Origin of the sequence: Actinoalloteichus caeruleus (assembly GCF_049311605.1) — a bacterium.
In the GTDB taxonomy this organism is placed as follows: Bacteria; Actinomycetota; Actinomycetes; order Mycobacteriales; family Pseudonocardiaceae; genus Actinoalloteichus_B; species Actinoalloteichus_B caeruleus.
Genome location: NZ_CP186005.1, coordinates 1,211,104 through 1,266,949, shown reverse-complemented (window position 1 = coordinate 1,266,949; position 55,846 = coordinate 1,211,104). Strand labels below are relative to the sequence as shown.

The window sequence follows — 55,846 nt, the reverse complement described above, 5'->3', positions numbered from 1 at the left end:
CTCCGCGCCTTCCGCAAGCTGCTGCCGCTGCGCATCGTGCTCCTGGGAGTGCTCGGCTCCGTGGCGATGGCGCTCGGCGCCGTCGGCGCGGCCGGCGTGCTGCACCACGACCCGCTGCTGGCCAACTCCGGGTGGAGCTGGGTCCGCTTCGGTCACGGCCAGGACCTGGCGAACGCCCTCCTGTACGTGGGCCTGGGCCTCGCGGTGTGGGCCTGGGTCCGGTTGGGCCGCGAGGTCCGCATCGAACGGGTCGGCTCGCACGGTGTCCTGGCGGCGGTGATCGCCTGGACACTTCCGCTGGTCTTCGCGCCACCGCTGTTCAGCCGCGACGCCTACAGCTACCTGGCGCAGGGCAATCTGGCCGCGCACGGCCTCGACCCCTACCAGGAGGGCCCCTCCGCGCTGCCGGGTCCACTCGCGGAGAACGTCAGCTGGGTCTGGCAGAACACGCCCGCGCCCTACGGTCCGCTGTTCATCCTCCTCGCGAAGATCATCGTCATCATCACGGGCGGGAACCTGATCCTGGGTGTCATCGCGACGAGGCTCGCGATGATCGTCGGCCTGGCCATGATCTGTTGGGCGGTCCCGGGGTTGTCCCGCCACCTCGGTGGGCGGACCGCCGTGGCGCTGTGGATCGTGGCGGCCAACCCGCTCATGCTGGTGCACCTGGTCGGTGGACCCCACAACGACCTGTTGATGGTGGGTCTCCTGGCGGCGGGTGTGCTGCTGGTACTCGACCGGCGCCACCTGACCGGGATCGTGGTGGTGACGCTGGCGGCCGCGGTCAAGGCCACCGCGGCGATGGCGCTGCCCTTCCTCGTCTGGGTCTGGGCCCAGCGGCTGTCGGGGTCGTTGCGGGTCAACTTCGTCAAGACCGCCCTGGCCGGCGCGAGCGCCTCGATCGCGACGTTCACGGTCTGCACCCTGGTCGCCGGGGTGGACCTGGGCTGGATCAGCGCGCTCCAGACCTCGTCGATCATCGTGAACTGGTTGTCGATCCCCACGGCGGTGGCGCAGCTCGCCCACCTGGTGACGGGGTGGTTCGTCTCGGTGCCGCTGGGACCGTTCCTGGCCGTCACCCGGACGGTGGGAATGGTGACCCTGTTGGCGGTCGTCGTGTGGCAGTGGTGGAAGGCGCGGGTCGGCGGGTCGGAGGCCATCCGCCGGGCGGCCCTGACGATGCTGGCGGTCGCGGTGCTGTCCCCGGCGACCCTGCCGTGGTACTTCAGCTGGCCACTCGTGCTGGCGGCGGGCCTGGCGTGGACCGGGGCGGGGATGGTCGCCATGGTCTGCGCCTCGGTGTGGCTGCTGCTCGTGACCTTCCCCGACGGTGACACCGCGCTGTACTCGTGGCTCTACCTGCTGGGAGCGCTGGCGGTGTCGGTGTTGGCCGCGGTGTCGCTGGTACGGCCCGACCCCCTGCGGCTGTCGACGAAGCGGCCGGACGCGATGCCCAGGACCCCCTGACCGGACCGGAGCCCCGCCAGGGTGGCGGGGCCGGTCACCGGTGCGGTGCGGACCGGTCAGAACGCCATGGCCTGCGCCCGGCGCTTGACCTCACGGCCCCGGTTGCCGCGCAACGCCTCGATCGGGGTGCCGGGCAGGGTGTCGTCCTCGGTGAACAACCAGCGGAGGATCTCCTCCGAGGAGTAGCCGCCGTCCCGGAGCACCGTGACAGTGCCGGGCAGCCCCTTCACCACGCCCTGGTCGTCGACGAGGGCGGCGGGTACCACGGCGATCCGGTCTCGGCGCAGGGCGAGCAGGTGACCGTCGCGCAGGAGCTGGTGCACCCGGGTCACCGGTACGCCCAGCCGCTCCGCGATGTCGGGCAGCGGCAGTGCTTCGACCTCCGGCGCGAGAACGTCGGAGGCGGTGGGGAACTCACTCACGGGAGCAACCCTGCCATACCCCCACCCTGATGCCCTGCGTTGGTTGCTCCCGTCCCCTCCGTACGATCGGGAGTTGTGAACCAACGGGGGGTGGATCTCACCGGGGCGACCCTGGAGGGCCGTTACCGGGTGGAGAGCGTGCTGGCCCGCGGTGGCATGTCCGTGGTCTACCGCGGTGTGGACACCCGGCTGGAGCGGCCGGTGGCGATCAAGGTCATGGACCACCGCTTCTCGGCGGACCGGACCTTCGTCGAACGCTTCGTGCGGGAGGCGCGGGCGGCCGCGCGGCTGCACCACCCCGCCATCGTCTCGGTGCACGACCAGGGGGTGGACCACAGCCCCACCGAGGACCACGTGTTCCTCGTGATGGAACTGGTCGACGGTGGCACCCTGCGGGAACTCCTCCGCCAGGACGGGGAGCTCCCGGTCCCCCTCGCGTTGAGCGTCCTGGAACCCGTGCTGAGCGCGTTGGGAGCGGCCCACGGGGCCGGGATGGTGCACCGGGACGTCAAGCCGGAGAACATCCTCATCGGACCGAACGACGCGGTGAAGGTCGCGGACTTCGGTCTGGTGCGAGCCGTGTCGGACGCGAAGCTCACCAGCGACAGCACCATCCTCGGCACCGTCGCCTACCTCTCGCCGGAACAGGTGGAGACCGGGGTCACCGACTCCCGGGGGGATGTCTACTCGGCGGGCATCGTGCTCTACGAGATGCTGACGGGGCGGCCCCCCTACACCGGCGACAGTCCGCTGTCGGTGGCCTACCGGCACGTCAACAGCGACGTTCCGCCTCCGAGCGAGGCCGTGCCCGGGATCCCGCCCGCGCTCGACGAACTGGTCCTGCGGGCCACCAGCCGGGATCCCGCCCGCCGACCGGCGGACGCGACGGCGTTCCGGGACGAGCTGCTCCGGGTGCGGGACGCGCTGGGCGTGCGGCGGGTACCCGTGCCCGTGCCCACCGCCGTGTGGACGCCCCCGCCGACGACCTCGACGGCGACCCCCTCCTCGGACGGTGGCGCGCCCCCCTCACCCGACGGCCCGCCCACGGAACGCATCCCCGTCACCCCTCCCGCCGGTCAGCACACCCAGCCCGGCCCGCCTCCCCCGCCGCATCCCGGGCCGGCTGGTGGCGGTCCGATCGGCCCCCAGGGGACCCGGGCGCTGAGCCGGGACGAGTACGCGAGCGGCCAGTACGGCCGTCCGCACGGCGCGGAGCACGCCGGCCACCCCGCCGCCCCACCGACGCCCCCCGGCGGTCAGCGCCGCGGCCCGGTCCAGGACCCGTACTCGACCCAGCGCCGCCGGTCCCGGCGGTCCTTCGTGATCTGGATGGCGATCGTCACGGTCCTGGCGCTCGTCATCGGCGTCGCGGCGTGGTGGTTCGGGAGCGGGCGGTGGACCAGCGTTCCCGACCTGCGGGGGATGTCCCACGCCGACGCGGTCGCGGCCCTGGAGGAAGCCGATCTCGTGCCCAGTCTCGACCACCAGTTCCACGACTCGGTGGAGTTGGGCCAGGTCTTCGACACCGGTCCGGAGGGCGGCGCCGAGGCGTTGCGCGGCAGCCGGGTGCGGGTGCTGGTGTCCAAGGGGCTGCCGGTGGTTCCCGAGGTGGCGGTGGGGATCTCCCTCGACGAGGCCAACGAGCTGGTGGAGGACGCCCGGCTGACGCCGGTGAGGGACGAGGGCCTCGACCAGTTCAGCGAGGAGATCGCCGCCGGGGATGTCCTCGGCCTCGATCCCGAGGCGGGCACCGAGATGGCGATCGGCGGCGAGGTCCGGGTCGTGCTGAGCAAGGGTCCCCCGCCGGTGCCCGTCCCCGACGTCACCGGCCAGACCAGGGACGAAGCCGTGGACACCCTCACCTCGGCCGGTTTCGAACCGGACGTGCGGGAGGAGTTCGCCGAGGGCGTGGAGGCCGGGCGCGTCATCCGCACCAGTCCGGACCCGGGCACCGAGATGCTGTTGGGCGAGGACAACCGGGTCGAGGTGGTGGTCTCCAACGCCGTCCAGGTACCGGACGTGACCGGGCGCCGTGTCGACGAGGCGCGGCGGGACCTGGAGGACGCCGACTTCGCGGTGGAGGTCGACTCGTGGTTCGGCGAGGAACGGGGCCGGGTCTTCGGGCAGTCCCCGCCCGGTGGGGCGTGGGTCGAGCCCGGGTCGACCGTCACGCTGAACAACTTCCCGATCTTCTGATCGAGACCGGATCGGTGTGGAAAACGGCAGTTGACAGGAGGTACACCCCGTATGCTCACCGAGAGCACACGGCGTTTCGAGGCAGGGAGCGCATGATCGGTAACCGTGGTCGGGTGACGGGCAGGATCGGTCCCGGACTGGTCGGTGAGGTCATGATCCACGTCCGGGGTGGCGTGGAGGCCTTCTACGCCTACCCCGCGCGGCCAGACGCGGTGATCGAGCCGGGGAACCAGGTCCTCGTGGTCGACTTCCAGCCACCACGCAACGTGTACGTGGAACCCTGGCAGTCGATCGGCTGAGGGTGACCTGCCGGCCACCCCACGATGTCGGCAACCGATCGCCGCGGCTCCACGTCTCATCCACGCCGTGCTCCGCTCGGCAGGGAATCGTCGTTCGAGACATGGGGGTGAGCCAGTCGTGCAGGAACAGGTCCTGTATTCGGTGGCCGCGGTCGTCATCGGTCTGCTGCTGCTGTTCGTGCTGTTCCGGGTGCTGTGGAAGGTGGCGGAGCCGAACGAGGCGCTGATCATCTCTGGCCTCGGGACCGGGGGGAACACCAAGTCGCGCCCGGACAGCATGGGATTCAAGATCATCACGGGCAAGGGGACCCTGGTCATCCCCGGTTTCCAGACCGCGCGCCGGTTGTCACTGGACACCCACGGCGCCAACCTCCAGGTGTCCTGCGTGACCCAGCAGGGGCTCCCGGTGACCGTGCGCGCGGTCGTCATCTACAAGGTGGGTGACGACTTCGTCTCGATCGCCAACGCGGCGCGGCGGTTCCTGGACCAGCAGAGCGGGATGAACAACACCATCCACGAGCTGTTCGCCGGTCACCTGCGTTCCATCTGCGGCGGCCTCACCATCGAGGACCTGATCCACAACCGCGACGCGCTCACCGGAGCCGTCCGCCAGTCCTCCGCGGACGAGATGAGCAAGCTCGGCCTCGTGGTCGACTCCCTCCAGATCCAGGAGATCGACGACGAGTCGGGCTACATCCTGAACCTGGGCAAGCCGCACGCCGCGGCCGTCGCGGCGTCCGCGAGGATCGCCGAGGCGCAGCGGGACCAGGAGGCCACCGAGGCGGAGCAGGCCGCCCAGGCCCGCAAGGCCGCCGCCGTGCGGGAAAGCCAGATCCAGCAGGCTGGGTACCAGGCGGAGGTCGACCAGGCGAGGGCGAAGTCGGGGCAGTCCGGCCCGCTGGCCGAGGCCACCGCCCGCCAGGAGGTCGTCGTCCAGGAGACCCGGGCGGCCGAGCTGGAGGCGAACCTCTCCGAGCAGCGGTTGCTCTCCGAGATCAGCAAGCCGGCCGACGCCAAGGCCTACGAGACCAGGACGATCGCCGACGCCGAGCGGGACGCGCGGATCGCGCGGGCCCAGGCCGAGGCGAAGGAGACCGAACTCCGCGCCGCGGCGGACGCCACCAGGGTGAAGACCGCCGCCGCCGCGCAGGCCGAGGCGACCAGGGCCCGGGGTGAGGCGGAGGCCGCCGCGACGAAGGCGACCGGTGAGGCGGAGGCGGCCGCCGCCCGCGCCAAGGGCCTCGCGGACGCCGAGGCCGCGCAGGCCAAGGGGCTCGCGGAGGCCGAGGCGATCAAGGCACGCGCCGCCGCCCTGGCGGAGAACCAGGAAGCCGTGGTCGCGCAGCAGCTCGCGGAGAACTGGCCGGAGATCGTCCAGGCCGGGGCGACCGCCTTCGGCAACGTGGACCACATGGTGGTGCTCAACGGCGCCGAGGGCGTCGGCGACATGTTCGGGAAGGCGCTGTCGCTGGGCGGCACCGGTCTCGGGCTCGCCCGCACGCTGATGCGCGCCATGCAGGACGAGGACGGCAAGTCCGAGACCCCCGTTGTCGGTTCCGACGGCGCGACGGCGGGCGGTTCGGTGCAGAACATCCCGGTGGACCGGAGCCCGGTTCGGCACACCGACTCCTGAGCACACCGGTCGTCCCGCACCGGCGGTGGCCCCAGCCACCGGCCCGAGCGGCGGGACGGCCTCCCGGGTCGGCCGGCGCGGCCGGTCCCACCTGGGCAGCACGCGCGGGCGCCCCCGGAACCTCCCGAGGGCGCCCGTCGCCGTCGTCGACGGTCCTCACTCCGACGTGTCCCGCCGGGGACGCTCGGTCCGCTGCACCTCGGTCAGGGCATCGGGGTCGTCGTCGGCGGGCGGCTCCGCCTCCAGTGCCTCCTCGGCCCTCGTCGGGCGGTTCGCCTGCATCATGCTCCTGGTCTCCGCCTTCAACTCCTCGTCCCGCTTCGGTCCGTGCCGGTCACTGCCCCGTTGCATCAGTGGTCCTCCTTGTCGGGGTCGCTCACCACGTCGGTGAGCGAGACGGGCGCTGGTCGTTCACCGCGCCGCGTAGCGAAGCAGTCCTCCCACCTCCGTCGGTACCGTCTCGTCCTCGTCGAACAGGTGCACGTGGGCGCCGGTCAACGCCGCCGCCGCGACCACCGCCGCGTCGGCGCGTTCGGTGGTGACCTCCTCCTCCGGCAGACCGAGCTCCTCCCGGTCCACCGCGACCTGGCTGTGCTCGGGGCCCACGTACACCCGCTGCTCCAGCCCGGTGGACCGGAGCAGGACCGTGTCCATCCGGCCCTCGCGCAACGCGGTGAGCACGGGACGGAGCCCGGACAGTGCCCGGCCGCTCCCCCGGCCCAGCTCGGCGCGGAACTCCTCCAGGGCGTCCCGGGTGTCCTGGGCGACCTTTTCCCGCAGCAGTGCGCGGATCTCGTCCTCCAGGGCCTCGGTGTCCGTGCCCTCCGCTCGACCGCCGACCTCGGTGCTGACGGCGCGCTGTTGGCTGTTGGGGGGCAGCGCGGCGAGGACCTCGTTCCTGGCCCGCACCTCGCCGGCGATGAGGACCAGCCCGGCGCCGCTCCGGCGCACGAGGCGGTCGATCTCCTCGGCGATCTCACCGGCGTTGCGGGCGGCGGTGTCCTCGACCCGCTGTTGGGCCCGGTGGTGGGACCACCCCAGGCCCCGCACCTTGTGCACGGGATGGGTCTCGCCCTCCACCGTGTGCTCCGCCCGCAGCGTCGCGTTGCGCTCGTAGAGCCGCAGGTCCGCGCCGATCCGGTCGACCACCGCCACCACGAGCGGGGCCCCGGGGGCGGAGTCGGCGAGCACGGGCAGCACCTGGGGCAGCGGGGACCACCGCGCGTAGGGCAACGCCGGCGGCTCGCTGACCTCCTCGTCCAGCAGCACCTCGCCGTCCGCCGCCACGAGCACCCTGCCCGCGGCGCCGACCGCCGGCTGGGCGGTGCGCAGCGCCTCCTCCAACGCGTCGATCGTGGGCCTGTCGGCCAGTTGGTCCTCCAGCTCCTCCCGGGCCTCCCGCCACCGCAGTTCGATCTCCTGACGTGCGTTCTCGGTGCTCCTGGTGACGTCCAGGTACACCGACGCGACCGGCCCCTCGGCCTGTGCCAACTCGCGAACCAGGCCTGTCTCCATGTTCACAACCTCCTCGGCGCGGGCGTCCGTTCGTCCTGCCGAGTGGGGTGGTCCGTTCGCGGTGCGACACCGCGCCGGTCCGACCCACACCCCTTTCCCGACGCCTACCCCGTCCGGCCGCCACTCACACGCCCGGTTGCCGCGCCACCGGGACACCCCGCCCCGAGGGGAGGGCCCTGAGCGGGGGAGAACCGACCGAACGGCGGTGCCGAGCCCGGCCAGCCGTCGCGGAGCGTGCCAGTTCCGCCCGCTGGGTACCCCGCTGGCGAACGGGCCGACGCGGCTGGACGGGAGGACACCACTCGTCGCGCCCGGCGGACCTGACGAACCACGAGAGGGAGACATGATGAGCGCCAGCGCTTCGGAGGAGCCGTGGCAGGAGATCCCCGACGTCCACCAACCGGGCCCGGACAACGACGAGCCGCTGAGCGTCAGCGAGCAACTCGACGAGGACGACCTCGACGTCGACCCGCTGGAGGAGGGCGTGGAACCGCCGGAGGACTGGTCGGAGGCGAACCGCTTCGGCACGACGCCGAGTGAGCAGCGGGCCGGGGAGGGGTTGGACGCCCGGCTCAACGAGGAGGTGCCGGACGTCGGACCGGTCGACGCGCCCGACCGCGGCCGCGCGGAGACACCGGCGGAGGAGGTGGACGAGCTCCCCCCTGACGACGAGTTCCCGGACGAACCCGCCCAGCGGGAAGGCGTGGTGCTCCAGGGGGACGTCGTCGACGACAACGGGTTCGCCGCCGAGGACGTCACCGGACGGACCGCGCAGCGGACGGACGCCACCGAGGAGGGCGCCATCCGGGTCGAGCCCGAGGAGTAGGGCCAGGCGCGCCCCGTCCCCGGGGCCCCTGGTGTGGGTGTGGGCGCGCTGGGTACGAGGAAAGGACAAGTGGAGGAACGCATCGCGAGTGTCCTCCGGCGTGGCGGGCGCCCCGGACGGGTGTGGCGCGCGATGCGGGTGAGGACCGGGAGGGAGTGGCAGGTGAGCCGACTCGGACAGCCAGAGCAGGAACAGGACTTCCCCGGCAGCTCGGAGGCGATGGAGCCCGGGCCGAGGGACCGCATGGCCGACTACGTGGGACGAGGCCTGCTCGCCGGGCGCAAGGCGCTGATCACCGGCGGCGACTCGGGGATCGGCCGGGCGACCGCCGTGGCCTTCGCCAAGGAGGGCGCGGACGTGGCGGTGGCCTACCTCTCGGAACACGACGACGCCGAGGTGACCCGCCAGCTCGTCGCCGACGAGGGACGCCGCTGCGTGCTGTTCCCCGGGGATCTGGCCGACCCGGCGCACTGCCGGGAGACCGTCGAGCAGACGGTCCAGCACCTGGGTGGCCTCGACCTGCTCGTGAACAACGTGGCCGAGCAGGAGCCGGTGGACTCCCTGGAGGAGATCTCGGACGAGGCGTGGCTGCGCACCTTCGCCACGAACATGCACAGCTACTTCCACGTCACGAAGGCGGCGCTACCGCACCTGCGTGAGGGCAGCGCGATCATCAACACCGGGTCGGTCAACGGGCTGCGGGGGAACGCGACGCTCATCGACTACGCCGCCACCAAGGGGGCCATCCACGCCTGGACCCGGTCGATGGCCCAGTCCTTGGTCGACCGGGGCATCCGGGTGAACTGCGTGGCGCCCGGCCCCGTGTGGACGCCGCTGATCCCGGCCACGCTCGGTTCGGAGCGCACGGGATCCTTCGGGGGGCAGGTGCCGATGGGGCGACCCGCGCAGCCTGACGAGATCGCGCCGTCCTACGTGTTCTTCGCCGCCCCCGCGCTGTCCTCGTTCTACACGGGGGAGGTCCTGGCGCCGCTCGGTGGGGAGATCATGCCGAGCTGACGGGCTCCCCGGGCACCGGCTGGCGGCCAGCGGCCGCCAGCCGGTGTGGTGTCAGGGCTCAGTTCCGGCCCAGCACCTCGAGCAGCACCTCGGGGTGGTCGGTGATCACGCCGTCGACCCCGTGGGAGACGGCGGTGCGCATGTCCGCCTCGTCGTTGACGGTCCACACGTTGATCGCCATACCCAGTTCGTGGACCCGGTCGACCAACGCGGGATCGGTGTCCCGGAAGCGGGGGTTGGCCTGCTCGGCCCACCTGCTGGCCGCGACCAGCTCGGCCTCGCTGGGACGCGAGCCGAAGAGCAGCCCCACCGGGACGACACCGAGCCGCTGGTGGAAGGCCCGCATCTGCTCGTGGTCGAAGGACTGCACGACCAGGGTGTCCCCGCGCACCGCACTCCACAGGTAGTCGGGCATCGACCGCAGCTCGCGGGCGATGTCCGCGCCCAGCCCCTCCACTCCCTCGCAGACCTTGACCTCCAGCAGCAGGCCGGTGCCCGGGTCCAGTTCGCGGACGGCCTCCCGCAGTGTGGGCACCGGCTCCCCCGCGAACTCGGGCCCGAACCACGAGCCGGCGTCGAGCCTGGACAGCTCGGCCAGGGTGAGGTCGGCGACGGCGTAGGAGTCGCGGTCCGGGAAGACGTCCGCCGCGTCGGTGGTGCGGTCGAGCGTGCAGTCGTGCATGAGCACGATCTCCCCGTCGGCGGTGCGCTGGACGTCGATCTCCACGTGGTCGGCGCCGATCTCGTCGGCCGCGCGGATCGCGGCCAGGGTGTTCTCCGGTGCCGTCCCGGACGCTCCCCGGTGCGCGACGACCTCCGGGCCAGCCGTGCCGGGCACGGTCCCGCCGGGGAGGTGGGCCGGGTCGGCTGCGGCGGCCGAGGTGGGGGCGAGCAGTGCCGCGCCGACCAGCGCGGCGACCGCGACCAACCCGCCACGGCCCGCCGTCGAGCGGCGTGGCGCGGCGGAGTCCCGGTCCCGCCGGGTGTCGTCGCCTTCGGACAGCCAGTACGCCATGCGATCCCTCCAGGAGTGCGGTGGTCTCGGTGGATGGTCACCGTCCGGGGTAACCGGAAAGTGATCGCGACCCTACCGGCAGTTGACCATCGCCTCCCACCTCCCGCGGGTGCTCGCCGAGCCGGGTGGGTGCGCCCTCCCACGGGCGGCACCCGGCCGGCTGGTCCCGACGGGGACCCGGCCCCCGGCCGGGGGACCGAACTCGGCGCCGTTCGGGCGTGGTCGGGTCTGGCCGTGCCCGTCGGCGGGATCGGGCACGCCGGTCCAGGACTCGCCGGAGGGGACTCGGCGGGCGGAAGGGCGCGCCGGGCGGGAGCTCCCGCGCGGCGGTCTCAGGCCTCGGCGACCAGGCGGCGCAACTCGTCGAAGCTCGGGAGGAAGGCATCTCCCGGGCACTGCGTCACCTTCCAGTCACGGTGACCCGAGATCACCGGCATCCCGCGCACCGCGCCGGTCACCGGGTCCGTCCAGTTCGTGGTGCCCAGCGGATCCAACGAGCACCAGGAGCACAGGGCGGCGAGCACCCGCACGAGGCTGTCGACGGCGTCGCGCGCGGGAGCCGAGGCGGAGAAGTCCCCGACCAGGCAGACCCCGACGTTGCCCCTGTTGTAGCTGGCGACGTGGCCCGCCGTCACCGCCAGGGGCGCGCCGAGCTGGGGGTCCCGGTCGAAGACGGGGAAGCCGTCGGTACCGGACACCCGTCCCTCGTAGATCCGGCCCTTCGGGTCGATCAACAGGTGGTAGCCGATGTCGCCCCACCCGTTGCTGACGGCGTGCAGCCGGTAGACGTGCCGGATGTCGGCGGCGTGGTCGGCGGAGGGCGCGATGGCGGTGTGGTGCACGGTGAGCACCTGCGGGCGGGTGAACTCCTGCTGCCACAGTTCCTCCCCGCCGGCGCCGAACCGCAGGCTCTCGTCCGCTCCCCACCCGGCACGGCTGACCACGCCCAGGCTCGGGCCCGCCTCCCCGGACAGCGTCAGGTCCTCGACCGGATCGTCGCGCCCCTCAACGCCGCCCTCGAAGGCCAGCACCGTCGCGGCGTGGTGACCGGCGGGCAACCGCACCTCCACCGACCGGGTCGTCGGGGGCACCGCCACCAGGGTGGAGGTGCGGGGTGGCAGCTCGTCCCGCCCGTCCTCCACCACGGCCAGCTGGCGCCAGTCCCCCGAGGGGAGCGGGCGAACGGCCCCGGCGTCCGTGCCGGTCAGCGGCCCGTCGAAGAGCAGGCCCACCCGGCTCGTGCCCTCGGTGAGGGGCACCCGCTGCCCGTCACCCACCCCGGCCAGGGCCGTGGGTGGTGGGGCCGCGTCCCCACCGGTGGCGCCCAGGGCACGCGGTACCCCCAGCGCCATCGCGCCCGCTCCGAGCAGCACACCGGTCAGCAGATCACGTCGTGTGGCCATGACTCTCCTCAGGACGGCGTTCGTCCGGGCGAGCAGTCCCGAACCCCGGGTATCAGAGTCAACGACGAGCGGCGGGCTCCCGCAAACGCGCCACGACGGGCTTAGACACGAAAGAGGGATGGGACGCCGGTCCGTGTCGGACCGACGTGCCCACCCCTCGCGGTGCCGCGCCGGCGTCCGCACCGCCGGCGCCAGGGCACGGGATCAGGCGCGCAGCATCTCGGCGATCAGGAACGCGAGTTCCAGTGACTGCTGGGTGTTCAGGCGCGGGTCGCACGCCGTCTCGTACCGGCCCGCCAGGTCGGAGTCGGAGATGTCCTGGGCACCGCCCAGGCATTCCGTCACGTCCTCGCCGGTCAGCTCGATGTGGACGCCCCCGGGGTAGGTGCCCAGCGCGCGGTGCACCTCGAAGAAGCCCTGCACCTCGTCGACCACCCGATCGAAGTGCCGGGTCTTGTACCCGGTCACGGACTCGACGGTGTTGCCGTGCATCGGGTCGCACTGCCAGATCACCTGGTGACCGGTGGCGGTGACCTTCTCCACGATCGCGGGCAGCACCTCCCGCACCTTCGTGCTGCCCATCCTGCTGATCAGGGTGAGCCGGCCGGGCTGGTTCTCCGGGTCGAGCCGCTCCACGTACTCGACCGCCATCTCCGGCGTGGTGGACGGCCCGATCTTGAGGCCGATCGGGTTCGCCAGCAGCTCGGCCAGGGCGATGTGCGCGCCGTCGAGCTGCCGGGTGCGCTCACCGATCCAGAGGAAGTGGGAGGACAGGTCGTAGAGCTTGCCGTTGTCCAGCCGGAGCAACGCCCGCTCGTAGTCCAGCAGGAGCGCCTCGTGGCTGGAGAACACCTCCACCGTGTGCAGGTTGGTGTCCCGGACGCCGCAGGCGGACATGAACCGGAGTCCCCGGTCGATCTCGCCGGCCAGCGCCTCGTAGCGCTCGCCGGCCGGGGAGTTCAGCACGAAGTCCTTGTTCCAGTCGTGCACCCGGTGCAGGTCACCCATTCCGGCGGAGGTGAGGGCGCGGACCAGGTTCATCGTCGCCCCGGCGTTGGCGTAGGCGCGGATCATCCTGGACGGGTCGGGTACCCGGGCCTCGGGCGTGGCCCGGAGCGAGTTGACGATGTCACCCCGGTAGGAGGGCAGGCCCAACGCGTCGGTCGGCGAGGACCTGGGCTTGGCGTACTGGCCGGCGATGCGGCCGACCTTCACGACCGGCAGGCTCGCGCCGTAGGTGAGGACGACGGCCATCTGCAGCAGGGTGCGGATGTTGGCCTTGATGTGTGGTTCGGTGTTGTCCGCGAAGGTCTCGGCGCAGTCGCCGCCCTGGAGCAGGAACGCCTCGCCCCTGGCCACCTCGGCCAGGCGCTGGTGCAACAGGTCGACCTCGGCGGCAACCGTGATGGGCGGCACACTCTCCAGCACCGCCCGCACCTGGCGGACGGCCTCGGGATCCGGCCACTCCGGCTGCTGGGCGGCCGGCCTGGCCAACGCGGCGTCCAGCTGGTCGCGCAGCTCGGCCGACAGCGGCGGGAGCTCGGGCAGGGTCTCCACCGGCACGTCAACGGTCCAATTCACGGCAGCCAGCTTAGCGGCTACCGACGGTGGCCCGTCCGGACCGAGACGGCGGTGGGGGGAACGGTCGGTGAGCCCGGCCACGCCCAACCGGCCCGGGAGGCACCACGAGCACGGGCGGAAGCCGGACGACCACGTCGCCTCTCCCACCCGTGCTCGGCGATACCACCCGAAAGGGCTAGTTGCCCTTCAGGATCAGCCGAAGAACACCTCGGCCTCGGCGTAGCGCTCCGAGGGCACCGTCTTCAGGCTCTCGGTCGCCTCGGACAGCTTCACCCTGACGATGTCGGTCCCGCGCAGCGCGACCATCACGCCGAACTCGCCGTCGGTGGCGGCGTCCACCGCCTGGAGGCCGAACCGGGTGGCGAGCACCCGGTCGTAGGCCGTCGGGGTGCCGCCGCGCTGGACGTGGCCCAGCACGACCGCCCGGGACTCCTTACCGGTCCTGGCCGCGATCTCGTCGGCCAACCAGGTACCGACGCCGCCGAGCCGGACGTGCCCGAAGGCGTCCTTCTCGCCGGTCTGGAGCACCTCGGCGCCGCCCTCGGGCATCGCGCCCTCGGCGACCACGATGATGGGCGCGTACTCCCGCTCGAAGCGGCGCTCGACCCAGCCCACGACCTGGTCGACGTTGAACGGCTTCTCCGGCACCAGGATGACGTTGGCCCCGCCGGCGAGCCCCGAGTGCAGGGCGATCCACCCGGCGTGCCGGCCCATCACCTCGACGACGAGCGCCCGGTGGTGGGACTCGGCCGTGGTGCGGAGCCGGTCGATCGCCTCGGTCGCGATGTGCACGGCGGTGTCGAAACCGAAGGTGTAATCCGTGGCGTTCAGGTCGTTGTCGATCGTCTTCGGCACGCCGACCACGCCCACACCGTCGTCGGTGAGCTTCTTGGCGACCCCGAGGGTGTCCTCGCCCCCGATGGCGATCAACGCGTCCACCCCCTCCTCGGCCAGGGTGCGCTTGATCGCCTCGACGCCGCCGTCGACCTTGTAGGGGTTGGTCCTGGACGACCCGAGGATGGTGCCGCCCCTCGTGAGGATGTCCTCGACCTCGTCCAGCCCGAGCGGTTTGGTCAGCCCCTCGATCGGACCCTTCCACCCGTTGCGGAAGCCCACGAAGTCGTGCCCGTGGACCTCGACGCCCTTGCGGACGACGGCCCGGATGACCGCGTTCAGGCCCGGACAGTCGCCGCCTCCGGTGAGCACCCCGATGCGCATTTGCTCGACTCGCCTCCCTTGAAGACCCGGCGACGGGCCCGCCCGGTCTCCTGCTCGAACGCCCGTCGCCGGAAGCTGTGCGGCCACGCTGCTACCGCGTGGCTGACATCACTACGGGAGAGAGACTGCCATGCGCTGGATCGGTGCAGCAACGGGGCTTGGGGATCTTCCCGGTCCCCGCCGACGTCCTCGGGGCCCACCGGGGCCGCAACGGGGACACCGCCCGCTCCCGGGCGGCGAGCCGGGACGCCCGCCTCCCAGGGCGGGGACGGCGGTGTCGGGCGGTGCCTGGTCGGTTTCGGACCGTCAGGGGTGGGCCGGGGCTCGGTCAGCTCGCGCGGCGGCCCACGAACGAACGCCACCGCTCGTCGATGACCCGCCACCGCTCCCGGTTGTGCCGGGCGTCGGCGAGGGCGTCGTGCGCGTCGTCCGGGGGTGCGGGCAGCCGGGGACGGCCGACGTCCTCCCACCGCTGCCGCAGGTCCCTCGTGAAACGGGGGAGCTGAGGGGGCAGGGCCGGCATCGCACCCCAGAGCTGGGCGAGGACGACGTGGTCGTAGGCCGCGTACCAGGCCCACAGCTCCACCTCACCCGGCCCGGACTCCGGGCCGGTCAGGAACTCCAGCAGCTCGGCCCGGATGCGGGAGCGGTCGCGCCACACCGGGCTGGCGGGAGGCGGCAGCTTCGACAGGACGTTGTTCCGGACCCAGGTACCGGCCCGTCCTGGGTCGAACTCGGTGGAGACGGCGTAGAACTCACGACCGTTCTCATCGACCACCCCGATCGACACCAGGTCGATGGTGACCCCGTCCTCGATGAACTCGCAGTCGTAGAAGTACCGCACCCGCCCACCCTAGGCGGGCCCTTACCCGATCGGGGCGAGGGGGCGGAGACGCCCGGGCCCCCTCGAACGCCGGGTTCGGGGTCCACCCCGAGGCGTGGAGGGGGCCGGGGACGTCCGCCCGCGCACCAGCGGCGGGCTGGTCAGCTCGCCTTCGACTGGGGGAGCCTGTCGACCTCGGTCGCGGGGACGCGGGGCGGGACCGGGAGCGTGCCGCTGGCCAGCTCCTCCTTCGCCTTGGTCGCGTAGATGTCCACGTACTCCTGCCCCGACAGCTCCATGAGCGCGTACATGATCTCGTCGGTGATGGCCCGTTCGACGAACCGGTCACCCGCCAGTCCGTCGTACCGGGAGAAGTCGAGGGGCTTCCCGACCTTGATGCGGATCGGGTGCGGCCGCCACATCTTGGAGCCGATGGGGTTGGCCTTGTCGGTGCCGAAGACCACGACCGGGATGACCGGGACCTTCGCCTCCAACGCCATCCTGGCCACACCGGTCTTGCCCTTGTACAGGCGCCCGTCGGGTGACCGGGTGCCCTCCGGGTAGACCCCGAGCAACTTCCCCTCGTTGAGCAGGCGCACCGCGGTGTCCAGGGCCGCCTGCGCGGCCGAACCACCGGAACGGTCGACGGGCACCTGGCCGACTCCGGTGAAGAACACCTTCTTCAGCCACCCCTTGACGCCCTTCCCCGTGAAGTACTCCCGCTTGGCGAGGAAGGTGACCCGTCTCGGTACCCGGAGGGGCATGAAGAAGGAGTCGGCCACCGCGACGTGGTTGCCGGCCAGGATGGCGCCGCCGGTGCGGGGGATGTTCTCCGCGCCCTCGATGCGCGGCCAGAAGAACAACCGCATCAGCGGGCCCATGAAGATATTCTTCATCAGCCAGTACATCACTGTGGCTTGCGCCTCCCTCAGCTACGAACCCGGAACCCCCTCGGCGACCGGGAACCGGCGGCCGGAGCAAGCACCAGCGTAGCCAGTCGGGCCGCGACGCACCCCCCGCCAGTGGCCCGTCCCGCGTGCGACGATGTGCCGGGTGCGCCCGTGACCGATCTCCCGGAGGAGGCCGCAGTGCCCGTGCTGCCCGGCGCCGAACCGTTCGAACACGACGGCTCGGCCGACGTCGGTGTCCTGCTGTGCCACGGCCTGACCGGTTCCCCGCACAGCCTCCGCCCCTGGGGCGAACGGTTGGCGGCCGAGGACTACTCGGTGCGCTGCCCCCGGTTGCCCGGTCACGGCACCCACTGGCGGGAGGTCGCCAGGACGCGCTGGCAGGACTGGTACGAGTGCGTCGAACGGTCCCTGGACGAGTTGCGGGATCGCTGCCGCACCGTGTTCGTGGCCGGCCTGTCGATGGGCGGCACGCTGGCCCTGCGGCTGGCGGAGCTCCGCCAGTCCGACATCGCGGGGCTCATGCTGGTCAACCCGTCGGTGATGACCCGGCGCCGGCTCGCGGCCCTCACCCCCTGGTTGGCCCACGTCATGCCCACGACCCGGGGTATCGCGGGCGGCATCGCCAAACCGGGGGTGCGCGAGGTGGGCTACGACCGCCTGCCGCTGCGGTCGGTGGCCACCCTCGCCGAGCTGTGGCGGCTCGTCCGCGCGGACCTCGGCAGAGTTCGGCAACCCGTCCTACTGTTCCACTCAGTGGTCGACGAGGTCGTCGAACCGGTCAACTCGCGAATCGTGCTTGACTCGGTGCGGAGCACCGACGTCACCGACGTCGTGCTGACCGACAGCGGCCACGTGGCCACCCTCGACTACGACGCGGACATCATCTTCAACCGGAGTGTCGACTTCGTGCGGCGGGTGCACGCAGCTCAGGCAGGAGACCGGCCATGACCCGAAGCCCGGGTGGGGCGGACAACCCGGAGGACATCGACGCGGCGTTCGCCGAGATCATCGAGGGGCTGCGCCGGGACACCGGTGGCAGCCCACCCTGGCCAGGGGAGGAGGACGGCCGCCAGCGCCGCCGGGACGCCACCTCGGACGAGGAGGAGCGGGAACGCGAACGCCGCGATCGGGAGGACCGGGAGGAGTCCGCCGCGGCAGCGCTCGCCGAGGAGGAACGGGAACGGGCCGCTCGCCAGGCGGCGGAGGAGGACGAGGGGCACTTCGAGCCCCCCGAACCGCCGCCGCTGCCCCGCCCGAAGCGGAGCACGGTGGGGGCGCTCGCCCTGATGGGCCTGGGCCTGTTGCTGCTGATCTTCCCCTCGCTGCTCGGCCTGAGCCGGGATGTGGCGCTGCCCCTCGGGCTGCTGGTGATCAGCGGAGCGGTCGGGCTGCTCCTGCTCAAACTGCGGCAGGGACCGCCCCCGGACTCGGGCTGGGACGACGGGGCCCGGCTCTGAGGCTCCGGGCTCCACGACCACGGAGCCGGTCGACCACGGAGCCGGTCGTCGGTAGGCCGCATGCCGAGATCATCGGCCGCCCTCGGCCCACGCCTCCCGTGCCGCGCTGACCGACCTGCCGAACCGGGCCCTCCAGGGGCGCGCCTCCCGGCCGGGACGACGGTGGCACCCGGCACGTTCCGGTCCGGCCGGGTGCGGCTGCCCGGCGGAGGTGCGCACGGGGACCACCCCCGGACCCGCCCGGCTCACCGGGTCGGAGTCGCCCTGAGGGTGCTCTCCCGCCCCACCAGGTCGTCACGGGCCAGCTCGGCCGCTCCCACGATGCCTCCCCGACCCCCCAGGGCGCTCACCCCGACGCTGGCCAGCGGGCGGTGCCCGGTCCCGGTCGCCGCGCGGGTGTAGTGGTCGACCGCCGAGGCCAGGTACAGCTCGGACGACGCGGCGACACCCCCGCCGAGGACGATCAGTTCCGGGTCGAGGACGTCCGACACCAGGGCGAGGCCTCGTCCGAGCCACCCGGCGAACTCGTCGAGCCCGGCCGCCCCCAACGGGTCACCGGCGACGGCGGCCTCGGCCACCCCCTCGCCGGTCAGTTCCCGCCCGGCCGCGAGTTCGGCCGCGAGACCGGAACCGGGCCACGACCGGTCGGTGGCCAGCTCGACGACGGTGTCCACGAGTGCGGTACCGCTGCAGTAGCGCTCCCAGCACCCGGTCTTGCCGCACGGGCAGGGGCGCCCACCCGGCACCAGGGAGAGGTGCCCGAGCTCGGGGGCGACGCCGTGCGCTCCCCGGTAGAGCCGCCCGTCGACCAGCAGCGCGGCCCCGATACCCGTGCCGACCGCGACCATCGCGACGACCCCTCGGTCCCGGGCCGAGCCGAAGCGGTACTCGGCCAGTGCCGCCGCGTTGACGTCGTGCTCCAACACGACGGGGGTCCCCAGGGCGACGGACAGCCGGTCCCCCACCGCCGCCCCCTGCCACGGGAGGTGCGGGGAGAAGCGCACGAGGCGGCGGTCCTCGCTGATGAACCCGGCCACGGCGAGTCCCACGGCGGAGACGGGGTGCCGTTCGCCCAGCTCGCGCACCACCCGGACCACCGCGGCGTCCAGCTCCGCCTCGGTCCGGGGAGTCGGGGTGGTCGCGAGGTCCACCACCCGGCCCGTCGGGTTGACCACGCCCGCGCGGATGCTGGTACCCCCGATGTCGACACCGACGGTCAGCACCCGTCCTCCCAGCGGACGGCGATGGGGCGCACGCGTGGCGCGTCCGCCGGCGGGGAGGGGCTGGGAGCGACCGGGTCGCCCGCCGTCGCCTCGTCGGGACGCGGAACGGCGCCACTGGTCCACGCCGACTCGGGCACCGGGTCGGCGTGGTCGACGTCCAGGACGTCCTCGTGCCCGTCCGGTGCCGCTGGCGGGTCCTCGCGGTCCCGCCCGCCCGTCGACGGTTCCTGGGCGGTTCGGTCCCCGGTCCGGTTCTCCCGGGCACCGGCCGTCGCGCCCGGGGCCGGGCTGGTCTCGTCCAGCGCGCTCCGCACCACCGCGAGCAGACCGAGCAGCTGGTCGGCCACCTTCACCCCGAGATCGGGGCGGTCCCCGCGCACCAGCCCGGAAACGGCGCAGACCGGGCACCCCACGCAGGAGGGGCCGTGCCGCTCCCCCTCCTCCGCGCGCCCGCGCAGCTGAGCGGCCCAGGGTTCCGCCCGCCGGTGGACGGTGTCGAGGAGCTGCCCGAGCTCGTCGAGGAGCCGCCTGCCAGCCTCCGGAAGACCGTCGTCCGGCCGTGGGTCACTCATCTCTCACCGCATCCACAGTCGGGGGTCGGGGCGGAAACGCACGGTCAGCCCACCGGGCCCCGCCGAGGCCGACACCACCTGGCAGCGCCGCAGCACCGATGGCAGGTCGACGAGCCGACGACGACCGTCGACGGTGACCACCAGCTCGTCTCCGACCCTCGCGAGGTCCAGCGCCGCCTCGGCAGCGAGGGGAACGGCGAGGCGGAGCAGGTAGTCCCCCTCGTCATCCTCGCGCCACACCGAGATCAGCCTGGTCGGTGGAGCGCCGGCCAGCGGGTCGTCCGCCCCGTACAGGGCGAGCGCCAGCTCACCCAGTCTGGGCAGGCCGACCGGCTCGTCGGCGACGTGCGGCACCACCCGCACCGGTACGTCCGTCGACTCGCGCACCTCGGTCAGGACCGCCTCCTGCTCGGCACGCCGCCGCCGCAACCAGTCGGCGGCCGTTCCGGTCTCGTCGCCGACGTCGGGCACGAGCCGGTTCACGACGACACCGTCGACGCGCACCCCCTGGAGGGCCAGCGCCGTCAGTGTCCGACGGGTCTCGGCCGCGACCACCCGCTCCGGGGTGAGCACGAGCCGCACGCTCGTCCGTTCCTGGTCGAGCAGCAACTCCCGCAGTTCGGCGAGCCGGTCGGCCAGCGCCCCCAGCTCGCGCCCGAGGCTGTCCCAGCGCTCCAGGCCGCCACCCGCGAGTCCGCCGAGCAGCCCCCGGACGGCTCGGCGGTGCGCCGGGAACAGCCGCTCGAGGTACCCGGCCAGCGCCTCCGGCAGGGCGACCAGCCGGAGGGTCTCCGCCGTCGGCGCGCAGTCCACCACGACGGTGTCCCACGGGCCGGAGGCGGCCAGCCTCGCGACCTCGGTCAACGCCAGGATCTCCTCCACCCCGGGCAGGACGGTCAGCTCCTCGGCGTCGAACTCGTCGAGGCCGGCACCGGAGAGCAGGGTCCGCAGGTGCTCGCGCAGTCCGGCCCACGCACCGTCGACCAGCGAGCGGGTCTCGATGTGGGCTGCGGAGAGGCCGTCGTCGAGTTCGGCCACCCCGTCCCCGACCGGGACGCCCAGCGCGTCACCGAGCGAGTGGGCCGGGTCGGTCGACACCACCAGCACCTTGCCGCCGAGCGCGGCGAGGCGGGCGGCGCTGGCCGCGGCGAGGGTGGTCTTGCCCACCCCGCCCTTGCCGGTGAACAGCAGGAGTCGCACGGGGACCTCGTCAGGGAAGAAGGAGCGGGTGGGTGCCGGGGGGCGAGCGGTCAGTCCCGGCCCTCCACGCGGCGCCTGAGCCCCTTGAGGGCGGTGTCCATCACGACACGTTCGGCCTTCCGCTTGAACAGCCCGATCATGGGGATGGTCAGGTCGACGGCGAGCGTGTAGACGACCTCCGTCCCACCGGGCACCGCCCGCAGCTGGTAGCTCCCGCGCTGCGACTTCTGGGTCTGCCCCTCCACCAGCTCCCAGCTGACGGACAGGCCGTCGGCCGCCCAGTCGTACTGGAGGACGTAGGTGTCCTTCACGATCCCGGCGTCCAGGGTGAACCGGACCCGCTCGGCTCGCCCGTCGTCCCGGGCGGCCAGGACACTGGTCTCCTTCAGCCCACCGGCCCACTCCGGGTACGCCGCGAAGTCGGCGATCACCGCCATGACCTCGGCTGGCGCCGCCTCGATGTGGATGGACTGGGTGGACTGGTCGGCCATGCTCGGCAGGTTACCGTGCCAGCCGAGGTCACCAGTGCAAGACGTAGGGGCTGGCCGTGCGCTGGAAGTGCCCCACGTTGACGCAGTCGGTGACGCCGATGCGCGCCCTGGCGGACCACGGTTGGTGCACGTGGCCGAACAGCGCCCACCGGGCCCGCTGGGCGCGGATCCGGTCCAGCAGCCCCTCCGAACCGATCTCGACGCGGCGCGCCACGACGTCGTAGCAGAGTTCGTCGAGCGCGGGGGGCACGTGGGTGCACCAGACGTCCACCTCGCCCAGGGCGTCGAGGGCGAGGGCGAAGTCCTCGGGGGTGCGCAGGTAGGCACGCCAGGGGGCCGGCCCCGTCAGTGGCGGGACCCCGGGGGGCAGCACCGCGCCGCCGGCGAACCCGAACCGCAGTCCGCCGAGGTCCACGCTCTGCCCGTCGAGCATCACCAGGCCCTCCCTGGCGTACTCGGGCCAGAGACGGGGGGAGTCGACGTTGCCCGGGGTCGCGTAGGTGGGCGCGTCCAGCGCGCCGAAGAGCACGTCGTACTGCTCCCGGACCAGCTCGTCGACCGACCCCGCCGGGTCGGCCAGCTCCCCCCACAGCGAACGGACGTAGGCGGCGGCCCGGCGCCCGTCCTCACGCCGCAGGCGCGCGAACGTCCGGACCCGGTCCGGTCCGAAGAGGCGGCCCAGCACGCCACGCTCGTGGTAGTGGTAGTCGACGATGTCGAGCAGATCACCGAGCACGACCACCGCGTCGGCCCCCGCACTCGCCCTGGCGAGTGCCTCGGCGTTGCCGTGTACGTCCGAAACCACGTGAACCCGCACGCCCCGAAGGTACCCACTGGCTGGTCGGGTGACCCCGGGATGTCGTCGACCCTCGGTGTCCCGGCGGTGGGAACGCCCCCGCGTTCAGCCCCGCTCCCGCTGGGCGCCGCCCCCGGTCCGGCGGGCCGGGTCGACCCCGGGCGGCCGGGTGCCGTCGAGCTCACCGCGTACGGCGAGGGCCACCGCGCGCCCCCGGGTCCGCCACCGGTTCCGGGCGACGGCGTGCGCCAGTGGGAGCAGTGCGGTGGGCCACCAGGACGGCACCACCGGGTCGGCCCGCAGGAAGTAGTGCAGCACGGTGCCGTCGAGCACGGGTTCCAGCCACACCTCCATCGTGCCGACCAACGGCCCGTCGACCCGCCACCGCACCCCCTCCGCCCCCCTGTCCTCCTCCACCCGCAGCAGGAGACCGGGCCACCAACCGGCCCAGCGCCGCTCGTCACCGAGCGTCGAGGCGGCCACCTCGGGCGGCACGGCGAGGAAGGTGTCGTCGGCGATGTCGACCACGGGCATAGTCGGACAGCGTGGCAGAAGCGGGCCCGGTGCGGGGTTCGCCCCGGCATCGGCCCTCCTCGGCGGAACGGCAGAATGGCCGTGCGGCCCACCCGCCGGACGAGGTGACCTCGGTCGGAGCGGGGAACCGGGCGAGCCGACTCCCGTCGGGTCGCGGTTGACGGGCGAGAGCACGAGCCCGCGAGGAGGCACCTGTGCGTGAGTTCACCGTCCCCGCCAGCTCCACCGTGCAGGAGGAGGAGAACCTCACCGACGTGGTGTGGGCCAACGCGGACCGGTTCGCCGGCGCGGTCAGCCTGCGCCGCAGGGTGCGGGGGGCGTGGGTGGACGTGACCGCCGCCGAGTTCGCGGCCGAGGTGCTCGCCGCCGCGAGGGGGCTGGTCGCCACCGGCATCCAGCCCGGTGACCGGGTCGCGCTGATGTCCCGCACCCGGTACGAGTGGACCCTGTTCGACTTCGCGGTGTGGGCGGCCGGGGGCGTGGTGGTCCCCGTGTACGAGACCTCGTCCCCCGAGCAGATCCGGTGGATCCTCTCCGACTCGGGGGCTCGACTGGTGGTGGTCGAGTCCGACGACCACCTGGACCGGTTGGAGGAGGTACGGGCCGACCTGCCCCAGCTGGTGTCCGTGTGGCGGTTCGATGACCCGGCGGCGGCCGGCGACGCCCCCGCCCCGCCATCTCCGACGGCCGCGGTCGGCGTGGACGGCCTCGTCACCGCCCTCGTCGACGGCGGCGGGGCGGTCCCCGAGGCGGAGGTCCACGCCCGCGCTCGGGCGGTGCGGGCCGACGACCCGGCCACCGTGATCTACACCTCGGGCACGACCGGGCGGCCGAAGGGGGCCGTGCTCTCGCACCGCAACCTGTTGGCCCAGGCCAGGGCCGAGATGGCCTGCGCTCCCGAACTGCTGCGACCGGGCAACTCGCTGCTGATGTTCCTCCCCCTCGCCCATGTCCTGGCCCGAGCGACCTCGATCGCCGCCATCCACTCCAGGACCACGCTCGGGCACAGCCCGGACACCAGGGACCTCATGAGCGACCTGCGCACCTTCCGCCCGACGGTGATGGTCGGGGTCCCCCGTGTCTTCGAGAAGATCTACCAGGGCGCCCGCGAGCGGGCCAGGGCGGCGGGCCGCACCAGGATCTTCGACCTGGCCGCGGAGACGGCCGTCGCCCACAGTCGGGCCCGGGACCGCGCGGGGGTCCCGCTGGGGCTCCGGCTGCGGCACGCGGTGTTCGACCGGCTGGTGTACCGGAGGCTGCGCGCCGCCCCCGGGGGGCGGTGCCTGGCCGCGATCTCGGGAGGAGCCCCCCTCAACGAGCGGCTGGTCCACTTCTTCCGGGGTGTCGGCCTTCCCGTGTTGGAGGGTTACGGGCTGACGGAGACCTCGGCCGCGGCCAGCGTCAACACCTTCGGGGCGACCCGGGTCGGCTCGGTGGGCCGCCCGCTTCCTGGCACGACCATCCGGGTGGACGACTCCGGCGAGATCCTGGTGCGCGGCGAGATCGTCGCCGAGCGCTACTGGAACGACCCCGAGGCGACGCGGACGGCGTTCGGCGACGGCTGGTTCCACACCGGGGATCTCGGCGAACTGGACCAGGACGGGTTCCTGCGGATCACCGACCGCAAGAAGGACATCATCGTCACCGCCGCGGGCAAGAACGTGGCCCCCGCCGTCCTGGAGGACCGGTTGCGCGCCCACCCGCTCATCGCGGAGGCGCTGGTGGTCGGGGAGGGACGCCCGTTCGTCGGAGCGCTGCTCACCCTGGACGTCGAGGCGCTCCGCGCCTGGTGCGAGGAGCACGGCGTGGCCGGGGAGGACCGGGCCGGGCTCATCACCGACCCGAAGGTGCGGGCGGAGGTGGGACGCGCGGTGGACGAGGCGAACCGCGCGGTCTCGGCCGCGGAGTCCGTCAAGAAGTTCACGCTGCTCGACGTCGACTTCTCCGAGGAGGGCGGTGAGCTCACCCCGAGCCTCAAGGTCCGGCGGGCCGTGGTGGCGGAACGCTACGCGGCCGAGATCGAGGAGCTGTACCGGCGCTGACACCCACCGCGGGTCGACGCCCGGCGCTCCCCCGGCCGGCGGTGCCCGTCCGCGCACCGCGCCCGCCGCGCCACGACAGCTCGGCGACCGCCTCGGTCACGGTCGATCACCCCCGGATGAGCGAGGTCAGCCGTCCCGCCAGGGCCTCCCACCGCCAGTGGGTAACCGTCCACCGCCTACCGGCCTCCCCCATCGCCCTGGCCCGCTCCGGGTCGGCGAGCAGGTCCCCGACCCTGCCCTCGACGGCCGCCAGGTCGCGCCCGTCGACGACGTGCCCGGTGACTCCGTCCCGCACGGTCTCGGGCGCGCCGCCGGAGTCGCCGGCCACCACGGGCAGCCCGGTCGCCGACGCCTCCAGGTACACGATGCCCAGCCCCTCGACGTCCAGGCCGCGACCTCGGGTGCGGCAGGGCATGGCGAAGACGTCGCCGGCCGCGTAGTGCGCGGGCAGTTCCGCCCAGGGCACCGAACCGGTCAGCACCACGTGCTCGTCCACCCCGTGCCGCGCGGCGAGCCCGCGCAGCCGGGCCTCGTCGGGGCCACCCCCGACGATCAGCAACGCCGCACCGGGAACGCGCCGCCGGATTCCGCGCAGCGCGCCGACGAGCACGTCCTGCCCCTTGCGCCGCACCAGGCGGGAGACGCAGACGACGACCGGGCGGTCCCCCAGGCCGTAACGGGAGCGGATCTCGGCCCGGGCCGCCGGGTCGGGGCGGAACACCGTCGAGTCCACACCGGACGGGAGGTGTTCGAGCGCGGCCCACCTCCCGAACGCGGCGGCGAACCGGGACCTGGTGTACCGGCTGACATAGGTGATCACGTCCGCGCCGTCGCCGATGCGGCGGAGCGCCTGCCGGCTCCCCGGGAGCATGGACCAGCCGACCTCGTGCCCGTGCGTGCTGGCCAGGACACGGTGCACCCCGGCCTCCCGCAACGACGGCCCCAACAGGGCGAGCGGGGCCGCCGCTCCGAACCAGGCCACCTCGCAGCCCCGCGCACGAGCGATGTCCCTGGCCCGACGCGACACGTCCGGCGTGGGCAACATCAGCCCGCCGGGGTGGCGCACCACCTCGAAGGGCTGGCGGGCGTCGAACTCGGTGGCGGACTCCCCCGGGCCGCGCCACGCCGGTGCGTAGACGACGAGGTCGTCCGGGGGGAGCGCGCTGGCGAGGGCGTGCAGGTAGGCCTGGATGCCACCGGGGCGGGGCGGGAAGTCGTTGGTGACCAGCAACGTGCGGCGCACCGGGCGAGGGTACACGGCGGGCCGGGCGGCCAGGGCCGGCGCGCGGAAGGCGGGCGGGACGTCCGGGAGCGGCCCGGGCCACGCCACGTTCGCGCGCTCCCACCCCTCACCCGCGTGACAACGCCAGGCCACGCCGCGAAGATCGGCTACCGTTGGTGCATGGGAGCGCTTCGGAGGCTGTGGGGGAAGCCGGAGCGGACCGCCCCGAGCCGAACCAGGCGGGAGTACCCGCTGTGGTGGCTACGGCCGCACGACCGCCCGGTGCGGCACGGGATCCTGCCACACCACATCGGACGCCCGACCGAGCCAGAGGGCTACCGCGCGATGTGCGGCGACGTGGTCTGGCCCGCCCCATCGGACGCCAGTCCCCACGTCCCCCGCTGCGCCGCCTGCGTGCGGTGGGCACTGGCCCACGCGGACGAGACGCCGCCGCAGGCCCCGTACCTCGGTGACGACGCGGACGACGACTGAGTCCTCGCGGCTCGCCCGGCGGGACGTCCCGGGCTCACCGGTCGCCGTCACCCTTGCACCAGGGACACGTGACCGCGCCCTCCCTGGTGTGGATCACGCCGGAACCGTTGCACGGACCGCACATGATCGCGAGCAGCATCGACATCAGCATCAGCGCCCCTCCCTACCCCCGGTCGCGCTGCCGCCGGGGAACGCTCCGACCACGCCGAGGCCGCCCCGAGAGTAGCGACTCTCAGTGACACCGAGGTACCTCTGCGCTGTCACTTCGGCCCGGTTGTCGGTGGGCGGCCGATCTGGCGCGACGAAGTGCTTCCCCAGTCGATCAGTAGGACCAAACCCTGCTCCGTTCGGCTCCGAATCATCAGGGGTTCGGCCGCGCGCCAGGGACGGCGTGGGGGCGCACGACGCGGGAGCGAACCGACCCGTGGGCGGACGGGCACGGCGCCGGAGGAGGGACGGCCCGGCGGGAGCGCCGGCCCCGGCCGGCACGACTCCCTACCGACCCAGCGGTTCGAGGGCGGCCAGGACCACCTCACCCCGGATGCCCAGCCCCCGCACGGCGGTGGGGCGCGGGAGGAAGACCTCCCGCGCCCCACCGGACTCCACCGCCGCTCCGCCGGGAGCGGCTCGCGCTCAGGCGACCCGTCGCATCGCGGTGACGGGACTGCTCGACGCGCGGTCGATCGGCACGACCTTCACCACGTCGCCCGTGGTGGGGGCGTGCACGACGTTGCCGCCGCCCACGTACATGGAGACGTGGTGCACGGGGCTGCCGTAGGCGATGATGTCGCCCGGGGCCAGCTGGGCCCGCGACACCGGAACACCGGCCGCCGCCTGCGCCCTGCTGTTGCGGGGGACGCCGATGCCCACCTGGGCGTAGGCCCACTGGACGAGACCGGAGCAGTCGAAGGTGCCCGGGCCGGTCGCGCCGTACACGTACGGCGTGCCCTGCTTGCCCAGCGCGACGTTCGCCGCCTGCGCCCCGGTGCCGCTTCCCGGCGGCACCTGCCCGTAGTCGGTCTGGCCCTCGCCGACGCCAGGCATCTGGACCTGGAGCTCCTCGGCTTCCTTCTGGTCGATGAAGGACTGGACCTCGGCGATCTTGGCGTCCATCGCCTCCTGCTTGGCGCCCAGCTCGGACTCGATCCGGACCGCCTCGGCCTCGGCCTCCTCCGCGGCGGCCCTGGCTTCGTCGGCCGCCTGCTCGGCGTCGCTGGCCTGGGTCACCACGGCGGAGAGGCGGTCCATCGCCCTGCGGTTGCCGTTGGCGAGGACGTCGAGCGCGGAGAGCTGCTGGAGGAAGACCTCCGGGTCGTCGGCCACCAGCAGGGCCGACAGCTTGTTGAACCGGGCGCCCTGGTAGGAGGCGCTCGCCAGCTGGTCCACCTCGTCGCGGAAGGTCTCCTGTTCGGCCAGCGCCTGCTCGGCCGTCCGGGTCGCCTGCTCGGCGTCCTCGGTCGCCTCACGCAGCTCCTCGCGCCGGGCCTCCAACTCGTCGTTGGCCTGGTGCAGCTCCTCCGTGACGGCGACCGCTTCCTCGTGGAGTTCCTGGAGCCTGGCTACCGCCTCGTCCTTGGTGTCGAAGTCCTGGGCGAGAGCGGGCGTGGGGAAGAGGCTCAGAGCCACCGCGACCGCGGTGGCGGCTAAGGCACCGCGCATCGTGCGGTTCCGTCGATGCGAAGCCACGTCGCACGCAACTCCTTTACGTTGTCTGACCGCCGACCGGAGATGTCCGCGGCATCGGTCCTCATCCGGCCCGGACCGGCACTCGATGCCCGGTCGGACCCGCCGACGCGCGAGACCGGCTCAGCTCCCCGACTCGCTGATGTGGCGGTGACCAGCAGAGCCGCCCTTCTGGGCGGCTGCCCGCCGCTAGGTCTCGGATAGGCTACGAGGCCCCGCGCCCTGAGTCCACCATCGGACAAGGGAAATCGTGAAAACATGCACAAGATCCGGAACGGGTGAAGATCGACCACGGTCCGTTCCGATGATCTTGGAAGCGTGACCTGGGCGTCCGCGTCGCTCCACACATCAGGCGACGACCACGACGAATCGCCCTGTGTGCATTGTCACCGGCACGCAACCCGCGCGCCCGACACGGACCGTGGCGAGCGTGGTGACCACGGGTACGGCGAGTGTGGTGACCACGCCGGCCACCTCACGGCACCGGCCCCCGCGTCCACGCACGACAGCTCCGGACACGTCGACCCGATCGCCGGAACCCGGTGCCGGTCGACCGGCCCACCCCCGCCGGGTGCCGAACCCTCGGTCGGTCGGTCCACCTGGGACGGGTGGGCGGAGCGGGCGGGTCAGATCCGGTTCAACCGGGCCAGCAGGACCGAGGAGGGCACCGGGTGGGCGCCCCGACGCCGCACCGAGTCGGCGACGGCCCGGTCGGAGGTGACCACGACCACCGGGCGCCCCTCCGGCTCAGCCGCCACCAGTGCCCGGATCACGTCATCGGCCAGGACACCGGGGTCGCTGAAGAGGACCCGCACCCCGCGCGCCGAGGCGACCGGCACCGCCACCACACCCGCGCCGTCGAAGACGACGGTGACCTCCGCTCCCGTCCTGGCCGCCAGCGCCCCCAGCTGGCCGTTGAGCCGATCCCGTTGTTGCGCCAGGGAGATGTCGGGGTAGCCGGTCTTGGTCACGTTGTAGCCGTCGACCACGACGTGCACGCTCGGCAACGCCAGGAGCCGGTCCAGGGCGGCGGGGTTCTCGACCCGGCCGACGCCCTGGGCCTGGCTCGCGCCGCCGACCAGGTCAGCGGGGCGCGGCCCGCTGCCACCCAACGCGAGTTCCCTGCGCAACCCGGTGACCGCACCGTCCAGAGTGTCCACCAGGAGCGCCAGTCGGACCTCGTCGGCCTGGCGGGCCTCCCGCGCGGCCTGACGAGCGGTCTCCGCGTCGGTCACCGCCCGGTCGGCGCGGACCCGTTCCGCCGCCGTCCGTTCCCGTTCCCGTTCCAGCTCCGCGGACATCCGCTCCACGGCCGCGGAGGCGTCCCGGCGGGCCTGGTCGGCCTCCTCCCGCGCCACGAGGGCCTCGTCCCTCGCCGCGCGCAGGTGCGTTCCCTGCTCCCGCAGCCGCCGACGCAGCCGGTCCAGATCCGACTCGCTCGTCGCCCGCGCCGCGCGAACCGCTTCCTCCGCCTCGTCAAGAGCCGCCCGCACCCTCTCCAGTTCGGCGGTGAGACGTTCGATCTGGTTCAACGCCGCGTCGCGTTCGGTCCGCAGCTGGGCGTCCTCGACCCGCCGCGCGACCTCCTCGACATGCCTGGTCGCCGAGGGATCCCCCACCAGCAGGCCGGCCGCGGCCGCGGCCGCTGGTTCCTCCGGGCCCACGTCCAACAACTCGGGTTGGTTGCGGCGGGCCCAGTTCGCGACCGCCGCCCGGAACGCGGGGCTGGCCCGCACCGTCGCGAGCAGGGGCACGGCGCCCAGCCGCGCCCGTTTGGCCGGGGTGAACCTCGCCACCGGACGGAGCTGGTGGGGGACATCGGCGAGGGAGAGCCCGCCGAGCGCCGATGCGGAGATCTCGGCGAGGCGGAGCCGCACCGGTTCGGGCAGACCCTCCCAGTCGACCTCCGGCTCCCCGTTCTCCTCGGCGGCTGTCCCGTCACCGTCCTCGTGCTGACGCGCGCCGGCCTCGGCGGGCTGCTCGGGGTCGGACGGATCGCGTGGATCGGTCCCTGCGGTGTCGGCCGGCATCACACCAGGCTAAGGCGTCCGGCCAGTCACCCCAATTCCACGGCCCCCTTGTGACCGGCCGTACGGCGGGTCGCGCCTCCCGGGGTGTCGCGGCGGGCTCCGGGTGCGCCGGACCTCGGTCAGGTCCGCCGGAATCCCGAGGAGGTGGTGGGGAACTCCTGACCGGACCGCCGCGCCCTATCAGGGGCGGCGGTTAGCCTCCTGCCGGTGAGCACCAGGCACCCGCTCCTCGGCGCACCCCCCACCGGTCCCGGGGCGAACACCGCCCCGCAACTGTCCTTCGACGAACTGGGGACGCCGCTGCGCGAGGTCACCTTCGTCGTCCTCGACTTCGAGACGACCGGGGGGAACGCGGAGGCCGACCACGTCACCGAGATCGGGGCCGTGAAGGTGCGGGGCGGCGAGGTGCTCGGTGAGTTCGGGACGCTGGTCGACCCCGGACATCCCATCCCGCCCGCCATCACGGTGTTGACCGGCATCACCCAGGCCATGGTGACCGGCGCACCGAGCCTGGGAACGGTGCTGCCCGCGTTCCTCGAGTTCGCGTCGGGGGCCGTCCTGGTCGCCCACAACGCCTCCTTCGACGTCGGCTTCCTGCGGGCGGCCTGCCGCCGCCAGGGCTACGACTGGCCGAGGCCCACCGTCGTGTGCACCCTGCGCCTGGCTCGACGGGTGCTCACCCGAGGCGAGACCCGCGACCACAAGCTCGGCACGCTCGCCGCGCACTTCCACGCCGCCACCACACCCACGCACCGCGCCCTGGACGACGCGCGGGCCACCGTGGACGTGTTGCACGGACTCCTGGAGCGGGTCGGGGGACTGGGGGTGCGGTCCCTGGAGGAACTGCTCGACTACACCCCCGAGGTGAGCCCGGCGCGACGGCGGAACCGGGAACTCGCCGCCCACCTGCCGCACGCGCCCGGTGTCTACCTCTTCCGGGGCCCCCGCGACGAGGTCCTGTACGTCGGGACCGCGAGCGACCTGCGCCGGCGGGTCCGGCAGTACTTCACCGCGTCCGAGACCAGGACCCCGATCCGGGAGATGGCGGCACTCGCGACCAGGGTGGACCACGTGGAGTGCTCCCACCCCCTCGAGGCCAGGGTCCGGGAACTCCGGCTGCTCGCGGCACACCGCCCCCGGTACAACCGGAGGTCCACCAGGCCGGACAGCACATGGTGGTTGGCGCTGACCGACGAGGCCTACCCCCGGCTCAGCGTCGTCCGACAGCCGAGGCCCCTGGCGTTCGGCCCGTTCCCCTCGCGCCGGGCCGCCGTCACGGCGGTCGAGACCCTGTGGCGGGTGTCCCCCGTGCGGCAGTGCACCCGACGCATCCCCGCCGGTGGGCAACCAGGAGGACAGGCCTGCCCGCTCCTCGACCTCGGCCGGTGCGCGGCACCCTGCGTCGGCCGCCAGGACGTCGACGCCTACCGCCCCGCCGTCGACGAGCTGCGGGAGCTCTTCGCCGGCCGGGACCGGCGGCTCCTCGACACCCTCTCCGAACGCATCGACCACCTCGCCGGGGAACGGCGCTTCGAGGACGCCGCACGCGCCCGGGACCTCACCGCGCGGTTGGCGGAGTCACTGGACCGGGGCCAGCGGTTCGCCGCGCTGGCCGAGGTCGAGGAGCTCGTCGCGGCGGCGCCGGACGGAGCGGGCGGGTGGCACTTCGCCGTCGTGCGCCACGGTCGGCTCGCCTCGGCCGGCTCCGCACCGCGGGGCGTGCCACCGATGCCGGTGGTCGACCTGCTCGTCCGCTCGGCTGAGACGGTCATCCCGGAGGACGGCCCGCTGCGGGGAGCACCCGCGGAGGAGGTCGCCGCCCTCTGGCGGTGGTTGTCCACCCCGGGAACCCGGATGGTGCGCTGCTCCCGGCCGTGGACCGAACCGGCCTGGTCAGCGGGGGCGTGGCGCGAGTGGGTCGGCAGGGCCGCCGCCGGCCGGGCCGCCCAGGCGCAGCCCGACTGACCAGGCCAGGGCGCGAGCCTCCCTCAGTCGCCGTTCTCGAGGCCGAGGGAGAAGGTGGCCTCGATGTCCTGGCGCGAGTAGCTGCGGAACGCGATGTGCGTGTCCGTGTCGACCACGCCAGGAACCCGGCCGATCCCACCCGGGATGATCTCGGCGAGCCGCTCGTGCTCCCCGACGCGGATCATGGCGATCAGGTCCACGTCCCCGGCGCACGAGTACACCTCGGTCACCCCGTCGAGGTCCGCGATGGCCTGCGCGGCCTCGGGGATCCGGTCGGCCTCGGCCTGGATGAGCACGATCGCGGTAATCACGGAACCTCCCGGAGACACACCCCACTGCTGTCCCGCAGTCTAGGAGCCGCCAACCCACCGGACCGCGCCGGTGCCCCACCCCCGGCTCCCCCGCCAGCCCGGAGACGACGACGGGGGCGGTCACCCGTGGGTGACCGCCCCCGTCCGACGTGGTGCCACGTCGTCACCGCTTCTTCGGCGACTCCTCGTTCGTGGCGCCGCCGATGCCCTCGTCGTCGCCCTCGCCCTGGCCCGACTCGTCGGCCCGACGGTTCTCCCCGCCGAGCAGGTTGACGTTCTCGCCGTGCGCGTCCCGCAACGACCGGGTCTCCTCCGGCGGGTCCGGGGTCAGCAGGCTCCCCTCGACCGGGTGGCCCGCCGAGCCCAGCTGGTTCATCCGCTTCGGAACCGCGGCGCCCTGGTAGGGCAGCGGGACCGCGTGACCGTGGTCGTCCACCCCACCCAGGGGCTGGTGGACCTCGATGAACTCACCGTGCGGCAGCCGCCGGATGATGCCGGTCTCGATGCCGTGCTCCAACACCTCGCGGTCGTGGTGCTGCAGGCCGAGGCAGACCCGGTAGGTGATCAGGTAGGCCAGCGGCGGCAGCAGCAGCAACCCGATCCGACCGGCCCAGGTCATCGCGTTCAACGAGATGTCGAACTGCTCGGCGACGATGTCGTTGGCACCGGAGATGAGCAGCACCATGAAGAAGGTGATGGCCATCATCCCGAGCCCGGTGCGGACCGGGGCGTCCCTCGGACGCTGCAACAGGTTGTGGTGCGCGTCGTCCTTGGTGAACTTCTTCTCGATCCAGGGATAGGCCCCGGCCACCGTGAAGATCAGCCCCATGCCCACGACCGTCGGCCAGAACACCGCCGGGATCATGTAGTTCCCGAGGTAGATCTCCCACGACGGCCATAGTCGCGTCATGCCGTCGGTCCAGATCATGTACCAGTCCGGTTGGGACCCCGCGGACACCTGCGACGCGTTGTACGGACCGATGTTCCAGATCGCGTTGATCTGGAAGATGCCGCCCATCAGCGCCAGCACACCGAAGACCACCGCGAAGAAGCCACCGGCCTTGACCGCGAACACCGGCATGATGCGGACGCCGACGACGTTGGTCTCCTTGCGCCCCACGCCCGGGAACTGGGTGTGCTTCTGGTACCAGACCAGACCGAGGTGGATGGCGATCAACGCGAGGATGATGCCGGGCAGCACCAGGATGTGGATGGTGTAGAAGCGCGGGATGATCTCGTAGCCGGGGAACTCCCCGCCGAACAGCGCCCAGTGGACCCAGGTACCGATCACGGGGATCGACAGCACGATCCCGGAGGCGATCCGGAGGCCGGTGCCGGAGAGCAGGTCGTCCGGCAGCGAGTAGCCGGTGAAGCCCTCGAACATGCCGAGGACGAACAGCAGGATGCCGATCACCCAGTTCAGCTCACGCGGCTTCCGGAACGCCCCGGTGAAGAACACGCGGAGCATGTGCACCACGATCGCCGCCATGAACAGCAGGGCCGCCCAGTGGTGGACCTGCCGGGCGAAGAGGCCACCGCGCACCTCGAACGAGATGTCCAGCGACGAGGCGTAGGCGCGGGACATCTCGATGCCCCGCATGTTCTCCAGCACGCCCTGGTACTCGACGTGCTCCATCGACGGGTCGAAGAACAGCGCCAGGTAGGTGCCCGTCAGCAGCAGCACGATGAAGCTGTAGAGGGCGATCTCACCGAGCATGAACGACCAGTGCGTCGGGAAGACCTTGTTCAGCTGCCGCCGCATGCCCTTGGCCATGTGGAAGCGGTCGTCCGCCCAGGTGGCGCCCGCTGCCGCCGCCCGAGCCGCTGCCCCCTGGGGACGGGTCGGCTTGGTGTTCAGCGTCGTCATGACTTGCGCTCCCAGAAGCCGGGGCCGACGGGTTCGATGAAGTCGCCCTGGTTGGACGTGTCCTGGTTGGTCACCAGGAACCCGTCCTCGTCGACCATGATCGGCAGCTGGGGCAACGACCGGGTCGCGGGGCCGAAGATGGGCTTGGCGTAGCTGTGCACCACGTCGAACTGCGACTGGTGGCAGGGGCACAGCAGCCGGCCGGTCTGCTGCTCGAACAGCGAGGTCGGGCAGCCGAGGTGGGTGCAGATCTTCGAGTAGGCGTAGTAGTCGCCGTAGTTGAAGGTCTCCTGGCCCTTGCGCTTGGTCGGTTCCGAGCCCGGCCGCAGCCGGATCAGCATGACCGGGTTGTCCGACTTGCGCAGCGCCTTGAAGAGCGCGTGGTCGTCACCCCGCTCGGACTCGCGGAACGGGAAGACCGTCTCGAAACCACCGGCCTTGAGGTCCTCGGGGCGGACCAGCGAGATCTCGTGCGGATCTCCGGTGTCCCGGCGGAGGTAGACCTTCTCGCCGTCGTAGGAGCGCCACCCGGTGTGCCAGAGGGAGTCGGGGCTGTCGCTGTGCGCCCACGGGTTCCTGACCAGCCCGCCGAGGGCGAAGACCCCCAGACCGACGCCGAACACGCCGGCCCCGGCGAGCCCGGTGCGCTTGATCAGCGAACGCCGGGCGAGGCCGCTGCGCTGACCGGAGTCCGCGAGCAGGGCGGCGGTCGTCCGCTTGTCGACCTCCGAGGACCCGCCGTCGTGGCGCTGCTGCACCGCCATCTCCTCGGGCACGAACTTCTTGGCGTAGGAGATGACGCCGATGCCGACCGCGAGGATGGACAGGCCGAGGGTGATGCCGATCAGGGGCGTGTACAGCGAGTACAGGAAGTGCCCTTCGGAGAAGGGGCTCTCGTACTGCCACGGCCAGACGACGTACAGGACGATGAAGGCCAGGCCCGAGACCGCGGCGAGGATGAACCACGCCGCCACCTGCCGCTCGGCGCGCTTCTCCGCCCTGGTCCCCTTGACCGGCCACCGGTCCTTGTACTTGACCAGCTCGACGTCGTCCAGTTGGACGCCGAGGCGCACCAGCTCGTCCTGGCTCATGTCCGCGAGCTCGGCGTCGCTCGGGACGCCCTTCTCCTGCCCGCTCATTGCTTGGCTCCGATCCACATGGTGATGCCCACCAACGCGCCGATTCCGACGACGAAGATGATGACGCCCTCCACCGCCGGGCCGAAGCCGCCGAGCGCGGTGAGTCCGCCCGGGCTGTTGTTGCCGTCCGACACGGACTTGACGTACGCGATGATGTCCTGCTTCTCCTCCGGGGTGAGCTGCCGGTCGGAGAAGACCGGCATGTTCTGCGGCCCCGTGAGCATCGCGGTGTAGATCTCGTCCTCGGTCACCCCGTCCAACGCGGGGGCGAACTTGCCCGAGGACAGCGCTCCACCACGACCGGTGAAGTTGTGGCAGGACGCGCAGTTCAGGCGGAACAGCTCGCCACCGCGAGCCGGGTTCTCACCTCGCAGCGCCTCGCCGGTGGCCTCCGGCGTCTCGGGGCCGCCCCCGTTCGCCTGGATGTACGCGCCGAGGGCGTCGACCTCCTGCGGGGAGTACTTCGACGGCTTGCGCTGGGCCTGCGCCTCCTGGCGCGCCATCGGCATCCGGCCGGTGGAGACCTGGAAGTGGACGGCGGCCTCACCGACGCCGATCAGGCTCGGCCCCCGGTCGGTGACGCCCTCCAGGTTGCTCCCGTGGCAGGTGATGCACGCGTTGTTGTACAGCCGCTCGCCTTCGGCCACCAGTGAGGCCTGCTCGCTGGCGGTCGCGACGTGCGGAGTGGGCACGAGGGCGCTGTAGAGCGCACCCGCTCCGAACAGCGCGGCGCCCAGCACGAGTACGCCGGAGATCCGGCGGCGCAGCTTGGAACGGAACCCGCTCCGCCGCTTAGCGGTGGTGGTCATGTGTGCGGCAACCCTTGCTGTCGAGTTCAGGCACGGACGGAAGAGATCAGGGGACCAGGTAGATGCAGGCGAACAGCCCGATCCACACGATGTCCACGAAGTGCCAGTAGTACGACACGACGATCGCCGAGGTCGCCTGGGCAGGCGTGAACTTGCTCATCCTCGTCCGCATGAGCAGGTACACGAACGCCACGAGTCCACCGATCACGTGCAGCCCGTGGAAGCCGGTCGTCATGTAGAAGACCGTGCCGTAGGCCGAGGAGGCGATCGTGGTGTCGTGGTGGACGATCATCGTGTAGTACTCGCCGGCCTGACCCGCGACGAAGATGGCGCCCATGATCAGGGTCACCATGTACCACCGACGCAGTCCGAAGACGTCGCCCCGCTCCGCCGCGAACACACCGAGCTGGCATGTCACCGACGACAGGATCAGGATGATGGTGAACGGCGCCGCGTAGGCGAGGTTCAACTCCGCCGGAGGCGGCGGCCACGGCCCATCGTTCTGTGCCTTCACCGTGAAGAACATGGCGAAGAGCCCAGCGAAGAACATCAGCTCGCTGGACAACCAGACGATGGTGCCGACACTGACCATGTTGGGTCGGTTCAGCGTGTGCACGCGTTGGCTGATGGAGGGCGATGCCGTTGTCACGCGACGCATTATTACTTGGAGGAACTCCGCTCGCCCGGTCGGGTCCCGGGTCCGGCGCGGCGACGGGTCGCCATCGTGGACGGCCGAGCCGCTCGGGCGGCCCCGTTCGGGTCATGCGGTTGCCGCGAGCGGACCAGGTTCACGCCCGTCGCCCCCCGGGGAGACGATCTCGGGCGTGACCTGCCGAAGGGCCAGCACCTGCCACGGCCACCGGCCGGGGTCGGCGGGGGGAGAGGACACCGGGACATGACCACCGAACGCGGCGGGTTCTGGCGGCGGTTGGGGTTCGGCCGCCGTCGTCCGAGCCCTGACCTCGATCCCGACGACCCCCGGCTCGTGGTGGTCGTCACGGCTTTCGACGACACCGAGGCCGCCTCGGCGAGCCTCGCCAGGGGGACGAGGTGGCGGCCCACCGAGCCCGCGTTGCTCCGGCACCACCTCGTGCTGCCACCCGATCGCGTCGCGCGCGCGGTGGAGTCGGTGACGGCCGAGGGCTACGCGGCGCGCACGGGGACCGAGGCCGGTCCGGACGGGCGGGTCACGCTCACCGCCACGCGCACCCAGCTGCTCGACGCGCTGCACTGCTCCCAGGAGCGGTCGCGGATGGCGGGCCTCGCGCAGCGGCTCGGCGGCGACGCCCGGGGCTGGGAGGCCCTCCAACCCGAGGTCGGTTAACGGATAGCATCAGCGGGCATCGCTCGCGATCCCGCTGGAGGTTCAGGCGCAGATGAGCACGAACATCACCAACGTCCTGGTGTTCAGCCACCGCCCCGAGGTGCGGGACGCGATCATGACCGCCGTCGGCCGGCGCCCCGCCCCGGACCTGGGCCGGGTCAGGTACGTGGAGGCGGCCACCATCGACGAGGTCGTGTCCGTCGTCGACGAGGGTGGCGCCGACCTGCTGATCCTCGACGGTGAGGCCCAGCCGACCGGTGGGATGGGCATCTCGCGGCAGCTCAAGAACGAGATCGCGGCCTGTCCCCCTGTCGTGATCGTGGTCCGCCGGCGGGACGACCGGTGGTTGGCCACCTGGTCCCAGGCTGACGCGGTGCTGGTGCACCCGCTCGACCCGCTGGCGGCGGCCGAGACGGTCGCCGAAGTCCTCCGCACGACGGCGTTGCCGGTCGTGCACGGCTGAACGGAGCCGCCGTGTCCGACACCGTCCAGACCTGGCCCGGTCTGCTGTCGAGGCTGACCGCGCGCGTCGACCTGTCCCGAGCGGACACCGCGTGGGCGATGGACCAGATCATGAGCGGCACGGCAACCGGAGCGCAGATCGGCGGCTTCGTCGCCGCGTTGCGCGCCAAGGGCGAGGTCGCCGAGGAGATCGAGGGGCTGGCCGAGGCCATGCTCGGGCACGCCCGCCGGATCGAGGTCGGTGCCGGGGCGGTCGACGTCGTCGGCACCGGCGGGGACGGCGCGCACACCGTCAACATCTCCACCATGACCTCGATCGTGGTGGCCGCGGCCGGGCTCCGCGTGGTCAAGCACGGCAACCGGGCGGCCTCATCCAAGTGCGGGACCGCCGACGTGCTGGAGAGGCTCGGCGTCGCGATCGACCTCACACCCGAGGCCGTCGAGCAGTGCGTCCGCGACCTGGGCATCGGCTTCTGCTTCGCGCCGACCTTCCACCCGGCGATGCGGTACACCGGCGCGGCCCGTCGGGAACTGGGCATCCCCACCGCCTTCAACGTCCTCGGTCCGTTGACCAACCCCGCCCAGCCGTCGGCCGGGCTCATCGGCTGCGCCGACCCGAGGATGGCGCCGGTGATCGCCCGTGTGCTGGCGGGCCGGGGGAACTCGGTGCTGCTGGTCAGGGGTGACGACGGTCTCGACGAGTTGACCACGACCACCACCTCGACGGTGTGGGTCATCCACGACGGCCAGGTCCGGCAGGACGTCGTCGACCCGGACGCGCTCGGCGTGCCACTGGGCACGGCCGAGGCGCTGCGCGGCGGTGAGGCCGACTTCAACGCCGAGGTGGTGCGTGAACTGGTCGCGGGGCGCGCCGGGCCGGTGCGCGACGCCGTCCTGCTCAACGCCGCCGGCGCGCTGACCGCGCACGACGGCTTCCGGGGGCCGTTGGCGTCCGGCATCCGGGGCAATCTCGAGCGCGCGGCCGCGGCGATCGACTCCGGTGCCGCCGCCGAACTGCTGTCCCGGTGGATCGACCACTCGACCGCGCTGCGCTCCCGGTTCCGGTGACGGCCGGACGCTGACGGCCCGCCATCCCGGCGACGGCTCCCGACCGAGGGCGGCGCACAGGGGGCCCGCCGGGCGGCGCCCATCGAGACCTCACGCGTTCCTCACCGACCCCGTACCGCCGCTGAGCTGATCGCTGCGCGCCGCGCGGGCCGGCCCCCGGGGGATCTCACCCCCGTCGGGATCCGCGATGCGAGGGAGCCGCGCCGGCGCCGAGCGAACTGACCTCGGCCCCCGTCCCCTGGCATCCCCCACCGCGCCGGTGGGACCGGCACCGCCGCGTCGTCCCCGGCGCGGCCCGAGGTCCGCGCTCGGCCCGTGTCCGTCGAGGTGGTGCCGAGGACGGGCGAGGCACCTCGGGCTGGACCCCAGGGGGCTTCGCGCGCCGCTCGGTTCCCGTGGCCCGACCATCCCGCCGTGGGAGGCGGGAGGACGGACCGGCACCGAGAACACGACGAAGGCCCGGATCGGTGATCCGGGCCTCCATCGACTACCTGGGCCCGCGCGTCGCGGGCGGTACCGTCACTCGTGCTCGGGACCCCGGTGGTACTCGAAGAGCAGACCGCCCACCGTCAGCAGCACCGCGACGGTCCCGGCCACGATCAGGTACATGTGGAACATCGCCAGCCCGACGCCGGTCAGGGCGCACGCCCCGGCCAGGCCGAGCGGCCAGTAGCTCCCGGGGCTGAAGAAGCCCAGCTCGCCGGCGCCGTCGCTGATCTCGCCGTCCGGGTTGTCCTCGGGGCGCTCGTCCAGCCGCCGCGCGATGAACCGGAAGTAGACGCCGATCATCAGCGACAGCAGTCCGGTCAGGAACAACGCCGTGACGCCGACGGGCTCGCCCGCCCAGAACAGGTAGACAACCGCCACGACGATGCAGAACACCGCCGTCAGCTCGAAGATCCTGGCTTCGACCTTCATCGAGTCCTCGCTCCCAAACTCCGCTGCGCCGACGCGGTCAGTTGCCGTCCCGCGTGCTGGCCTCGCGGGCCGTGCGGTCGGTCTCGAACGGGTAGGTGGTGACTGCCTGCGGGGCGCAGAGCTCACCGCAGTCCATCTCGGTCAGCGCCTCGGCGGCCGTGTAGGGCGCACCCGTGGTCGGGTTGTCCTGCGTCCGCAGACCCATGTACTGGTCGAAGAGGTCGGTCGGCAGCGCGCGGACCTCGAAGTTCATCATCGCGTGGTACGAGCCGCACAGCTCCGCGCACCGCCCGACGAACGAACCGGAGCGGTCGATGGTGTTCTGGAAGACGTTGTCCTGGTTGTTCGCCTCGGGGTTCGGGATGTTGTCCCTCTTGAAGAGGAACTCGGGAACCCAGAAGGAGTGGATCACGTCGTTCGAGTACAGCTCGTACTGGATCACCTGGTCGGTGGGCAACACCAGCAGCGGGATCTCGTCGCTCGTGCCGATCGTGCTGACCTCGTCGCCGTCCGGGGTGGTGTAGCCCTGGTAGCGGAACTCCCAGTTCCACTGGAAGGCCACCACGTCGACGGTGACGTCCGGATCATCCTCGGTGTTGGTGACGTAGTTCTGCGTCACCGCCGTGAAGTAGAAGAGCACGGAGATCATGACCACCGGGATGACCGTGTAGACGATCTCCAGCGGAACGTTGTACTGCGTCTGCCTCGGCATCTCGTCACCGCGCTTGCGGTGGAAGATGACGGGCCACAGGATCAGGGCCCAGACGATGACACCGACGACCAGGGCGGCGATCACCGACCAGGTCCAGAGCTGGCGCATGTCGGTCGCCTGCGGGGTGATGCCCTCGGGCCACCCGAAACGAAGTACGTCCCCGGCTGAGCATCCGGTGGTCGCGATGGCGACCAGGCCGAACAAACCGCTCAGCTTGGTCAGCCGTGCTGCCTTCGGACCCACTACTCGACGCCTCCTCGCTCAGACTTTCCGCCGTGGCGGTACCGCGTCGCCGCCACGTCCAGCGCGCGAGCAACGCCGCCGGATCTCGTGCGGAAGCGTAGCCCAGCAACTTGTGCACCGCCGTCCCGGGGTGAGCCGCGACGGACGGCCGCCGCCCCCGGCATACTGGCCAGACGTCCCGACGGACGTCAGAACTGCAACCCGATGCGGGAAGGTGCGGAACGGCGTGTGTGGCCTACTGGGTCTGGTCTGCCCCACTGAGAACGACGCCACGGCGGCTCGCGCCTCCGTCGCGGAAGCGATGCGCTGCCAGCGTCACCGCGGTCCCGATGAGACCGCGACGCTCCAGCGGGACGAGGTGGTCTTCGGCTTCAACCGGCTGTCGATCATCGACGTCGAGCGCTCACACCAACCGCTCACCTGGGGGCCACCCGAGTCCCCCGAGCGCTACACCATCATCTTCAACGGCGAGATCTACAACTACCTCGAGCTCCGCGCGGAGCTGGTCGAGCAGTTCGGTGCCCGGTTCGGCACGGACGGCGACACCGAGTCGATCGTGGCCGCCTACCACTACCTCGGCCCGTCGGCGGTGGGTCGCCTGCGCGGCATGTTCGCCTTCCTGATCTGGGACTCCGAACGGCAGGTCGTGTTCGGTGGCCGTGACCCGTTCGGGATCAAGCCGCTGTACTACATCACCGGGCCGCACGGGGTGGCCTTCTCCAGTGAGAAGAAGAGCCTGCTGCACCTGGCGCCGTCCCTGGGCCTCCAGCCCGCGCTGAACCAGAGCGCGCTGCAGTACTATCTGACGCTCCAGTACGTCCCCGAGCCCGCGTCACTGCACCACGGCATCCGGCGGATCGAGTCCGGCACCTCGTTCACGATCGAGCCGGGCAGCCAGCCGGTGACCGAGCGGTACTTCACCCCCACCTTCGCCCCCCGCCCGACGAAGGGGCCGGCGGACTCGAACCGGCTGTACAACGAGATCGCCGACGTGATGCGCGACTCGGTGGCCAAGCACATGCGGGCGGACGTGACGGTGGGTTCCTTCCTTTCGGGGGGCATCGACTCCACCGCCATCGCGGCGCTGGCCAAGCAGCACAACCCCCAGCTGATCACCTTCACGACGGGCTTCGAGCGGCAGGGCTACTCGGAGGTCGACGTGGCGGCCGAGTCCGCGGCGGCGATCGGCGTCAAGCACGTCGTCCGCACGGTGTCGGCGGACGAGATGATGGAGCACCTGCCCTCGGTCGTCTGGTACCTCGACGACCCGGTGGCCGACCCGGCGCTCGTCCCGCTGTGGTTCATCGCCAGGGAGGCTCGCCAGCACGTGAAGGTCGTGCTGTCCGGCGAGGGCAGCGACGAGCTCTTCGGCGGCTACACGATCTACCGGGAGCCGCTGTCGCTGGCGCCGTTCGAGAAGGTGCCCGGCACGCTGCGCAAGGTCATGGGTCGGGTCTCGGCGAAGATCCCGGAGGGCGTCCGGGGCAAGGACCTGCTGCGCCGGGGTGCCCTGTCGTTGGAGGAGCGCTACTACGGCAACGCCCGGATCTTCCGCGACGACCAGTTGCGGCGGGTGCTGCGCACCTTCGACCCGGTGCTCTCCCATCGTGACATCACCGCGCGTGCCTACCGGGAGTCCGAGAGCTGGGACCCGGTCACGAGGATGCAGTACGTCGACATGTTCACCTGGCTGCGGGGCGACATCCTGGTCAAGGCCGACAAGGTGACGATGGCCAACTCGCTGGAGCTGCGGGTGCCCTTCCTCGACCCCGAGGTGTTCCGGGTGGCCTCCCGCATCCCGCTGGAGGAGAAGATCACCCGCGAGACCACGAAGCACGCGCTGCGGCAGGCCCTGCGGGACATCGTCCCGGCGCACGTGCTCAACCGGCGCAAGCTGGGCTTCCCGGTGCCCCTCCGGCACTGGCTGCGGGACGAGATGTACGCCTGGTCGCGGGATGTCGTCCAGCGTTCGGACACCGACAAGCTGATCGACAAGAACGCGGTGCTCGCCATGATGGAGGAGCACCGGAACGGCTCCATCGACCACAGCAGGCGGATCTGGGCGCTGGTCGTGTTCATGCTGTGGCACGGCATCTTCGTGGAGGGGCGGATCAACCCCGAGATCCCCGAGCCGCACTACCCCGTCCGGGTGTAGGGCGACCCCGGCCGCGAGCGGGGTGTCGGTCACGCTCCATAACCGGCACCCCACCCAGTCGAGTGAAACCCGGTCAGGGGGGCCTCGCGGGCGATGTTACTGGCCAGTAGCAGTGGGAACGGCCCGTGCGGCTGCCTACCGTCTGCGGTGTGGACACACCAGGCAGGATTGATCCGGCCTCGCTGCGCGAACTCATCGTCGACGGCGGCCAGGTCCCCGTTGACCTGCTGAGATCCGAGGCGGAGGTGCCCGCTCCACGGCCCGCCCCCGTCTGGGAGGTCGACGACGAGTGCGTTGACCAGGTCGGTGGGTTCCCCAGCGTGGGCGACTGCGGCTGACCGAAGGCGGTGGCGGGCCGGCTGCGACCACGCAGCGGCACGCCTTCACCGCCCGGATGAGGAACACCACGCCCGGCAGGGGCCCCACGGGCACCACCTGGTCCCGCCCAGCCACCCGTACGCGCGGCCCCCACCACCACGACGAGGGGCCACCGGCCGGGCGGCGGACGGCACCGCCGGTGGGGTGGTCGGGCGCGCTCCACCCGTCCCTCGTGCTCCGGGTGCCACCGCGCGGCGACCCGCGCCGCTCCCCAGCCGAGCCGCCACCGGCCCCGGCCGGGTGGCAGGGACGGTCCCGTCCGCGAGCACGACCCGACCGGCGCTCCGGCACGAACCCACGACCTGGTTCCCGTGTCCCCCGTGGCGCTGGGGCCTGCCACGCTCCGCTGGTGCCGCCTCGCTGGCACCCGGAAGCCAGCGGCCGCCCCACCGGGCGCCCTGACCCACCACGCCAGCCCGCCGCCCCCGAGGGGCGGAACCGCCCCGGTCGGGCGGGGAGCTTCGCTCGCGTTCCCGCGCCCCTCGCGACCGTCGCCGTCCGGCCACCGACCGGACGCGGTCGGGCGCTCCGGGGCACCGGAGGTGGCGGTGGACGTCGGCGCGCCTGCCGGAGCGGCTGGTTCACCTACCCCTTCGTGCGACTTCCTTGGTCATTTTCCGCGCCCTACGGTGGTGAAACGACGAGAAAGTGCGACCGCAGACCCGTGTCAGCCGACGCCCGCCTCGCACGGAAGGTCAAGGCCATGTGGAGTAACCCGTTGTCGATCATGACTGTGCTGGGCGTCCTCGGGGTGGTCAGCGGCGGCTGGACGATGTGGAACACCAGGCGGTCCCCCCGACCACGGCACCCCTCGGCCAGGGAGATGGACCGGATGCGGGCGAGTCGGGTCCGGCTCCGCCGCGAGCGCTACTCGGTGCAGGCGATCCTGGACCGGTGCCAGGAGGTACGACCGGTGGGCAGCGCGCCGCCGAGGAGCGCCCGGGAGCGGGCGGCGGGTCCGCTCGGCCTGACGGGGTGGCCTCCGCTGCTGGCCGGGATCACGGATGCCGCGGCGCCGCTGGGCGGGGAGTTGGGCAGGGTTCGGGTTGACCTGGCATCGCGCCCGGTGGCCCGGGCCCGCCGGCTGGCGGGAACGGCTGGTTCGACGCGGCGGGCCGGCTGATGGCCGGTGATGACGAGCCTTCGGCGCGGCGGGCGTGCCGGGCGTGGTGACGATGACCGATCCCTCCCGCCGACCGGTGCGCCGGTACTGGGCCTTCGGCCTGACCTTCCGCTGGGTCGAGAACGACGGCTTCGTCGTGGTCAAGAGGGGGTACGTCGACGAGGGGAGCACCGTGATCCAGGTGCACTCCCGCCAGTTCCCCGTGCAGGACCGACCGGGCGAGACGGCGGGGCACGACCAGGCCGGTTGGTTGGCGACGATTCCCACGCCGGCCGCGCGCTGGTACGAACCCACCGCGCTGTCGGAACTGGCGGCGGCCTGGGCGGCGGCGCACTCCCGTTCCGGTGCCACCGGCACCTCACGAGCGCTGGGGTGAGGCCCCCGACCGGACGAGGACGGGCCGGGCAGCGGCGGGACGTCAGGCGGGGTGGCGGTCAGGTGTCGCGGAGCCGCACCCCCGGCCCGACGCCGGGGGACCGCGCCAGGGGGACGACGAACGGCCCGTGCCCGGTCGAGCCGGACACGGGCCGAATCCTCCCGCTACCTGGGTGCCCCGCGCTGGCGCCCGTCAGTGGAACGAGTCGCCGCAGGCGCAGGAACCGGTCGCGTTCGGGTTGTCGATGGTGAAGCCCTGCTTCTCGATGGTGTCGACGAAGTCGATCACCGCCTCCTGCACGTAGGGCGCGCTCATCCTGTCGACGACCACCTTGAGCCCGTCGAAGTCGCGGCTCGCGTCACCGTCGAGCATCCGCTCGTCGAAGAACAGCTGGTAGCGCAACCCTGCGCAGCCACCCGGCTGGACGGCGATCCGCAGGTGCATGTCATCGCGGCCCTCCTGGGCCAGCAGCGCCTTGGCCTTCGTGGCTGCCGAGTCGCTCAGCGTGACGCCGTGGGTGGCGGGCTCCTGGGTGGCAGTCTCCTGGGCGGTCATGGCTCTCCCTCAAAGTCCTGCTGGTCGGGGCGAGCTCGGCCCCGTGTCTCGTGCGGGAGCCGATCGGGCTCCCGCGTCCATACTGACACAGGAGGGCGGGAGGGGGACACGTGCGCGCACCCGCTCGGGGCGTCAGCGCCCTCCCCACTGGCGGGCGACGTCGGCGGCCAGCGCCGTGAGGGTGGGCGCCGGCTCGGCGAGGGCGGCGTCGACCGATCCGGCGTGCTCGGCGACGGAGAAGGCGCGTTCCACTCCCACGGCCGCCGCCTCACGGCGGCCGACGGCCACCTGGCCGGCGAGGACGAGGCAGGGGACGCCCCGGTCGGCGGCGGCCCGGGCGACGACGGTCACCAGCTTGCCGCGCAGGGACTGCCAGTCGAAGCTCCCCTCGCCGGTGAGCACCAGGTCGGCGGTGTCGAGGGCCTCGTCGAGGCCCGTGAGCGTTCGGACCAGACCGGCGCCAGACTCGGTCGTCCCACCGAGCGCCAGCAGCCCGGCTCCCAACCCGCCGGCGGCACCCGAGCCGGGGACATCGCGGACGTCCAGCCCGGTGGCGGCGGTGAGGGCGTCGGCCCAGCGGGTCAGCGCGGTGTCCAGGGCGGTGACGGTCCCGGCGTCGGCGCCCTTCTGCGGGCCGAAGACGGCGGCGGCGCCGTGCTCGCCGACCAGCGTGTGCTCGACGTCCGAGGCGAGGACCACGCGCATCCCGTCCAGGTCCGCGGTGCCCCTGATCCCGGCGCAGCCGGTGAGGGCGAGCCCACCGGGTTCGAGGGGAGCGCCGTCGTCCCCCACCGGGACGGCGCCGAGGGCGGACAGCATCCCGGCGCCGCCGTCGGTGCTCCCCGAACCTCCGAGGCCGACCACGGCCGTGGCCACGCCGGCGTCCCTCGCGGCCGCGAGGAGCTCCCCGACTCCCCTCGTACCGGCGCGTCCCGCGTTCTCCGGGGTGCGCCGCGGCACCAGGTGCAGGCCGCAGGCCTGGGCCGACTCCAGGTAGGCGGTGCCGGAGCGGCGGCCGGTGGTCGCCCGCTCCGAGCGCACCTCGAGCCACTCCGCCTCGACCGGGTCGCCGAGTGGCCCGCTCACCCGCCTCCGGTGCACGGTGCCGCCGAGCGCGGCGCGCAGGACGTCGACGAAGCCGGGGCCGCCGTCCGCGACCGGGCGGGCCACCAGCTCGTCGCCGGGGCTGCCGCGCCGCCATCCCTCGGCGATCGCCTCGGCGGCCTCCGGGGCGGTGAGGGTGCCGCCGAAGCAGTCAGGTGCAACCAGGATCCGCATGGCGGCCAGCCTACGAAGGTCGACGGGGCCGGGGAGCGCCGGCGACGGCGGATGGCCCGTTCCGGCAGGATGCGGACGGGACCGACACTCCCGTCCGCGACATCGCGGCCTCATTTAGGCTGGTGTGTGTGAGGTTCCTTCGCCGCAAGACGAACGCTGACAGCCCCACCGAGGACAGCCAGACGGTTCTGGTGGCGGAGGAGGCTGCCGAGACGACGCCCGCCGGCTACACGCCGGGCAAGGGGCGGCCCACTCCCAAGCGCCGGGAGGCGGAGGCACGCCGCCGGGGTCCGGTGGCCCCTCCCCCGAAGACCCAGCGCGAGGCGATCCGCAGGATGCGGGGCAACAAGGAGGAACGGCGTCGCGCCACCGCCGAGCGGCGGGAGCGGATGATGTCGGGGGACGACCGCTACCTGCTGCCCCGGGACCGGGGGCCGGTGCGCGCCTACGTGCGCGACCTGGTCGACTCGCGCCGCAACCTGATGGGCCTGTTCATGCCACTGGCCCTGCTGGTGTTCGTCTCCCTGGTCGCGATGCCGATGGAGGTCCAGCAGTACTCCGGCCTGGTCACCTCCGCCATGCTGATCGTGATGATCGTCGAGGGCGTGAGCCTGGGCCGGATGATCGTCAAGCGGGTCCGGCTGAAGTTCCCCGACTCCACCGCCCGCGGGTTCGGCCTCGGTTGGTACGCCTTCACCCGGGCGACCCAGATCCGCAAGCTGCGCGTGCCCCGCCCTCGGGTCACGCCCAAGGACGCCAAGCGCATCTGGAGCTGACGACGCGGCCGCCGGTCGAGGGCGACCGACACCGGCCAGCCGTTGCGACCACGAACTCGTTAACGAGGCAAAAGACCCGGGTACGATCCCGGCATGGAGTTCCGTCGCCTGGGCCGAAGCGGCCTGTCCGTCAGTGAGATCTCGTACGGCAACTGGCTGACCCACGGCTCGCAGATCGAGGAGGAGCAGGCCAAGGCCTGCGTGCACGCGGCGCTGGACGCCGGGATCACGACATTCGACACCGCCGACGTCTACGCCGGCACCAAGGCCGAGTCCGTCCTGGGGCGCGCGCTGGCCGGGCAGCGCCGCGAGGGCCTGGAGATCTTCACCAAGGTCTTCTGGCCGACCGGGGACGGCCCCAACGACCGCGGCCTCGGCCGCAAGCACATCATCGAGTCGGCGAACGCGTCGCTCCGCCGGTTGCGGGTGGACTACGTCGACCTGTACCAGGCCCACCGCTTCGACCGGACGGTGCCGCTGGAGGAGACCTTCCTCGCGTTCGCGGACCTGGTCCGCCAGGGCAAGGTCCTCTACGTCGGGGTGTCCGAGTGGACCGCGGAGCAGATCGCCAGGGGTGCCGAGCTCGCCCGCGAGCTCGGGGTCCCGCTCATCTCCAACCAGCCCCAGTACTCGGCGCTCTACCGGGTCATCGAGTCGCAGGTCGTGCCGACCTGCGAGCGGGAGGGCATCAGCCAGATCGTCTGGTCCCCGATCGCGCAGGGCGTGCTGACCGGCAAGTACCTGCCGGGGCAGCAGCCGCCCGCCGACTCGCGCGGGTCGCACGAGTCGACCAAGAGCATGGTCTCCCGCTGGCTGCGGGACGACGTGTTGGAGCGGGTGCAGCGGCTCAGGCCGGTGGCCGAGGAGGCGGGGCTGTCCCTCGCCCAGCTGGCCGTGGCCTGGGTGTTGCAGAACACGAACGTGGCCTCGGCCATCATCGGCGCTTCCCGTCCCGAGCAGGTGACGGAGAACGTCAAGGCGGCCGGCGTGACCCTCGAGCGGGAACTGCTCGACCGGATCGACGAGATCCTGGGTGACGTCGTCGAGCGCGACCCGATGCTGACCGTCTCCCCCTGATCAGCCGCGCGGTTCACCCGCCCCCGGCCTGGCGCCACGGCGGGGGGCGAGTGGACCGCCTCAGACGCAGGACGCCGCCTCCTGCCAGCCGTCGTCCCCCTCCCTGGGGTCCTCCGGCCCCCAGCTCACCGAACTGAGCCTGGCGGCGACCTCGCCGGCCGCCGTCAGCGTTCCGCGGCCGTCGAGGCTGGTGGTGGCCCACATCCCCGTCTCGTTGCCCACACCGCGAACCCCGATCGGCACCGCGACCAGGTAGACGTGCCGGTAGGAGGAGGACTTCACCGCGGCTCCCGGCCCGGCGACGAAGGCCTCCTCGGTGAGGACGGACCGGATGCGGTCCATCACCCCGTCCGGCACCTCCTGGCACCGGTCGGACGGCTCGGCACACGCGCCGGTGAGCGAGCTGGCGAGCACGCTGATCATTCCGGTCACGAACATCATTCGGGCCGCGCGCACGGACGTGTCCCCTCCCCAGGAGTCAGCTTCGGCCGACGGGCGGAGCGGCGGACGCGCCGCGCGGGGCGGCGTGGTCGCGCTCTGGGCGCCCTGACCAGTCGCCGGGTTCCCCCGATCCCGCTCGGCTAATCCGGCGGGCCGGCCCGCCGTCAACCAGACGAGTTATCGGCCGCCGCCGGGACCGCGTTGAGGCCCGGCCCCACCCGCACGGCGCGGCCCCCGAGGCCAGTCCCGTCGGAACGTCAGCCCCGGCGGCGACGCAGCAGCACGGCCGCGCTGATCCCGGTGATCGCCATGATCGCGACGCCGATGGCCGAGGTCACCGACATCCCGTGCACGAAGGCCGCCCTCGCGTTGTCCATCAGCGTGGTGGCCAGCTCGGTGGGCAGGCCGGCCGCGGCGCTCTGGGCACCGGCGATGGTCTCGCGGGCGGACTCGGCATCCTCCCCCGGCACACCGGTCGGCACGACGAGGTCGCGTTGGTAGACGGCGATGAGCACGCTGCCCAACACCGCCGTGCCGAGGGCGGCACCGAGTTCGTAGGCCGTCTCCGAGATCGCCGCCGCGCCGCCCGCCCTGGCGGGCGGTACCGCGCCGACGATGGCGTCGTTGGTCAGCGTCTCGGCCAGGCCGACACCGGCGCCCAGCACCGCGAAGGCGAGCACCAGCCGGGCGGCTCCGCCGTCGACCGGCAGCCCGACGGCGATGACGTAGCCGAACGCGGCGGCGAGGAGTCCGGCGCTGATCAGGATCGGCACCCGGATGTGGCGGGCGAGCAGGACGGCCAGCAGGGCCGCCGCCACCTGGGCCAGCAGCCCTGGCAGCAGGCGGACGCCGGCCTCGACCGGGCTCAGACCGAGCACCAGCTGGAGGTACTGCGACACGAAGAACAGGAATCCGACCAGCGCGAAGACGCTGAGGAGGTTGCTGGCCACCGCGACGCTGAACATCCGGTCCCGGAACAGCCTCAGGTCGAGCAACGGGGTGGGCCGCCGCAGCTGCCGCCGCGTGAACAGCACCGCGAAGAGCACACCCGCCGCGAGGCAGAGCAGGGCCTCCGGCGAGGCGCCGGACTTGGCCAGTGCCTTGACGCCGTAGACGACCGGCAGCATCGCCGCGAGGGAGAGCCCCACGCTGACGAGGTCGAAGGGACCGGGCGCGGGATCGCGGGACTCGGGGAGCAGCAGCGGGCCGAACACGAGCAGCAGGACCATGACCGGCACGTTGACCAGGAACACCGAGCCCCACCAGAAGTGCTCGAGCAGCCAGCCGCCGAGGATCGGGCCGAGCGCGGCGCCGCCGGCGAAGGCGGAGGACCAGACCGCGATGGCCAGCCTGCGCTGGCCGGGGTCGAGGAAGATGCTCCGCAGCAGGGAGAGGGTCGAGGGCATCAGCATCGCGCCGAACACACCGAGCAGGGCCCTGGCCGCCACCAGCAGTTCCGGGCTGGTCGCGTAGGCGGCGAGGATCGACACCAGGCCGAAGCCCGCGCCGCCGACGAGCAGGAGCCGGCGACGGCCGAGCCGGTCGCCGAGCCCGCCCATCGTGACCAGGAGCCCGGCCAGCATGAGGGAGTAGATGTCGACGATCCAGAGCAACTGGGTGCCCGAGGGGGCGAGTTCCAGGCTGAGCGCGGGCACCGCGAAGCTGAGAACGGTGTTGTCCACCGCGACGAGCAGAACGGGCAGCATCAGCACCGCCAGTGCCGCCCACTGGCGGGTCCCCGCCCTGGGGGCGGGTCCGCCCTCGCGGATCGCCGGCTCCACCGCGCCTGACATGATTCCCTCCTCATCAACTGTACCGTCCGGACGGTACACCCCGAAGGGGGAGCCGTGCCACTGAGTAAGGTGCTGCCCATGAGCGCCGCCCGCGACCGCATCCTCGACGCCCTGGAGAGCCTCCTCATCGACAAGGGGGTGCTGGCCGCGACGCTCGACGCGGTCGCTTCGGAGGCCGGGGTGTCCAAAGGCGGGCTGCTGTACCACTTCGGCAGCAAGGAGGCCCTGTTCACCGGGATGTTGGAGCGGCTGCGGGCGCGGGGCGTCGAGGACGTCCAGCTCATGCTCCAGGCCCCGGGCGGCCCCACCCGCTACCACCTGGAGACCTCGATGGTGGAGCGGGGCGATCCGCTGCACCGCTCCTTCGTCGCGGCCACCCTCCTCGCCCAGTCCACCGGGGGGCAGGCCAGGGATGTCATCGTCGAACTGAACGAGCGCTACCTGCGGGCGCTCCTCACCGAGATCGACGACCCGGAGCTGGCCAGGATCGTCCAGCTGGTCGGGGACGGCCTCTACTTCAACCTGGCGATCGACGCCCAGCACCCCTCGGAGGTCGCCCCGGTGCTCGAGCGGGTCCGGCGGCTGGTCAGCGAGGCGGACCGCCGCTGACCAGCCGTGGGCGCCGTCAGTTCCTGGCGTCCTCGAGTTCCCGTTCCGGCGTGGGCCGCCGGACGAACGGTGCCCGGAGGGTGGCCACCAGGTGCGCCCGGTTGCGGACCACGGCGATGGTCGCGAGGACCGCGTACACCCCGGAGATCACGTACCTGGCCTCCTGGCCGGGGAAGAGGAACTGCACCAGGAAGAGCCCGAGCAGCGTCCACGCCGCCCACCGGGGGAAGCGGAGGGCCAACAGCACCGCGACACCGAGCATCGTCTGCGTCGCGGTGAGCACGAACTCCTCGATCTGGCGCCCGTCGAGCTGGAGCGCGGCGGGACCGCCGCCGATCAGGTAGGCGATGGGCAGGCTCCCCACCAGGAGGGTCCACTGGTTGACCTTCGCCGAGACCAGGGTGCCGATCGCGATCGCCCCCTTGCCCCGGAGCGCGAAGAGGATGGCGACGATGAACTCCGGCGCCTCCGAGGCCAGGGGGGCGAGCCACTGCACCAGGAGGAACTCGTCGATCCCCAGAACGGAACCGGTCGCGACCAGGGCGTTCGCGAAGGGTTCCGCGCACAGCAGGATGACGGCCGCCGACACGACGAACAGGCTGACCACCAGCGGACGGCGTCGACGGGCCGGGAGCGCGCCGATGACCGCGGCCGGCCCGACCAGCTCCGCCTCCGGGGTGTCCACCCGGGACACCCGCCAGAGGTAGAAGAGGAAGAACGCCAGGAGCGCGATCCCCAGCACGAGGTGGATCTGCCCGGTCAGCGGGATGACGAGGGCGACGACCGAGGCGATCGCGAGGAAACCCAGCTCCACCCGGTAGCCGGGGTGGAGGACGAGTTCCCGGATCGGCTTCCCGGACCTGCGGCGCGCGACGAACAGGGCCACCAGCACCACCACCGACCACCCGAGCCCGAGCAGCAGCCGGTTGGACCCGGTCATGTTCGCCGCCGCGTAGGCGACGTGCTCGGGGTTCTCGGCCGCGGTGTAGGCGAAGTAGAGGTCGACGGCGTACTCCGGGAGCACCGCGATGAGCGCCAGCAGGGCGATCGCGAGACCACCGGAGATGTCGACCTCGGCGGCCTCGGCGGCCCAGGCGAGCACGAAGGCCGACGCGACGACCGCGGCGCCGAACACCGCGAGGGACAGCACCGGGGGTGTCTCGACACCACCGAAGCGCACCACGAGCGCGGGCAGCGCCAGCAACAGGCAGATCCCCAGCGGCCGGAACAACCTGGCAAACATCGAACCCTTCCCCTCAGCGGGTCCGGCCGGTTCGCCACGGGGACAGAACTCCGGCCAGACGTGAGTCATGGCCGAAGGTCTCGTTCACCCTGACCTGGTCAGGGCCTCGCCGCCGGAGGCCTGGGCCCCAGTGTGTCGACGACGAGCTTGCGAACTACTCCCCTTCGGAGGCCCACAGCCTGGCACACGTTTAGACGTTTTCGCAAGTGTGGAAGTTTTGATCCGGCATCGATCCGAAACCGGACACGACCGGCCCAGGCGCCGCCACCTCGCGACGAGGACAATGGGAAGGACCATGAACGACAAGACCGCGGCGCGCACGAGACCGCCAGAAGCGTCCACCGGACCCACGACGGCTCAGCTCGCGTCGGCGGCCGGCACCTTCGACCTGCTGTCCACGCCGACCAGGCTCCACCTGGTGTGGCTGATGTCCCAGGGAGAACACGACGTCGGGACCCTCGCGGCGCGCGTCGGGGTGAACATCGCCACGGTCAGCCAGCAGCTCGGCAAACTCCGGCTGGCCGGCATCGTCACCTCACGACGCGAGGGCCGCCGGCACATCTACACCGTGGAGGACCCGCACGTCCTCACCCTGGTCGAACAGATCTTCGAACACATCGCACCGGACGGCTCGCTGGCGCCCGACCCGCCCCGCCAGCCCTGAGGCACCGGCAGCCCGCCGGACGGTCGGGCGCTCCGGCCAGGCCGCCCGGCCACCGACCGAGGAACGACCGGCGCCGTCCGGGGCGCCGGCCGGCCCGCCCGCTCAGGACTCCGGGCTCAGGCTCATCGGGCCGTAGACCTCGGCGTCGTCCCGGAGCAGCGTGACCGAGGCGACCCCGGCCGCGCGCAGCGCCGGCCACTCGTCCTGGAACCACTCCTCGGCGTCCTCCTGCTCGCCGAAGACCATCTCCGGGCCCGCCACCTCGGAGCCCGTCGCATCCTGGTAGCGCCAGCGGTAGCTCACTCTCGTCTCCCTCACTCGCCCGTGCGAACGGTGCGACCGTAGCCAGGACACCCCCGGCCGGACCAGGTCGTCCCGCCGTCCGGACGCCGGGAGGAGTTCCCGCCCGCTACTCCGCGCCGGCTGGCCGCCCGGCGAGGTGGTGGCCGTCCCCGTTGGTCCGGGCCCGCCCGCCCCTCTGGCAGGCTTGGCGCGGACAGGTCAGCCGACGCGTCGAGGCCAACGGAGGAAACACGTGTCCAGTGCGGAGCCCAGCATGCGGGACGTCGAGTTCCCGGAGGTCCCCCGGCCCGACGAGCAGGCCCGGCGACAGGCGGTCGCACGACAGGAGAGCCTGACCAAGCCCGTCGGTTCCCTCGGCCGTCTCGAGGAGCTGGGAGTGTGGATCGCCGCCTGCCAGGGCACCTGCCCGACACGGCCGTTCGCCCGCCCCCGCCTCGTGGTCTTCGCCGCCGACCACGGCGTGGCCGCCAACGGGGTCTCCGCCTACCCGCCGGAGGTCACCGCGCAGATGGTCACCAACCTCCTCACCGGCGGAGCCGCGGCCAACGTGGCGGCGGCCAACGCCGGCGTCGGGGTCCGGGTGGCCGACATCGCCGTCGACGCCGACACGCCGGGCCCCATCGCCGGCCACAAGGTCCGTCGCGGCTCCGGGGTGATCGGGCGGGAGGACGCGCTGACCGAAGCCGAGGTCGTGGCGGCGGTCCAGGCGGGGCGGACCATCGCCGACGAGGAGGTGGACGGCGGCGCCGACCTGCTGGTCGTCGGCGACATGGGGATCGCCAACACCACCGTCGCCGCCACCCTGGCCGCCGCGCTCACCGGCATCGAGCCCGTCGCGGCCGTCGGCCGGGGCAGCGGCGTCGACGACCGGGGATGGATGCGCAAGACCACCTCGATCCGCGACGCGCTCCGCCGGGGTCGCCCGGTGGCCCACGATCCGCTCAACCTGCTGCGCGTCTCCGGCGGGGCCGATGTCGCGGCCCTGACCGGATTCCTCGCCCAGGCCGCCGTCCGCCGCACCCCCGTGGTGCTGGACGGCCTGCTCACCGGCGTGGCCGCCCTGCTCGCCGAGGACCTCGCTCCCGGCGCGGCCCGGTGGTGGGTCGCCGGGCACCGGTCGGCCGAACCGGCGCACGACGCCGTCCTCCGACAGCTCGGCAAGGAACCGCTGGTCGACCTGGGTCTCCGGCTGGGTGAGGGCACCGGCGCGTTGGCCGCGTTACCCCTGCTGACCCTCGCCGGGCGGGCGCTCGGCGAGATGGCGACCTACGAGGAGGCCGGGGTGTCCGGTCCCGTCATCGCTCCCCCGCCACTGCCGGGGGCCGTCCGCGACTGAGGTCGTCAAGGCGTTCCTCCCCGTGACCGCGCGGGGCCGGCCCAGCTGGACCCCGCGCCGCGCGCTCACAGCCCGTCGACGGTCGACAGGAGCAGCACCGCCGCCACCAACCACCCGAGGCCGCAGAGGACCAGCAGCGGATGCCACCGCCGCCGAGGCCGCTGGTCGACCAGCAACCAGCCACCCGTCCCCAGGGCGGCCGCGGTAGCGAGAACGAGACCGGTGATCGCCAACCACTGTCCAGAGTCCACCGCGTCATGGTGCGGGTCGCGGGGCGAGGACCGCACGGCGCGGGGCCGGCCGCGCCGGGAACGTCCCCGCAGCCGGCGTCGCCGTGGCGGTGACGCCCCCTCGACCGGCGGGAGGGCGGCACCGCGCACGGTCGGTCCGGCGGGATCGCCGGGACCGGCCACGACCAGGACCACACCGGCGGAGAACGCGTCGACGAGGTACCCGCCGTCAGCCGGTCGTCCGCGCGCCACCCGTCCAAGGCGGGGCCGAAGCCTGGCTCCCCGAAGTCAGGCCAGCGTGCGCATCCAGCCGTGCGGGTCGGGCGACAACCCCCGCTGCAACGACGTCAGCCGGTCCCGCAGGCGAGCCGTCACCGGACCGGTCCCCCCGTCACCGACCAGGAACTCACCGCCAGCGTGCCGCACCCGGCCCACCGGGGTGATCACAGCGGCGGTGCCGCACGCGAAGACCTCGGTGATCTCCCCCGACGCCGCCCCTGCCTCCCACTCCTCGGTGGAGATCCGCCGCTCCTCGACGGGAAGGCCCAGGTCGGAGGCGAGTTCGAGGAGCGAGCGGCGGGTGATCCCCGGCAGCAGGGTGCCGGTCAGCGCCGGCGTCACGA

At 72.6% G+C, this 55,846-nt stretch carries 56 protein-coding genes (2 of these 56 running past the window's edge); 23 read left to right on the top strand and 33 right to left on the bottom strand.

Annotation, left to right across the window (positions count from 1 at the left end; all coding sequences use genetic code 11):
- On the top strand, window positions 1-1,467 hold the 3' portion of the coding sequence (gene mptB, locus ACOJVX_RS05685) for a polyprenol phosphomannose-dependent alpha 1,6 mannosyltransferase MptB (protein ID WP_026418252.1). The gene continues 150 nt to the left of window position 1, outside the view; 1,467 of the gene's 1,617 nt are visible here — the last part of the coding sequence; the start codon falls outside the window, past its left edge; its stop codon occupies window positions 1,465-1,467.
- A gap of 56 nt (window positions 1,468-1,523) precedes the next feature.
- Here the strand turns inward: mptB and ACOJVX_RS05680 are convergent, their stop codons facing one another.
- Window positions 1,524-1,889, bottom strand: a complete 366-nt coding sequence (locus ACOJVX_RS05680) for an Rv2175c family DNA-binding protein (protein WP_026418251.1) — start codon at window positions 1,887-1,889, stop codon at window positions 1,524-1,526.
- A 75-nt stretch (window positions 1,890-1,964) separates the two neighbouring features.
- Here ACOJVX_RS05680 and ACOJVX_RS05675 point away from each other — a divergent pair, with 75 nt between their 5' ends.
- The 3 genes from ACOJVX_RS05675 (at window position 1,965) to ACOJVX_RS05665 (ending at window position 6,017) form a co-directional block, all read left to right on the top strand.
- Window positions 1,965-4,085: a PASTA domain-containing protein gene (locus ACOJVX_RS05675; RefSeq protein ID WP_422647305.1), complete on the top strand. Its 2,121-nt coding sequence runs from the start codon at window positions 1,965-1,967 to the stop codon at window positions 4,083-4,085.
- Window positions 4,086-4,177: 92 nt separating this feature from the next.
- Window positions 4,178-4,384 carry a hypothetical protein gene (locus ACOJVX_RS05670; protein WP_026418249.1) on the top strand — a complete coding sequence of 69 codons (207 nt, stop codon included), beginning with the start codon at window positions 4,178-4,180 and terminating at the stop codon, window positions 4,382-4,384.
- A gap of 118 nt (window positions 4,385-4,502) precedes the next feature.
- Window positions 4,503-6,017: an SPFH domain-containing protein gene (locus ACOJVX_RS05665; protein ID WP_418153807.1), complete on the top strand. Its 1,515-nt coding sequence runs from the start codon at window positions 4,503-4,505 to the stop codon at window positions 6,015-6,017.
- A 156-nt stretch (window positions 6,018-6,173) separates the two neighbouring features.
- On the opposite strand, the gene ACOJVX_RS05660 is transcribed toward ACOJVX_RS05665, so the two are convergent.
- Window positions 6,174-6,368, bottom strand: a complete 195-nt coding sequence (locus ACOJVX_RS05660; RefSeq protein ID WP_035272859.1) for a hypothetical protein — start codon at window positions 6,366-6,368, stop codon at window positions 6,174-6,176.
- Window positions 6,369-6,428: 60 nt separating this feature from the next.
- Window positions 6,429-7,532 (bottom strand): Vms1/Ankzf1 family peptidyl-tRNA hydrolase, encoded by a 1,104-nt coding sequence (locus ACOJVX_RS05655; RefSeq protein ID WP_422647304.1) that lies wholly within the window; start codon window positions 7,530-7,532, stop codon window positions 6,429-6,431.
- A 346-nt stretch (window positions 7,533-7,878) separates the two neighbouring features.
- On the opposite strand from ACOJVX_RS05655, the gene ACOJVX_RS05650 reads away from it, so the two are divergent.
- Window positions 7,879-8,358, top strand: coding sequence for a hypothetical protein (locus ACOJVX_RS05650; protein WP_156038258.1), 480 nt, complete (start codon window positions 7,879-7,881; stop codon window positions 8,356-8,358).
- Between the two features lie 219 nt (window positions 8,359-8,577).
- Window positions 8,578-9,375 carry an SDR family oxidoreductase gene (locus tag ACOJVX_RS05645; RefSeq protein WP_248783744.1) on the top strand — a complete coding sequence of 266 codons (798 nt, stop codon included), beginning with the start codon at window positions 8,578-8,580 and terminating at the stop codon, window positions 9,373-9,375.
- A 58-nt stretch (window positions 9,376-9,433) separates the two neighbouring features.
- Here ACOJVX_RS05645 and ACOJVX_RS05640 read toward each other — a convergent pair whose 3' ends face one another.
- From ACOJVX_RS05640 to ACOJVX_RS05615, 6 genes are all read right to left on the bottom strand, one after another.
- Window positions 9,434-10,390: a glycerophosphodiester phosphodiesterase gene (locus ACOJVX_RS05640; RefSeq protein WP_051313790.1), complete on the bottom strand. Its 957-nt coding sequence runs from the start codon at window positions 10,388-10,390 to the stop codon at window positions 9,434-9,436.
- Between the two features lie 332 nt (window positions 10,391-10,722).
- On the bottom strand, window positions 10,723-11,793 hold the full coding sequence (locus tag ACOJVX_RS05635; RefSeq protein WP_103055637.1) for a peptidoglycan recognition protein family protein: 1,071 nt from the start codon (window positions 11,791-11,793) through the stop codon (window positions 10,723-10,725).
- A 204-nt stretch (window positions 11,794-11,997) separates the two neighbouring features.
- Window positions 11,998-13,374 carry a class II 3-deoxy-7-phosphoheptulonate synthase gene (locus ACOJVX_RS05630; protein ID WP_026418243.1) on the bottom strand — a complete coding sequence of 459 codons (1,377 nt, stop codon included), beginning with the start codon at window positions 13,372-13,374 and terminating at the stop codon, window positions 11,998-12,000.
- Window positions 13,375-13,566: 192 nt separating this feature from the next.
- Window positions 13,567-14,592 carry a 6-phosphofructokinase gene (locus ACOJVX_RS05625; protein WP_026418242.1) on the bottom strand — a complete coding sequence of 342 codons (1,026 nt, stop codon included), beginning with the start codon at window positions 14,590-14,592 and terminating at the stop codon, window positions 13,567-13,569.
- 328 nt (window positions 14,593-14,920) lie between these two features.
- Window positions 14,921-15,436 carry a polyadenylate-specific 3'-exoribonuclease AS gene (locus ACOJVX_RS05620; protein ID WP_026418241.1) on the bottom strand — a complete coding sequence of 172 codons (516 nt, stop codon included), beginning with the start codon at window positions 15,434-15,436 and terminating at the stop codon, window positions 14,921-14,923.
- A gap of 140 nt (window positions 15,437-15,576) precedes the next feature.
- Complete coding sequence (locus ACOJVX_RS05615; protein ID WP_026418240.1) at window positions 15,577-16,326, bottom strand: lysophospholipid acyltransferase family protein; 750 nt, start codon at window positions 16,324-16,326, stop codon at window positions 15,577-15,579.
- 177 nt (window positions 16,327-16,503) lie between these two features.
- Between ACOJVX_RS05615 and ACOJVX_RS05610 the strand changes: the two genes are divergently transcribed.
- On the top strand, window positions 16,504-17,274 hold the full coding sequence (locus ACOJVX_RS05610; protein ID WP_026418239.1) for an alpha/beta hydrolase: 771 nt from the start codon (window positions 16,504-16,506) through the stop codon (window positions 17,272-17,274).
- Window positions 17,271-17,783: a hypothetical protein gene (locus tag ACOJVX_RS05605; RefSeq protein ID WP_026418238.1), complete on the top strand. Its 513-nt coding sequence runs from the start codon at window positions 17,271-17,273 to the stop codon at window positions 17,781-17,783. The genes ACOJVX_RS05610 and ACOJVX_RS05605 overlap by 4 nt, the downstream gene beginning before the upstream one ends.
- Window positions 17,784-18,028: 245 nt before the next feature.
- Here ACOJVX_RS05605 and ACOJVX_RS05600 read toward each other — a convergent pair whose 3' ends face one another.
- From ACOJVX_RS05600 to ACOJVX_RS05575, 6 genes are all read right to left on the bottom strand, one after another.
- Window positions 18,029-19,006 (bottom strand): ROK family protein, encoded by a 978-nt coding sequence (locus ACOJVX_RS05600; protein WP_081893307.1) that lies wholly within the window; start codon window positions 19,004-19,006, stop codon window positions 18,029-18,031.
- Window positions 19,000-19,578, bottom strand: coding sequence for a hypothetical protein (locus ACOJVX_RS05595; protein ID WP_051313785.1), 579 nt, complete (start codon window positions 19,576-19,578; stop codon window positions 19,000-19,002). Before ACOJVX_RS05595 ends, ACOJVX_RS05600 begins: the two co-directional genes overlap by 7 nt.
- Before the next feature lie 3 nt (window positions 19,579-19,581).
- Entirely contained in the window at window positions 19,582-20,778 is a 1,197-nt protein-coding gene (locus ACOJVX_RS05590; RefSeq protein ID WP_026418237.1) for an ArsA family ATPase, read from the bottom strand.
- A 50-nt stretch (window positions 20,779-20,828) separates the two neighbouring features.
- Window positions 20,829-21,269, bottom strand: coding sequence for an SRPBCC family protein (locus ACOJVX_RS05585; RefSeq protein WP_026418236.1), 441 nt, complete (start codon window positions 21,267-21,269; stop codon window positions 20,829-20,831).
- Between the two features lie 28 nt (window positions 21,270-21,297).
- Window positions 21,298-22,086 (bottom strand): metallophosphoesterase family protein, encoded by a 789-nt coding sequence (locus ACOJVX_RS05580; RefSeq protein WP_418154447.1) that lies wholly within the window; start codon window positions 22,084-22,086, stop codon window positions 21,298-21,300.
- A gap of 84 nt (window positions 22,087-22,170) precedes the next feature.
- Entirely contained in the window at window positions 22,171-22,599 is a 429-nt protein-coding gene (locus ACOJVX_RS05575; protein WP_035291800.1) for a hypothetical protein, read from the bottom strand.
- 194 nt (window positions 22,600-22,793) lie between these two features.
- Here ACOJVX_RS05575 and ACOJVX_RS05570 point away from each other — a divergent pair, with 194 nt between their 5' ends.
- Entirely contained in the window at window positions 22,794-24,641 is a 1,848-nt protein-coding gene (locus ACOJVX_RS05570) for an AMP-dependent synthetase/ligase (RefSeq protein WP_026418234.1), read from the top strand.
- A 106-nt stretch (window positions 24,642-24,747) separates the two neighbouring features.
- Here ACOJVX_RS05570 and ACOJVX_RS05565 read toward each other — a convergent pair whose 3' ends face one another.
- Window positions 24,748-25,884 carry a glycosyltransferase family 4 protein gene (locus ACOJVX_RS05565; protein WP_026418233.1) on the bottom strand — a complete coding sequence of 379 codons (1,137 nt, stop codon included), beginning with the start codon at window positions 25,882-25,884 and terminating at the stop codon, window positions 24,748-24,750.
- A 159-nt stretch (window positions 25,885-26,043) separates the two neighbouring features.
- Here ACOJVX_RS05565 and ACOJVX_RS05560 point away from each other — a divergent pair, with 159 nt between their 5' ends.
- On the top strand, window positions 26,044-26,355 hold the full coding sequence (locus tag ACOJVX_RS05560; RefSeq protein WP_155886081.1) for a hypothetical protein: 312 nt from the start codon (window positions 26,044-26,046) through the stop codon (window positions 26,353-26,355).
- 633 nt (window positions 26,356-26,988) lie between these two features.
- Here the strand turns inward: ACOJVX_RS05560 and ACOJVX_RS05555 are convergent.
- Complete coding sequence (locus ACOJVX_RS05555; protein ID WP_026418231.1) at window positions 26,989-28,041, bottom strand: C40 family peptidase; 1,053 nt, start codon at window positions 28,039-28,041, stop codon at window positions 26,989-26,991.
- A gap of 623 nt (window positions 28,042-28,664) precedes the next feature.
- Window positions 28,665-30,068, bottom strand: a complete 1,404-nt coding sequence (locus ACOJVX_RS05550; RefSeq protein ID WP_245588743.1) for an NYN domain-containing protein — start codon at window positions 30,066-30,068, stop codon at window positions 28,665-28,667.
- A 207-nt stretch (window positions 30,069-30,275) separates the two neighbouring features.
- Between ACOJVX_RS05550 and ACOJVX_RS05545 the strand changes: the two genes are divergently transcribed.
- Window positions 30,276-32,033: a DEDD exonuclease domain-containing protein gene (locus ACOJVX_RS05545; RefSeq protein WP_418154443.1), complete on the top strand. Its 1,758-nt coding sequence runs from the start codon at window positions 30,276-30,278 to the stop codon at window positions 32,031-32,033.
- A gap of 23 nt (window positions 32,034-32,056) precedes the next feature.
- On the opposite strand, the gene ACOJVX_RS05540 is transcribed toward ACOJVX_RS05545, so the two are convergent.
- The 5 genes from ACOJVX_RS05540 to ACOJVX_RS05520 all read right to left on the bottom strand — a co-directional run bounded on the left by ACOJVX_RS05540 (window position 32,057) and on the right by ACOJVX_RS05520 (window position 36,817).
- Window positions 32,057-32,344: an Lrp/AsnC family transcriptional regulator gene (locus ACOJVX_RS05540; RefSeq protein WP_026418228.1), complete on the bottom strand. Its 288-nt coding sequence runs from the start codon at window positions 32,342-32,344 to the stop codon at window positions 32,057-32,059.
- A gap of 163 nt (window positions 32,345-32,507) precedes the next feature.
- Window positions 32,508-34,211: a cytochrome b gene (locus ACOJVX_RS05535; protein ID WP_026418227.1), complete on the bottom strand. Its 1,704-nt coding sequence runs from the start codon at window positions 34,209-34,211 to the stop codon at window positions 32,508-32,510.
- Window positions 34,208-35,350, bottom strand: coding sequence for a ubiquinol-cytochrome c reductase iron-sulfur subunit (locus ACOJVX_RS05530; RefSeq protein WP_026418226.1), 1,143 nt, complete (start codon window positions 35,348-35,350; stop codon window positions 34,208-34,210). The genes ACOJVX_RS05535 and ACOJVX_RS05530 overlap by 4 nt, the downstream gene beginning before the upstream one ends.
- Entirely contained in the window at window positions 35,347-36,159 is an 813-nt protein-coding gene (locus ACOJVX_RS05525) for a c-type cytochrome (RefSeq protein ID WP_026418225.1), read from the bottom strand. The genes ACOJVX_RS05530 and ACOJVX_RS05525 overlap by 4 nt, the downstream gene beginning before the upstream one ends.
- Before the next feature lie 46 nt (window positions 36,160-36,205).
- On the bottom strand, window positions 36,206-36,817 hold the full coding sequence (locus tag ACOJVX_RS05520; protein WP_081715338.1) for a cytochrome c oxidase subunit 3: 612 nt from the start codon (window positions 36,815-36,817) through the stop codon (window positions 36,206-36,208).
- Window positions 36,818-37,054: 237 nt separating this feature from the next.
- Between ACOJVX_RS05520 and ACOJVX_RS05515 the strand changes: the two genes are divergently transcribed.
- From ACOJVX_RS05515 to trpD, 3 genes are read left to right on the top strand one after another with little or no spacing between them, the layout of a single operon-like run.
- Window positions 37,055-37,483, top strand: coding sequence for a ribonuclease E inhibitor RraB (locus tag ACOJVX_RS05515; protein WP_051313783.1), 429 nt, complete (start codon window positions 37,055-37,057; stop codon window positions 37,481-37,483).
- A gap of 52 nt (window positions 37,484-37,535) precedes the next feature.
- Window positions 37,536-37,946: a hypothetical protein gene (locus ACOJVX_RS05510; protein WP_026418222.1), complete on the top strand. Its 411-nt coding sequence runs from the start codon at window positions 37,536-37,538 to the stop codon at window positions 37,944-37,946.
- An 11-nt stretch (window positions 37,947-37,957) separates the two neighbouring features.
- Window positions 37,958-39,013: an anthranilate phosphoribosyltransferase gene (trpD, locus tag ACOJVX_RS05505; RefSeq protein ID WP_026418221.1), complete on the top strand. Its 1,056-nt coding sequence runs from the start codon at window positions 37,958-37,960 to the stop codon at window positions 39,011-39,013.
- 519 nt (window positions 39,014-39,532) lie between these two features.
- On the opposite strand, the gene ACOJVX_RS05500 is transcribed toward trpD, so the two are convergent.
- On the bottom strand, window positions 39,533-39,931 hold the full coding sequence (locus ACOJVX_RS05500) for a cytochrome c oxidase subunit 4 (protein WP_026418220.1): 399 nt from the start codon (window positions 39,929-39,931) through the stop codon (window positions 39,533-39,535).
- Window positions 39,932-39,968: 37 nt separating this feature from the next.
- On the bottom strand, window positions 39,969-40,886 hold the full coding sequence (gene coxB, locus ACOJVX_RS05495) for a cytochrome c oxidase subunit II (RefSeq protein WP_026418219.1): 918 nt from the start codon (window positions 40,884-40,886) through the stop codon (window positions 39,969-39,971).
- 226 nt (window positions 40,887-41,112) lie between these two features.
- Here coxB and asnB point away from each other — a divergent pair, with 226 nt between their 5' ends.
- The 4 genes from asnB (at window position 41,113) to ACOJVX_RS05475 (ending at window position 44,918) form a co-directional block, all read left to right on the top strand.
- Window positions 41,113-43,041 carry an asparagine synthase (glutamine-hydrolyzing) gene (gene asnB, locus ACOJVX_RS05490; protein ID WP_026418218.1) on the top strand — a complete coding sequence of 643 codons (1,929 nt, stop codon included), beginning with the start codon at window positions 41,113-41,115 and terminating at the stop codon, window positions 43,039-43,041.
- A gap of 149 nt (window positions 43,042-43,190) precedes the next feature.
- Entirely contained in the window at window positions 43,191-43,379 is a 189-nt protein-coding gene (locus ACOJVX_RS05485; RefSeq protein WP_026418217.1) for a hypothetical protein, read from the top strand.
- 743 nt (window positions 43,380-44,122) lie between these two features.
- Window positions 44,123-44,542, top strand: a complete 420-nt coding sequence (locus ACOJVX_RS05480; protein ID WP_337662160.1) for a hypothetical protein — start codon at window positions 44,123-44,125, stop codon at window positions 44,540-44,542.
- A 52-nt stretch (window positions 44,543-44,594) separates the two neighbouring features.
- Complete coding sequence (locus ACOJVX_RS05475; protein WP_422647303.1) at window positions 44,595-44,918, top strand: hypothetical protein; 324 nt, start codon at window positions 44,595-44,597, stop codon at window positions 44,916-44,918.
- Between the two features lie 192 nt (window positions 44,919-45,110).
- Here the strand turns inward: ACOJVX_RS05475 and ACOJVX_RS05470 are convergent, their stop codons facing one another.
- A complete protein-coding gene (locus ACOJVX_RS05470; protein WP_026418214.1) occupies window positions 45,111-45,473 on the bottom strand; it encodes a HesB/IscA family protein in 363 nt (120 codons plus the stop codon).
- 132 nt (window positions 45,474-45,605) lie between these two features.
- Entirely contained in the window at window positions 45,606-46,751 is a 1,146-nt protein-coding gene (locus ACOJVX_RS05465; RefSeq protein WP_026418213.1) for a glycerate kinase family protein, read from the bottom strand.
- 128 nt (window positions 46,752-46,879) lie between these two features.
- On the opposite strand from ACOJVX_RS05465, the gene ACOJVX_RS05460 reads away from it, so the two are divergent.
- Both ACOJVX_RS05460 and ACOJVX_RS05455 read left to right on the top strand, forming a co-directional pair.
- Complete coding sequence (locus ACOJVX_RS05460) at window positions 46,880-47,527, top strand: DUF3043 domain-containing protein (protein WP_026418212.1); 648 nt, start codon at window positions 46,880-46,882, stop codon at window positions 47,525-47,527.
- Between the two features lie 93 nt (window positions 47,528-47,620).
- The gene (locus ACOJVX_RS05455) at window positions 47,621-48,604 is read left to right on the top strand and encodes an aldo/keto reductase family protein (RefSeq protein WP_026418211.1); all 984 of its coding nucleotides are present in this window, start codon (window positions 47,621-47,623) and stop codon (window positions 48,602-48,604) included.
- 60 nt (window positions 48,605-48,664) lie between these two features.
- Here ACOJVX_RS05455 and ACOJVX_RS05450 read toward each other — a convergent pair whose 3' ends face one another.
- Both ACOJVX_RS05450 and ACOJVX_RS05445 read right to left on the bottom strand, forming a co-directional pair.
- On the bottom strand, window positions 48,665-49,060 hold the full coding sequence (locus tag ACOJVX_RS05450) for a hypothetical protein (protein WP_155886079.1): 396 nt from the start codon (window positions 49,058-49,060) through the stop codon (window positions 48,665-48,667).
- Between the two features lie 242 nt (window positions 49,061-49,302).
- Window positions 49,303-50,838: an MFS transporter gene (locus ACOJVX_RS05445; protein ID WP_026418209.1), complete on the bottom strand. Its 1,536-nt coding sequence runs from the start codon at window positions 50,836-50,838 to the stop codon at window positions 49,303-49,305.
- Window positions 50,839-50,892: 54 nt separating this feature from the next.
- On the opposite strand from ACOJVX_RS05445, the gene ACOJVX_RS05440 reads away from it, so the two are divergent.
- Window positions 50,893-51,447 (top strand): TetR/AcrR family transcriptional regulator, encoded by a 555-nt coding sequence (locus ACOJVX_RS05440; protein ID WP_211257292.1) that lies wholly within the window; start codon window positions 50,893-50,895, stop codon window positions 51,445-51,447.
- 16 nt (window positions 51,448-51,463) lie between these two features.
- On the opposite strand, the gene ACOJVX_RS05435 is transcribed toward ACOJVX_RS05440, so the two are convergent.
- Window positions 51,464-52,690, bottom strand: coding sequence for a sodium:calcium antiporter (locus ACOJVX_RS05435; protein WP_035272957.1), 1,227 nt, complete (start codon window positions 52,688-52,690; stop codon window positions 51,464-51,466).
- 295 nt (window positions 52,691-52,985) lie between these two features.
- On the opposite strand from ACOJVX_RS05435, the gene ACOJVX_RS05430 reads away from it, so the two are divergent.
- Window positions 52,986-53,354, top strand: coding sequence for an ArsR/SmtB family transcription factor (locus ACOJVX_RS05430; RefSeq protein WP_026418206.1), 369 nt, complete (start codon window positions 52,986-52,988; stop codon window positions 53,352-53,354).
- A gap of 102 nt (window positions 53,355-53,456) precedes the next feature.
- Here the strand turns inward: ACOJVX_RS05430 and ACOJVX_RS05425 are convergent, their stop codons facing one another.
- Window positions 53,457-53,657, bottom strand: a complete 201-nt coding sequence (locus ACOJVX_RS05425) for a hypothetical protein (protein ID WP_030103834.1) — start codon at window positions 53,655-53,657, stop codon at window positions 53,457-53,459.
- A gap of 253 nt (window positions 53,658-53,910) precedes the next feature.
- Here ACOJVX_RS05425 and cobT point away from each other — a divergent pair, with 253 nt between their 5' ends.
- A complete protein-coding gene (gene cobT / locus ACOJVX_RS05420) occupies window positions 53,911-54,993 on the top strand; it encodes a nicotinate-nucleotide--dimethylbenzimidazole phosphoribosyltransferase (RefSeq protein WP_026418204.1) in 1,083 nt (360 codons plus the stop codon).
- 65 nt (window positions 54,994-55,058) lie between these two features.
- Here the strand turns inward: cobT and ACOJVX_RS05415 are convergent, their stop codons facing one another.
- A complete protein-coding gene (locus ACOJVX_RS05415) occupies window positions 55,059-55,244 on the bottom strand; it encodes a hypothetical protein (RefSeq protein WP_156038255.1) in 186 nt (61 codons plus the stop codon).
- 267 nt (window positions 55,245-55,511) lie between these two features.
- On the bottom strand, window positions 55,512-55,846 hold the final stretch of the coding sequence (locus ACOJVX_RS05410; protein WP_026418203.1) for a branched-chain amino acid aminotransferase. It continues 766 nt past the right edge of the window; 335 of the gene's 1,101 nt are visible here — the last part of the coding sequence; the start codon falls outside the window, past its right edge; the stop codon is at window positions 55,512-55,514.

Excerpts from the sequence above, each read along its gene's own strand:
- ACOJVX_RS05670 (WP_026418249.1), top strand. The coding sequence starts at position 4,178 with ATGATCGGTAACCGTGGTCGGGTGACGGGCAGGATCGGTCCCGGACTG.
- ACOJVX_RS05660 (WP_035272859.1), bottom strand. The coding sequence starts at position 6,368 with ATGCAACGGGGCAGTGACCGGCACGGACCGAAGCGGGACGAGGAGTTG.
- ACOJVX_RS05655 (WP_422647304.1), bottom strand. The coding sequence starts at position 7,532 with ATGGAGACAGGCCTGGTTCGCGAGTTGGCACAGGCCGAGGGGCCGGTC.
- ACOJVX_RS05650 (WP_156038258.1), top strand. The coding sequence starts at position 7,879 with ATGAGCGCCAGCGCTTCGGAGGAGCCGTGGCAGGAGATCCCCGACGTC.
- ACOJVX_RS05645 (WP_248783744.1), top strand. The coding sequence starts at position 8,578 with ATGGAGCCCGGGCCGAGGGACCGCATGGCCGACTACGTGGGACGAGGC.
- ACOJVX_RS05640 (WP_051313790.1), bottom strand. The coding sequence starts at position 10,390 with ATGGCGTACTGGCTGTCCGAAGGCGACGACACCCGGCGGGACCGGGAC.
- ACOJVX_RS05635 (WP_103055637.1), bottom strand. The coding sequence starts at position 11,793 with ATGGCCACACGACGTGATCTGCTGACCGGTGTGCTGCTCGGAGCGGGC.
- ACOJVX_RS05625 (WP_026418242.1), bottom strand. The coding sequence starts at position 14,592 with ATGCGCATCGGGGTGCTCACCGGAGGCGGCGACTGTCCGGGCCTGAAC.
- ACOJVX_RS05605 (WP_026418238.1), top strand. The coding sequence starts at position 17,271 with ATGACCCGAAGCCCGGGTGGGGCGGACAACCCGGAGGACATCGACGCG.
- ACOJVX_RS05595 (WP_051313785.1), bottom strand. The coding sequence starts at position 19,578 with ATGAGTGACCCACGGCCGGACGACGGTCTTCCGGAGGCTGGCAGGCGG.
- ACOJVX_RS05585 (WP_026418236.1), bottom strand. The coding sequence starts at position 21,269 with ATGGCCGACCAGTCCACCCAGTCCATCCACATCGAGGCGGCGCCAGCC.
- ACOJVX_RS05575 (WP_035291800.1), bottom strand. The coding sequence starts at position 22,599 with ATGCCCGTGGTCGACATCGCCGACGACACCTTCCTCGCCGTGCCGCCC.
- ACOJVX_RS05560 (WP_155886081.1), top strand. The coding sequence starts at position 26,044 with ATGGGAGCGCTTCGGAGGCTGTGGGGGAAGCCGGAGCGGACCGCCCCG.
- ACOJVX_RS05550 (WP_245588743.1), bottom strand. The coding sequence starts at position 30,068 with ATGCCGGCCGACACCGCAGGGACCGATCCACGCGATCCGTCCGACCCC.
- ACOJVX_RS05535 (WP_026418227.1), bottom strand. The coding sequence starts at position 34,211 with ATGACGACGCTGAACACCAAGCCGACCCGTCCCCAGGGGGCAGCGGCT.
- ACOJVX_RS05530 (WP_026418226.1), bottom strand. The coding sequence starts at position 35,350 with ATGAGCGGGCAGGAGAAGGGCGTCCCGAGCGACGCCGAGCTCGCGGAC.
- ACOJVX_RS05525 (WP_026418225.1), bottom strand. The coding sequence starts at position 36,159 with ATGACCACCACCGCTAAGCGGCGGAGCGGGTTCCGTTCCAAGCTGCGC.
- ACOJVX_RS05520 (WP_081715338.1), bottom strand. The coding sequence starts at position 36,817 with ATGCGTCGCGTGACAACGGCATCGCCCTCCATCAGCCAACGCGTGCAC.
- ACOJVX_RS05515 (WP_051313783.1), top strand. The coding sequence starts at position 37,055 with ATGACCACCGAACGCGGCGGGTTCTGGCGGCGGTTGGGGTTCGGCCGC.
- ACOJVX_RS05510 (WP_026418222.1), top strand. The coding sequence starts at position 37,536 with ATGAGCACGAACATCACCAACGTCCTGGTGTTCAGCCACCGCCCCGAG.
- ACOJVX_RS05500 (WP_026418220.1), bottom strand. The coding sequence starts at position 39,931 with ATGAAGGTCGAAGCCAGGATCTTCGAGCTGACGGCGGTGTTCTGCATC.
- ACOJVX_RS05480 (WP_337662160.1), top strand. The coding sequence starts at position 44,123 with ATGTGGAGTAACCCGTTGTCGATCATGACTGTGCTGGGCGTCCTCGGG.
- ACOJVX_RS05475 (WP_422647303.1), top strand. The coding sequence starts at position 44,595 with ATGACCGATCCCTCCCGCCGACCGGTGCGCCGGTACTGGGCCTTCGGC.
- ACOJVX_RS05470 (WP_026418214.1), bottom strand. The coding sequence starts at position 45,473 with ATGACCGCCCAGGAGACTGCCACCCAGGAGCCCGCCACCCACGGCGTC.
- ACOJVX_RS05465 (WP_026418213.1), bottom strand. The coding sequence starts at position 46,751 with ATGCGGATCCTGGTTGCACCTGACTGCTTCGGCGGCACCCTCACCGCC.
- ACOJVX_RS05455 (WP_026418211.1), top strand. The coding sequence starts at position 47,621 with ATGGAGTTCCGTCGCCTGGGCCGAAGCGGCCTGTCCGTCAGTGAGATC.
- ACOJVX_RS05445 (WP_026418209.1), bottom strand. The coding sequence starts at position 50,838 with ATGTCAGGCGCGGTGGAGCCGGCGATCCGCGAGGGCGGACCCGCCCCC.
- ACOJVX_RS05435 (WP_035272957.1), bottom strand. The coding sequence starts at position 52,690 with ATGTTTGCCAGGTTGTTCCGGCCGCTGGGGATCTGCCTGTTGCTGGCG.
- ACOJVX_RS05430 (WP_026418206.1), top strand. The coding sequence starts at position 52,986 with ATGAACGACAAGACCGCGGCGCGCACGAGACCGCCAGAAGCGTCCACC.
- cobT (WP_026418204.1), top strand. The coding sequence starts at position 53,911 with ATGCGGGACGTCGAGTTCCCGGAGGTCCCCCGGCCCGACGAGCAGGCC.